Below are 56584 nucleotides of genomic sequence, written 5' to 3'. Positions count from 1 at the left end.
TCGCGGGGGCGACGCCGGGCACGCCGCCGGGCAGGATGCCGCGGCCGCCGTTGAAGCGCATGAGGTTGTAGGCCCCCACCTGGGGGGCCAGCCGTCCGGCCACCTCCGACATCGGGGCCAGCAGCGGCAGGCTCGCGCCGACCTGGACGGTCTCGTAGGCGATCGCGGTGACGCCGCGCCGCAGCAGGGCGTCGGTGCACGCGCGCGAGGCCGCGAGGTGGAGGTAGGTGAACAGCACCTGGCCCTCCCGCATCCGGTCGTACTCCTCGGCGATGGGCTCCTTGACCTTCAGCACCAGGTCGGCGAGGCCCCACACCTCGTCCGCGCCGTCGACGATCTTCGCGCCGGCGAAGAGGTAGTCCTCCTCGCCGATGTGCGAGCCGACGCCGGCGTCGCGTTGCACGTAGACCTCGTGGCCGTGGCGCACGAGCTCGTGCACGCCGGCCGGGGTGACGGCGACGCGGTATTCGTGGTTCTTGACCTCCGCGGGCACACCGATCTTCATTGGGTGTCCTTTCGATGACGATTTATTTCGACGGTACGCGGGCGCCACCGCACCCGGCACCGGACAGGAGTGTGGAGCCGCCCTGGGACGGCTCCGGTTTCGGTTCGAGCAGGATCCTGCCCGTCAGACGGCTCCGTACCCGGGCCGCGACGGGTCTCCACGAGGTGGCCTCCGGTCTAGGCGGGCCCCTCCTGGAGGACCTTCCAGGCGTCGGTGAGCACCGAGCGCAGGATGGTCTCGATCAGGTCGAACTCCTCGGGGCCGGACGTCAGCGGCGGTGCGAGCTGGACCACCGGGTCGCCTCGGTCGTCGGCGCGGCAGTACAGGCCCGCGTCGAACAGCGCCTTGGACAGGAAGCCGCGCAGCAGCCGCTCGGACTCCTCGTCGTTGAACGTCTGCTTGCTGTCCTTGTCCTTCACCAGCTCGATGCCGTAGAAGTAGCCCGAGCCGCGGACGTCGCCGACGATCGGCAGGTCGAGCAGTTTCTCCAGCGTGGCGCGGAAGACCGGCTCGTTCCTGGTCACGTGGCCGAGGATGTCCTCGCGCTCGAACAGGTCGAGGTTGGCCAGCGCGACCGCCGCCGACACCGGGTGCCCGCCGAAGGTGTAGCCGTGCGGGAACATGCCGGTGCCCGAGCGGAACGGCTCGAACAGCCGCTCGGAGGCGATCATGGCGCCGATCGGCGAGTAGCCGCTGGTCATGCCCTTGGCGCAGGTGATGATGTCGGGGACGTAGTCGAACTTCTGGCCGCCGAACATGGTGCCGAGCCGGCCGAACGCGCAGATCACCTCGTCGGAGACGAGCAGCACGTCGTGCTGGTCGCAGATCTCGCGCAGCCGCTGGAAGTACCCGGGCGGGGGCGGGAAGCAGCCGCCGGCGTTCTGCACCGGCTCGACGAACACGGCGGCGACGCTGTCGGGGCCTTCCATCTCGATGGCCTTGCCGACCTGGTCGGCCGCCCACCGGCCGAACGCCTCGGGCGTCATGCCCGGGAAGCCGGTGATGTCGTCGGCGCGGTAGTAGTTGGTGTTCGGCACGCGCATCGACCCGGGTACGAGCGGCTCGAACGGCTCCTTGAACGCGGGGATGCCGGTGATCGAGAGCGCGCCCTGCGGGGTGCCGTGGTAGGCGACGGCGCGGCTGACGACCTTGTGCTTGGAGGGCTTGCCGGTCAGCTTGAAGTACTGCTTGGCGAGCTTCCACGCCGACTCGACGGCCTCGCCGCCGCCTGTGGTGAAGAACACGCGGTTGAGGTCGCCGGGGGTCAGCTCCGCCAGGCGGGAGGCCAGCTCGGCGGCCTTGGGGTGGGCGTACGACCACAGGGGGAAGAACGCGAGCTCCTGGGCCTGCTTGGCGGCGGCCTCGGCCAGCTCCGCGCGGCCGTGGCCCATCTGCACCACGAACAGCCCCGAGAGGCCGTCGAAGTAGCGCTTGCCGTGGATGTCGTAGATGTAGGCGCCGTCGCCGCGCACGATCGTCGGCACCTCGCCGCCGTCGTAGGAGCCGTGCCTGGTGAAGTGCATCCACAGGTTGTCCTGGGCGGCCCGCAGGATGGCGGCCGTGTCGGTCTCAGGTCGCGTCATCGCCATCTTTCCTCGGTGGTCCTCGACTTCCCACAGTGTGCACGGCTCTCATGCGGGATGACAACCGGTTGCGTGGTGACACTATGGAACATATCCGGATTTCGTGAGATCTGCGGTTAACAGCAACGAAATCCGCGTTCAGAGACCGGCGCGTCACCGGCCCCCGGACACCCCGGACGACGCGGCCCCGGACCCCTCGGCGCGACCGGGGAACCACCGAGTCCGTGCACGTCGTGGCACGAATGGCGTCAGGTCTGTGGTGCAATGTGTCGAACTCAAGCCCGAGAAGATGCGGGGGACAGACCATCGTGACTCCTGAGGAGATCGAGAGTGCCGTCACGGCCGACATGCCGAGGGCCGTCGACGAGCTGAGCCGGCTGGTGGCCATCCCGTCGATCGCCTTCCCCGGTCACCCGGCCGAGGCGGTGCACGCCGCCGCGGCCATGACCGAGGAACTGCTGCGCGGCACGGGGCTGCCGCACGTCCGGCAGATCCCCGTGGAGGGCAGCTTCCCCGCCGTGTTCGCGGAGGCGCCCGCCCCGCCCGGGGCGCCCACCGTCCTGCTGTACGCGCACTACGACGTCCAGCCCCCCGGCGACCTCGCCCTGTGGCGCACGCCGCCCTTCGAGCCCACCGTGATCGACGGGCAGCTCTTCGGCCGCGGCGCCGCCGACGACAAGTCGGGCCTCATGTGCCACCTGCTCGCGCTGCGCGCCTTCCGCGGGCGCTTCCCCGTGGGCGTCAAGGTCCTCATCGAGGGCCAGGAGGAGTACGCCGGGGAGCGGCTGGAGGCGTTCGTCGAGGCGAACCCCGAGCTGGTCCGCGCCGACGCGATCATCGTGGCCGACACCGGCAACCCCAAGGTCGGCGAGGCGTCCGTGACGACCTCCCTGCGCGGCATGGCCGCGTTCACGATCGAGGTGCGGACGCTGGAGCAGAACCTGCACAGCGGCACGTTCGGCGGCGCCGCCCCCGACTCGCTCGCCGCGCTGATCCGCATGCTCGCCTCGCTGCACGACGAGAACGGCGACGTGCGCGTGCCCGGACTGCCCCGGGGGATCTTCCTGGGCAGCGGGCCCTCTGAGGAGGAGCTGCGCGCGACCGCCGGCGTGCTCGACGGCGTGTCGCTGGTCGGCTCGGGCACGCCCGCCGACCGCCTGTGGTCCTCGTACGCGATCACCGTCACCGGGCTGGACGTGCCCACGGTGTCCGGCGCGGTGAACGCCGTCCAGGCCTCCGCGCGGGCCCGCATAACGCTGCGCGTGCCGCCGGGCGGCGACCCCGGCACGGCGAGCGCCGACGTGGTCGAGCACCTGCGCCGGGCCGCGCCCTGGGGGGTGCGGGTCTCGGTCACCGACCACGTGCAGGGCTCGGGGTTCCTCGCCGACTCCGGCGGCAGCGCCCGGGCGGCGCTCGACCGGGCGATGAAGCGGTCGTTCGGCCACGCGCCGCGCGACATCGGCGGGGGCGGGTCCATCCCGCTGGTGGCCACGCTGGTCAAGCAGTTCCCCGCCGCCGAGATCCTGCTGATCGGAGCCGAGGACGAGGGCGCCTCGATCCACGCCCCGAACGAACGGGTCGACCTGGAGGAGCTGCGTCGCGTGGCGACCGCCGAGGCCCTGTTCCTCGCCGACTACGGCACCGTCTGAGCCCTCCTGCGCGCGGAGAGGCGCCGCCCCGGGTCGGCGATCCGGGGCGGCGCCGCTCTTCCCCTGGACGGACGGCCCGCTCGTGGCGGGCCGCCCACCTTCGCGGACGGTCGTCAGACGTTGATCCTGCCCGCCCCCGCCCCGCCGGTCACGATCGACTTGACGCTCGACGCGCTGGCGCAGGAGTAGGAGTAGGGGATCGACGCGACGCTGCCGCCGGCCTGGCCGCCGCCCGAGTTCACGAAGTGGTTGTTACGCGCCACCAGCGTGCCCGGGCCCGAGGACGCCTCGCCGAGGTGGAACGGGTCGTCGGTGTTCTCGAAGTAGTTGCACTCGACCAGGACGCCCGCGCCCTCGGTTGAGGCCACGCCGTAGCCGCCGACGCCGCCGTAGTAGTTGTTGAACACGTGCACCGGGTTGCCGAAGCGCACGCGCGGGTGACGCTGGTTCGTGCCGTCGAACCAGTTGTTGTGGTAGGTCACCCGCAGGTGGCCGCGGTCCTCCGAGCCGTTGTCGTCGGAGTGGCCCAGCAGCATGGTCTTGTCGTGGTCGAAGACCCGGTTCCACGACACGGTGACGTAGTCGCTGGCGCGCTTGATGTCGATCGCGCCGTCGGAGCCGTTGCTGAGGGTGTTGTGGTCGATCCAGACCCGGGTGGAGTACTGGACGTTGATCGCGTCGTCGCCCCAGTTCCGGAAGGTCAGGTTCCGGATGATGACGTTGGACGCGCTGGCGACGTTGAGCCCGCAGCCGACGAGCGCGGCGCCGGAGTTGCCGATGATGCTCTTGTTCGAGCCCACCCGCAGCATGCCCGAGCACGAGATCGTGCCGGACACCCGGACCACCCGGGCGGTGGTCCCGGAGATCGCGCTGCTCAGCGCGGAGGAGCTGGTCACCGTGGTGGCCGCGGCGCTGCCGCCTCCGGTGGTGCCGCCGCCCTGGGTGGCCCAGCCGACCTGGCCCGCGGGGGCGGCGGCCTTGGCAGACACGGCCGCCGACGCGCTCACGGCTCCGGTCGCCGGCACCGCGCCGGCGGCGGCCACCAGGGCGAGCACGGCGCCCGCCTTCCTGCTCCTCGAGATCGTGTTCATGATGGGTCTCCTGGGGTTCGATGGAGGTTTCCGGAAGTCACCCGAGCCGAGGGCGTCCTCGTCTGCCGGGGGGTGGGGGCGGAGGCACACGTCTTCTGGCCGTGCCGCTCACGGTGGGGACTTCGAGACGGCGCGCGGTGTCTTCCCGGGTGGCGCCGATGCCCGCCAGGACCATGCCGGGGTGGTGGCCGGGGTGTTCGACGTCTCCGGGTGCCGCCGTGGGTGACGCGGTTTCCGCACGCGGGTGGAGCTCGCCGTCCGGCGGGCGGTCCGCTCGCGCGGGCCGCCCGCCTTGGCGGACGGTCGTCAGACGTTGATCCTGCCGGCACCCGCCTGGGCGCTCACGATCGACTTGACGCTCGACGGGGTGTCACAGGTGTAGGAGTAGGGGATCGAGGCGACGCTGCCGCCGGCCTGGCCGCCGCCCGAGTTCACGAAGTGGTTGTTGCGCGCCACCAGCGTGCCCGGGCCCGAGTCGCCCTCGCCGAGGTGGAACGGGTCCTCGGTGTTCTCGAAGTAGTTGCACTCGACCAGGACGCCCGCGCCCTCGGTGGAGGCGACGCCGTAGCCGGTCACGCCGGCGTAGTAGTTGTTGTAGACGTGCACCGGGTTGCCGAAGCGCACGCGCGGGTGACGCTGGCCGCTGCCGTCGAAGTAGTTGTGGTGGTAGGTCACGCGCAGGTGACCGACGTCCTCGGACGCGTTCCCGTCGTCGTGGCCCAGCAGCATGGTCTTGTCGTGGTCGAACACGTGGTTGTACGAGATGGTGACGTAGTCGCTCGACCGCTTGACGTCCACGGCGCCGTCGTAGCCGTTGCTGAGGGTGTTGTGGTCGATCCAGACCCGGGTGGAGTACTGGACGTTGATGGCGTCGTCGTTCCAGTTCCGGAAGGTCAGGTTCCGGATGATGACGTTGGACGCGTTGGCCACGTTGAGGCCGCAGCCGACGATCGCGGCACCGGAGTTGCCGATGATGCTCTTGTTCGAGCCCACCCGCAGCATGCCCGAGCAGGAGATGGTGCCGGAGACCCGGATCACCGCGGCGTTGGTGCCCGCCATCGCGGTGGTCAGCGCGGAGGAGCTGGTCACCGTCACCGGGGAGGCGTTGCCGCCGCCGTTGGTGCCGCCGCCCTGGGTGGCCCAGCCGACCAGGCCGTTGGCGTTGCCCGGCGGGTTTCCGGTCGGGGTCACCGTCGGCGTGACGGTGGGGTCGACGGTCGGCGTGCCGCCGCCGGTGGGTACGAGCCGCCACTGCTTGCTGGTCACCGAGTCGCAGGAGTTCTGCTGGATCAGCGCGCCGGCGCTCCGGGAGCTGTCCTTGACGTTGAGGCACTTGCCGCCGTTGGCGTTGACGACCCGGTAGTTCGACCCGCTCTCGGTGAGCGTCCAGCGCTGGGACGCGGCGCCGCTGCACGACTCCACCTGGACGGCCTTGCCCGCGGAGGTGCTGGCGTCACGGACGCCCGCGCACTTGCCGCTGCCGCCCGGGGTGAGCGTGACGCCGCCGCCCGAGGCGGTGAGGGTCCACCTCTGGTTGGCGCCACCGCTGCAGGCGGCCTGGACGAGTTGCGTGCCGTCCGAGGTGCCGGGTGTGTCGAGGCAGAGGTCGCTGTTGGCGTTGACCAGCGTGTAGGTGCCGGAGGTGGGGGCCGCGGCGGCGGAACCGGCGGCCACGACGACGCCGGTCAGGGCGACGCCGAGGGCAATCACCGCGGCTCCCGCCCCTGCCTGGAATCTTGTTCTTCTCACGTCGAGCTCCTCGCGCGTCGCGCAGAATCGGGCCATTCCGCAAGTCTGTTCATGTATGTGGATGACATACATGATTGCGAACGCCGTAAACGTAAGAAGAGTCCCAACGCGTGTCAACAACCGCACTCGACTTCTTGTTAGCGCGCCCATGACGCGCTCCCGTCACACCTTCCCTCACCTGCGCCGACGGTGAATCCCGTATGCTGACCGTGTTTCACAAGTGTGAACACCGTGAAACATTCACCGGTCGCCGGTGTTCGCCGCCGCGCCCGCGGATGGGGCGCCGTCGATCAGGCGGCGTTTCCGCCGCCGAGCAGGCGCTGGAGTTCGGCGGGCCCGGCGTTGCCGCCGCTGCACACCACGCCGATCCTGGCGCCGGCGAACTCCTCGCGCCTCTTGGTCAGCGCGGCCAGCGCCGCGGCGCCCGCCAGCTCGGCGAGCGTGTGCGCATCGGTCAGCAGCAGCCGCTGCGCCGCGGCGATCTCCTCGTCGGAGACGAGCATGAAGTCGTCCAGCAGCTCGCGCATGATCGCGCGCGGGACCGCGAAGGCGGAGCCCGTCGCCAGCCCCTCGGCGAGCGTGCCGACCGGCCGGCGGACCGGTTCCCCCGCGCGCCAGGAGTCGTGGGCGGCCGGCGCCCGCGCCGACTGGACGGCGATCACCCGGCACCGCGGGGCGAGCGCCCGGGCCGCCAGGCACGCCGCCGCGGCGCTCGTCCCCGCGCCGACCGGCACGAACAGGACGTCCAGATCGGGCCGCCGGGCGAACATCTCCAGGTACAGGGTGCCGACGCCCTCGATGAGGTCGGGCTCGTCGGCCGGGCTGACCAGGCGGTTGCGCCGGTCGGCGGCCAGCGCGGCCGCGTACTCGCCGGCCTCGACCACCGTGGCCCCCTTGAGCTCGACGGCGGCGCCGAGCGCCTCGACCGCCGCCACCTTCGCCGGGTTCGGGTTCTCCGGCATCACGACCGTGCAGGGGGCGCCGAAGATGCGGGCCGCGTACGCGATCGACTGGGCGTGGTTGCCGGTGGAGTAGGTGAGCACCCCGCGCCCCCGTTCCGCCTCGGACATCCGGGTCAGCAGGGTGATCCCTCCCCGCACCTTGAAGGCGCCGGTCGGCTGGATGTTCTCGTGCTTGACGTGCACCTCGGCACCCAGGCGCGCGTCGAGCACCGGGTAGGACCACATCGGGGTCGGCGGCAGGTGCGGGGCGATCAGGCGGGCCGCGTCGAGGATGCCGGTGATGTCGGGTGAAGTCGTCTGCATGGCTTCTACGCTGCGGGACCCTGACGCATAGGTCCAATGCCAAGTGCGGCGGTTTTCCATAGATATGGTTGATGCATGCTTGATGTGGTGCGGCTTCGCGTCCTGGAGGCCGTGGCGCGGCACGGCTCGGTCACGCTGGCGGCCAGGGAGCTGCACTACTCGCAGCCGTCGGTCAGCCATCACCTGGCCCGGCTGGAGGCCGAGACCGGCGCCAAGCTCGTCCAGCGGGTCGGGCGCGGCATCCGGCTCACCGACGCCGGGCGGCTGCTCGCCGACCGGGCGGCCGAGGTGATCGGGCGCCTGGATGCCGCGTCCGCCGAGCTGGCCGCCCACGTCGGCCTGCGCGCGGGCCGGGTGCGCCTGGCCGCGTTCCCCTCCGCCCTGGGCACCTTCGTGCCGGAGGCCGCCGTCCGCCTCGCCCGCCGGCACCCGGGCCTCGACCTCAGCCTCATCGAGGCCGAACCGCCCGAGGCCCTGGAGATGCTCCGCGCGGGCCTGGTGGACGCGGCCGTCGTCTTCGAGTACCCCGCGTCCGGCCCCCGCGCGGACGCGGACGTCCGCCCGACGCCGCTCTTCGACGACCCGACCTTCCTGGTCAGCCCTCTCGACCCCCTGCCCGGCGGCCCCGTGGCCTCGGCCGGGGACGGGGTGGCGTCGGCCGGGGGCGGCGTGGCCGCGTACGCGGGGTCGAAGTGGATCGCCGGCTGCGACCAGTGCCGCAGCCACCTGCTCGACCTGTGCGCCGAAGCCGGCTTCACCCCGGCCATCGCCTTCACGACCGACGACTACGTGGCCGTGCAGGCGATGGTCGCCGCGGGCCTCGGCGTAACCGTGCTCCCCCGCCTCGCCCTGGCGGCCCATCGCCACCCGGGCGTGCGCGTCACGCCGATCCCCACCGCCAGGCGCGTCCTCGCCGCCACCTACGGGGAACCCCCCGACCCGCCCGCCACCACCGCCCTGCTCCACGCCCTCACCGAGACCACCACCCCCGCCGACCCCTGACCGGCCGACGGGCGGGCTGTCGTCAGGCGTCAGCTTGCGTCATCCGCCGAGGGATCAGGGAGGGGAGTGCCGGTTTCGAGGAGGGACTTGAGGCTGGAGATGATCTGGGGCCAGCCCTGGCTGATGCCGTCCAAGAGGGTGCTGCCGGGGGCGAAGCCGTCGTGGACGACGGTGAGCTTGACGACCGGGCCCTGCTGTTCGAGGTCGAAGGTGACCTTGGAGCGGGGCTCCTCGTTCCACTTGGCGACGACGTCCTCGCTCAGGTCCCACGTCTTGGCGAACTCCGGCGTGAAGGTGTGCCAGGTGTAGGAGAGGCGGCGGTAGGGGTCGGACTCCAGGACGACCTGCTCGGGGTCGGCGACGCTGACCCCCCGCTCCTCCCAGACCATCGTGGACCCCGCCTTCCAGTCGGACTCGTGGCTCGCCCCCCAGTAGCGGCGCGTGAAGGCCGGATCGGTCAGCGCCTGCCAGAGCCGCTCGGGGGTGGTGGTGATGTAGGTCGTGTAGACGAACTCGGGGTTGCCCATGGGTTCCTGCTCCAATGCTCTCTTCAGGTCCGCGAGCGCGCGCACCCGTTCGCGGTCGAAACGGCCGATCCAGCGCTCGGCGATGGCGTTCACCGGCGCGGCGTTGAGGTGGTGCAGCTTCTCCCGGCCGCGCCACACCGTGGTCACGAGGTTGGCCGCCTCCAGCACCGCCAGGTGCTTGCTGACGGACTGCCGGGTCATCTCCAGCCCCGCGCACAGCTCGCGAAGGGTCTGGCCGTTGCGGAGGTTCAGACTGTCGAGCAGCCGGCGGCGGCTGGGGTCGGCCAGCGCCTTGAACACCTCGTCCATCAAGGAACTCCCCCCAACATGCAACCGTCCGGCTGCATGTTCAACTTAGGCAGCCGGACGGTTGCGTGTCAACCGAGGCGGGAACGGCGCGCGGCGGACGGGGGCCCACCGCGCACCGTTCCGGCCGGGATCAGCCGAGCATTCCCTCGATGAGGTCGGCGGCGCGTGTGGTGCCGCCCTCGGCTCGCGCCTCGGCGCGCAGCAGCGCCGAGCGACGGGCCACCTCCGGATCGGCGGTGAGCTCGATCAGGGTCTCCCGCAGGAGCGCGGCGGTGGCGTCCGCCGTGTCGAGGCGGCGCGCCACGCCCAGCTCGACCAGCCGGTCGGCGTTGGCGAACTGGTCGACGGCCTGCGGGACGGCAATCATGGGAACGCCGGTGAACAGCCCCTCGCTGCTGCCGCCCATCCCCGCGTGCGTCACGAAGGCGTCCGCCTGCTCCAGGATGGCGAGCTGCGGCACCCAGGGATGCACCTCGACGTTGGCGGGGACGACGCCGAGCTCCCCCGGGTCGGTGTGCCTGCCGATCTGCAGGACGACGTGCCAGCCCGGCAGGCCGCCGAAGGCCGCGAGGCACCGCCGGTAGAACTCCGGCTGCCGGGTGTACGCCGAGCCCAGGGAGATGAGCAGCACCTTCTCCGCGCCGGCCGGGCGGGTCCAGCCGCCCTGGTCGGCGCGCCTGCCGAAGCACGGCCCGACGAACGTCACCACCTCGGGGTCCACCCGGTCGGCGTGCGGCTGCATCGCCTTGGGGATCAGGGCCAGCGCCCGCGGGGGGCGGCCGTTGAAGGCGTCCACGTCGGTGGTGGTCGCCCCGCATCCGGCGAGCCACGCGGCGTACTTCGCCCGGAAGGCGCCGGCGCCGGGCAGCCGCCACAGGTGCGCCGCGACCTCCTGTTCGTAGCCCTCCCAGGCCACGAAGGTCGGCGACAGCTGCACGGCGGGACGTCCCTGCGCCTCGGCGAGGGCACGGACGGCGTAAGCCCCGATGTCGTACATGTACAGGTCGGCGGGGTCGTCGTCGTACACGGCCCGCATCTGCGGAAGCGCCCTGATGGCGTCGTCGAGGAACAGGTCCATCGCGGCGATGGGGTCGTCCGGCCAGTCGTGGTCGGCGACCGGCAGCCCCGACTCGCAGGCGACGAACTCGGCGCCGGTGGGGGTGATCAGGTCGGCGACGGCCGGGTCGTTGGCGTAGGTGACGCGGTGGCCGCGGGCCACCAGCTCGCGGATGACCTCAAGGCCGGGAAGGACGTGGCTGACGGCGGGAATGCCCGCCATCGCGACATGGGAACGTCGACGTGACATGGAAGATCACTCGTTTCAGAGTCTGCGGCGGAATGGACACCGCGACCCGGCACGCCGAAGACGCCGCGACGGCATGGCCGTCGCGGGGCGCGCGTGCGTCGGGCCGCTGAGCGGGGGCGGGATGCCGCCCTCGGCGGTGTCAGCCGTAGATCTGAAGCAGGTGCATGGCCGGGAGCCTAACCACACCGCCACTGCCGGGGCCACTCGATTTCCTCGGGGCCGTGGAGGCATGCGCCCGGCGGGCGGGCGTCCAGCGGCCAGCGGAGGGCGACGCCCGGCGGCGGACGGCCGGCGGCGGGCGGCCGGCGAGCGGGCGGCGGCAGGCGGCGAGCGGGCGGCGGCAGGCGGCGAGCGGGCGGCGGCAGGCGGCGCGGCGGGCGGCGGCAAATCCGATGGACGGGGTAAACCGGCCATTCATACCATCAGCGGCATGCCGACTCTCCCCACGCTCGCGGTGTTCTCCATCGCGACCCTGGCGCTGCTGCTCGTGCCGGGGCCGGCCGTCGTCTACATCGTCACGCGGAGCGTCGCGCAGGGGCGCACGGCGGGGATCATCTCGGTGGCGGGCATCCACGTCGGTTCGCTGGTCCACGTGGTCGCGGCGGCGCTGGGGCTGAGCGCGCTGCTCGCCGCCTCGGCCACGGCGTTCACGGTGGTGAAGTACGCGGGCGCGGCGTACCTGGTCTACCTGGGCGTGCGCAAGCTCATGACGCCCGGCGACGGCCTGGCCAAGGAGGTGGAGGCGGTCTCCCGCCAGCGCCTGTTCGGCGAGGGCTTCGTGGTGAACGTGCTCAACCCCAAGACCGCGATCTTCTTCCTGGCCTTCCTGCCCCAGTTCGTCGACCCGTCCCTCGGCCCGGTGGCCGCGCAGGTCGCGGTCCTGGGCCTGGTGTGGACCGTGCTGGGCATGGCGAGCGACGGCACGTACGCCGTGCTGTCGGCCGCCCTGGCCGCACGCCTGCGCCGCTCCCCGGTGGCCGCCCGCCGCGTGGACGTCGCCAGCGGCCTGGTCTACATAGGCCTGGGCACCGCCGCCGCGCTCGCCGGCGACGGCCCCCGGAAGTAGTCCGTCCCGGCCCGCGCGGACGCGTTCAGGCGGTCAGCCGCGCGGGCACGTCCGGGCGGTCAACCGCGCGGACGCGTTCAGGCGGACAACCGCGCGGACACGTCCGGGCGGTCAACCGCGCGGGCACGTTCAGGCGGTCAGCCGCGCGGGCGCGCCCGCCCTCCCGTCACGGGCGGGTGAACGAGCGCAGCAACCGGCCGATCTGCTCCTCGACGGCGGCGGGATCCAGCGCGCCGGGGGGCAGGACGTCGCCGAGGGCGTCCTGCATCAGGCGCCGCGTGGCGTTCTCGGCGTCGTCCTGCGCCCGCCGGACGGCGAGCAGCAGCTCGTCGGCGAGCGACTCGCTGTCCAGGCGCATGGCGCGCGGCGCGAGCGTGACCTCCCGCACCCGTCCCTCGGCCGTCGTGGTCACCTTGACCTGGCCGTCGCCCGCCTCCCCCACGCCGATGATCGCGTCGACCTCGTGCTGGCCGTCCTCGACCCAGGCCAGGATCTTCGCGGCCCGCTCCGCGTCCAGCTCAAGATCACCGTCGCGCCAGTGGGCGGGGTTGGGGTCGAAGCCGTTCACCGGCTCTCCTCTCGTCCATGTGCGGTCCCGCGTCGTCACGGGCACTCGGCGCGCCCGAGCGGCGCGCTCAGCCGATCTCGCGCTCGACCTGCTCGATCCGGCGGCGCACGAAGGTCTCGTCCAAGGGCTCGTCCAGCGCCGCGACGCCGGCGCGCGCGCCGTCCACTATCTCCTGGGCACCCCGCCCGGCGGCCTCCTGGGCCGCCTGGATGGCCTTCGTCGCCTCCCTGCCCAGCTCGGCCGGGTCGAGGCGCATGACACGCGGGTTCAGCGTGATCGCCGTGAGTCGTCCGGTGCCGTCGGCCACCGCCTTGACCATGCCGCCGGCGCCCTCTCCCTCGCCGGTGACCTGGCGGACCCTGGCGTGCGCGTCCGCGAGGCCGCGCAACGCCTCCTCGGTCTGACGGAGCACCCGTTCGAGGTGGTCCAGGTCATCTCCGCGCAGGTCATCTGACCACGGGCCCGGCGACGGCGACACGCGCTCTCCTTCGGTGACCGCTGGTGGCAACATCGAGATCGTCACGATACTGACGACCAGCGGAGTCATCGCCTGAATCCAGGAAAAGTCTCCACATTGCATGAAATATGTGCTGATCGAGGACGATCATTGGCTAGCGTACGGCCCATGCATGGGGGATTCGAGATGACCCATGGGTCGCTGGAGGCGTCCGCCTCGCACCTGCGGGTCCACGGGGAAGAGTACTCGGCGGCGCTGGAACGCCTGCGGCAGCGCGGCGGCGGCGCGGCCTCCTGGGGCGACGACGGCCTGATGAGCTATCTGGCCTCCGCCTACACGCAGGCCACCGCCACGGCGCTGGACGCGTACACGCTGGTCGGCGACGTCATCGGCTCCACCGGGAACGCGATGAGCACCGCGAGCCGTCGGGTGTCGCTCGTCGAGGACGACACGACGCGCGGCGTGGCGGGCCTGACGGAAGGCCAGGGCGGCACATGGGCGTGACCCTGCCCGCCTGGGCCGACGGCATCCTCGGCCTGGCGGGCGTGCCCTGGCCGAACATCGACGAGGACGAGATGCGCAAGGACGCGCACGCGTGGCGCACCCTCGCGGCCGGCTCCGCCCCGGCCGCCGAGGGCGCGGACCGCACCGTCCGCCAGACGTCCTCGACCTACATGGGCGCGTCCGCGACCGCGCTGGCCGGCCACTGGGAGAAAACCGGCGGCACCGGGCACCTGGAGCAGGCCGCCCGCGCCGCCAGGGTCGCGCCCGTGGTGCTCGACGGGGCGGCCTACGTGGTCACCGGCACCAAGGTCGCGGTGATCACGCAGGCGTCGGTCACCGCGGTGCGGCTCGCGACCTCCATGCTCGCCGGCGGGCCGCTCGCCCTCGGGACCGCCACGGCCACCGTCCTGGCCGGCCGGTACGCGATGAACAAGATCCTGCGCGAGGCCGGCGAGGGGGGCGCCCGCGTCCTGGCCCCCGGCCTGACCCGGCGCGTCACCGAGCCGCTGGCCGCGATCCTCAGGAACGCCCGCGGCCCGGGCGGCGGGGGCCCGGTGCTCGCCGGGGCGGGCGGGCCGCGGGTGCCGATGGCCGGGGGCGGCTTCAGGCAGTCCGGCAATTCGCTGCGTGACCAGATCATGCACATGGGCAGGAAGGACAAGAACAAGGGCGAGCTCAGCCAGAGCGGCAGGAAACCGCACCGGACCGGGGGCAGCAAGTCCACGAGCGACAAGCACCAGGGCGCGGCCTCGCACGGCGGTAGGAAGAAATGGTGGAACCCGAACAAGCGCAAGGACGGGAAGTAGCAGTGATGAGCAGCGACGACGTCCTCAGCCGCGCCGACCGCCTGGCCGCCATGGGCCTGGGCGAGGAGGCCGCCGGGCTGTACGAGCAGGCCGTGCGGGACGGGGTACCCGGGGCGGGGGTCAAGTACGGCGCGATGCTCTTCGACGCCGGTGACATCCGCGCGGCCGAGCGGACCCTGCGCGCGGCCCTGGCCGCCGGGGACTCCGACGCCTACGACTGGCTCGCCGACGTGCTGCTCGCCGACGACCGCGCCACCGAGGCCGCCGAGCTCATGGAGCGGGCCGCCGCGCAGGGGTCCGCGTCGGCCGCCCTGCGGGTCGCCGCCATCTGGTCCGAGGCCGTGGACGACCGCGAGCGGGCCGAGCGCTGGTACGCCGAGGCCGTCCGCCGGGGCGCGCCCGGCGCGCTCAACGACTACGGCTCCTTCCTCACCGAGGACGCCTCGCGCCTGGCCGAGGCCGAGCGGGTGCTGCGCGAGGCCGCGGCGCAGGGGGACGCCCTGGCCTACAGCAACCTCGGCGGCCTGGAACTCGACCGCGGTGACACCGAGGCGGCCGTCACCTGGCTGCGCCAGGCGGTGGAGGCCGACACCTCCGCGCGCTCGACGGCGCTGGTGAAGCTCGCGCTCGCCGAGGAGCAGCGCGGCGACCTCGACACCGCCCGCGCCTACCTCGACCGCGCCGTCGCCGCCGGGACCCCCGACGCCCTGGTGCACCGGGCCCAGTTCCTCGCCGACCACGCAGGCCCGCAGGCCCGCGAGGCCGCAGAGGCCGACTTCCGCGCGGCCGTCGAGAACGAGGACGAGGGCGCCCTGTACTACTACGCCGAGTTCCTCGCCGACGGCGACCGCCTGGACGAGGCCGCCGAGTACTACCGGCGCGCCATCGACGACGGCTCCGACGCCGCCTACGAGGACCTCGCCCTCATCGAGCAGGAGCGGGGAAACCTGGAGGCCGCCGAGGACCTCCTGATGGAGAGCATCGACGCCGGCTGGCTGAGCGCCGTCTTCTCCTACGCCCAGCTCCTGCGCGAGACCGGCCGCGCCGCCGAGATCGAAGCCCTACTTCCCCGGGCAGAGACCCTGGGCGCCAGCAGAGAACAACTGCAGATCCTCCGCGACCTCCCCCACGAGGACGCCTGACCGCCGTAGGGTTCGCTTTCGTGATCGAGCGTGAGATGTCCGACAGTGTCAAGGCGGAGTTCACGGTGCTGGACGACCGGTTCCGCAGGTGTAACGGCGATCAGTTGATGCGGCGCCTGCGCACCGGGTGCCGCTGGACCGAGGGGCCGGCCTACTTTCCGGCCGGTCGCTACCTCGTCTTCAGCGACATCCCGAACGAGCGGGTGCTGCGGTGGGACGAGACGACGGGCGCCGTCGGGGTCTTCCGGCAGCCGTCGCGTTACGCCAACGGGCACACCGTCGACCGCGCGGGCCGCCTGATCAGCTGCGAGCAGGGCCACCGCCGGGTCACCCGCACCGAGCACGACGGGTCGCTCACCGTCGTGGCCGACCGGGTGGACGGCAAGCGGTTCAACAGCCCCAACGACGTGGTGGAGCACTCCGACGGGTCCATCTGGTTCACCGACCCCGACTACGGCATCACCAGCGACTACGAGGGCAACCGGGGCGACAGCGAGACCGGCGGCTGCCACGTCTACCGCGTCGACCCGGTCACCGGCAGGGCGGCCGTCGTCGCCGACGACTTCGGCCGCCCCAACGGCCTGGCCTTCTCCGCCGACGAGCGTCATCTGTACGTCGTCGACACCCCCGCCAAGCACGTCCGCCGCTTCGACGTCGGCGAGGACGGCGCCCTGTCGGGCGGGGAGGTCTTCGGCACCTGCGACGCCGGGGTCTTCGACGGCGTCCGCCTGGACGACGCCGGCCGCCTGTGGGCCGCCGCCCACGACGGCCTGCACTGCTTCGACCCCGACGGCACGCTGATCGGCAAGCTGCTCGTCCCCGAGGTCGTCTCCAACTTCACGTTCGGCGGCCCCAAGCGCAACGAGCTTTTCATCACCGCCAGCAGCTCCCTGTACTCCATCAGGGTCAACTTCGCCGCCGCCCCCCGCCCCCGCTGACGCCCGCTCCCGGGTGCCACGACGCTCTCAGGCCAGGGTGTTCTTGATGGCGGTGGACAGTGGGGTCGCCGGGCGGCCGAGCAGGGTCGCCAGGTCGTCGCCCTCGATCTCCAGGGCGCCGTTGGACGCCGCCCGGTGGCTGTCGGCGTAGACCTTGGCGCCCTCCACCGGGATGCCCGCGCCGACCAGCATCTCGATGTACTTCTCCTCGCTCAGGTCGGTGTAGGTCACCTCGCGGCCCGACTGGCGGGAGATCTCGGCCGCCAGCTCGGCCAGGGTGAACGACTCGCCGCCCAGCTCGTACACCTGCTTGGGGTCGTCCAGGAGAAGCGCCGCCGCGGCGGCCTCGGCGTAGTCCACGCGGGGCGCGGCGCTGATCCTGCCCTCACCGGCCGCGCCGAAGATGCCGTGCTCCAGCGCGTCGGCCACGTCGTAGTTCTCGAGGTACCAGCCGTTGCGCAGGAAGACCGCCGGCACCCCCGAGTCGAGCAGCATCTTCTCCGTCGCCCGGTGCTCGGCGACCAGCCGCATGTCGGAGGTGTCGGCCTTCGGCGCGCTGGTGTAGACCACCCGCCCGACGCCGGCGGCCTTGGCCGCCTCGACCACGTTGCGGTGCTGCGGGACTCGCCGGCCGACTTCGCTGCCGGAGACGAAGAGCACCTTGTCGGCGCCGGTGAAGGCGGCGCGCACGCTCTCGGGATCGTCGTACGAGGCGCGCCGGGACGGGACGTCGAGGCGGGCGAGCTTGTTCAGGTCGCGGCCGGTGGCCAGGATCTGGTCGGCGGGCACTCCGCGATCCAGCAGCGACTCGACGACGGCCCGGCCCAGATGTCCGGTGGCTCCGGTGACGACGATGGTCATGTCAGACTCCCTCAGGTGGGGCGATGCTTGCGCTCATGGCCAACGGGCCAGGTCGAGCATCACTTCCCGAAAGAGAGTGGGCACCTTGAAGTGCCGTACACACTTCGGGGATAGTGTCCTGGTGACGGTAGACGTGTACGCGAAAGACTGCCCGAGCCGCCGGGTGCTCGACCGGATCGGCGACACCTGGAGCGTTCTCGTCCTGCTGACGCTGACGGACGGCCCGCGGCGTTACTCGGAGCTGCAGACCAAGATCAGTGACATCAGCCCGAAGATGCTGACCCAGACCCTGCGCGGGCTTGAGCGCGACGGCCTGGTGACGCGTACGGTCTATCCGGTCGTGCCGCCGCGGGTCGAGTACGAGCTCACCAGGCTCGGGTTGAGCCTGCACGACCTGCTGGAGTCGTTGCAGAGCTGGGCCGAGACGAACAGCGACGACGTGCTGGCCGCCCAGGCGGCCTACGACCGGCGCGCTCAGTCGGGGGTCGCGGGGCAGCGGAACGACAGGTAGCGCAAGGCCCGTCACCCCGGGTCGGCGCCCGCGGCAGGCCAAACGCTCCTGGTCGTCGCGCTGTACGGACAGGCCGGGGGCGGCCGTCGCTCCGGCTAGCCCGGCTGGGCAGGGCGGTGGTTGTCGTTTCGACGGGACGCCTTCACCGCCAGCACGTAGGGGATGGGGTGTTCGCGCGGCTCGTACACCCGGTCGATGCTCAGCCCGGCGTCGATGAAGGCGTTGATCAGGTCGGGTAGCGGCACCTGGCTCATTCCCACCCGGTCGCGGACCCCGCCGGGGCGCCACCACGGCGCGCGGTCGTGCCAGCCCTTGATGCGGTAGGTGGGGTGGATGACCATCGCCCCGTCCTCCCGCGGCTCGATGTGCGGGCCGTTGAAGCAGGGATGCACGCCGTAGAACAGCAGCGAGCCGCCCGGAAGCAGCACGCGCGCCGCCTCCCTCAGCAGCCCGGCGAAGTCGCCGACGTCGGTGGAGACCCACAGCGCGGCGACGGTGCCGAAGGTGCCCGCGGCGAACGGAAGCGTCGTCGCGTCGCCTTGGAGGAGCGGGGCGCGATCCCGGCGGCGGGCGAGACGCAGCTGGTCGGCCGCCCGGTCCAGCCCCACGACGGTCCGGCCGGTCGACCGGAGGGCGTCGAGGTAGAGACCGGTGCCACAGCCGACGTCCAGGCACAGGCCCTTCCCGGGGCCGAGGAGCTGGACTATCGCGTCGACGTTGTCGGCGGCGCTGGTCCCGATGTAGTCGTCGTACCACTCGGCATGGCCCTCATAGCGCGCGGTCATGACTCATCCATACAACGCCGGGCGCCCGTTCGCGGCCCCTCCTCCCAACTCGCGGCCGGCCGGCAGCGCTCGCCACGGAGAAGAACCCAGCCGGATGGCCGGGTCGGGGAGCGGCTGCGGATCATCGCCGCCCCCGTCGACGTGGACGCGTTCGCCCGGATCGACCTGGACGCCCTTCCTGTCGTACGAGGTGGCCGGGGTCTTCTCGTCCCACCTCGGCGTCCCCGCCGGCTCCGGCACCCCCGAGCGGACCGGAGAATACGTCGCCTGGCTCGGCGGCTTCTGGGCGGTCGACGACCCCACCTCAGCCACTACTTCGCCTGAGCCCGCCTGAATGCCCTTTTCCGCTTCGAGGATGGGGCCCGCCGAGCCGGCACCGTGAACACCGACCGGCGTGGAACCCGCCCGCCAACAATCGAGGTCAACGCACTAGCCGACCGTGCCCGATTTGATCGCACCTAGACAGGCGACCCATGCGGCACGCTCGCACCTCAGCACAGGGCCGTCCGTGATTTTCGAATCGCGGACGGCGACCATGCCGCCAGGGAGATCCGCGATCTCGACGCAGTTCCCGTTTCCGCCGCTGTACGTACTCGTGCGCCACATGGCGCTGGGCGAATCCGTGTGAGACATCCCGCGCCTCCTCCCTGCTGGCTCGCTCACGCGAGCGCATCTGCCGCTTGCGCCAGCATATCGGCCGATTCCTTCGGACTCAGTGCCATCGCACGCAGGTAGTCGAACACCGATGCGTATCTCCGCACGTCTTCGGCTTCCTCTAGGTAGAGGGCGCTCGCCATGTTCTCCAAGTAGACGACGTCGAGGTCGCTGGACGCGGGAAACCCCACGATGTTGAACGACCCCGTCAGCGCGGGGTGCGCTCCCGCGCGGTAGGGCAGGACTTGGACGACCACGTTCGGCCGATGTTCCGAAAGCCGTCCGAGCTGCTCGGCCGTGGTCTTGTCCGTCCCTACGAGCTGCCGGAGGACTCCCTCGCCGAGGACTACGCCCGACGGAAGGCGGAGCCGATGAGTGTGCTGAAGTTCTTCACCGGGACACCGGCGAGGATCCAACGAGTACGGGCGCTGGCGGACGATGCGGCCGAGCGTGTCTGGGAGGTGGCTCGGTGAGGACGGCGGGGCTGCTCGGGGCGGCCGACGTGCCCGGTAGGGCCAGCTCGGTGGGGGTGGCGCGGGAGTACGTGCGGTCGCTGCTGCACGCGGCGGGGCGGGGGGACGCCGACGAGGTCGCGCTGCTGGTGAGCGAACTCATCGGCAACTCGGTACGGCACTCCGATTCCGGACGTGGGGATCAGGGGATCGTGCGGCTCGTGGTCGCGGACACGGTTCGCGGGCTGCGCGTCGAAGTGATCGATGAGGGCTCCCCGAACGGCATCCCCCAGATTCCCGCACAGGTGGACCCTCTCAGTGAGAGCGGCCGTGGGCTATGGCTGGTGCGGGAGATGTCCTCGGCGTGGGGATGGACGGAGAACGAGTCGGGGCTGGTCGTGTGGTTCGAGATGGCGCGCTGACGGCCTGGACCCGGCGACCGAGCCTCACCCCCATCCTCCACCTGCGAAGCAGGTCCGTAGCCGGCCGACGAGAGGCGCAGGAATAGGCCTGCGCCGAAGGTGCCATTTCGGGGGTTGGCCAGCTCGGACGGTATTCAGGAACCGCGCGACGTGCCCGTGCAGCTATGCGGAGGGGATCGTGCGGGTGGCCTGGGTGGCGCGGCGCAGGCGGCCGTCGGGGGCCAGCTCGCCGAACAGGTAGATCTCGGTGGTGATGGCGCCGCCCTTACGCAGCTCCGCGGTGAGCCGGTAGCGGGCGGCGATCTGGTCACCGTCCACCAGGGCCTGCTCCACCTCGACACGGAGACCGGTGGCCCGGTTGCGGGCCGGGCGGATGTGGTCGAGCAGCCGCTGCCGGTCCAGCCGCACACCGTCGTTGACCAGCTCGTAGTCCGGCGTGTGGTAACGGTCCAGCACGGTCGCCGGATCCTCGTCGCCCAGCCCCGCCTCCTGCGGATAGCGGGTCAGATAGCCGGTCAGATCGGTGCGGGGCGTCATTCGATCTCCTTGAAATCAACTTAACTTTGACATCGCGTCTACGATAACGCCCGGTGGTAGCTTAGACAACGTGTCAGAGATAGCCGGCCGCCGGAGCCGGCGGCGGCGTTCGGACGCCGAGCGCAGCGCCGCCGCCGTACTCGACGCCGCCGTCCAGGTGCTCGGCCGGCAGCCGGATGCGAAGGTGGAACAGGTCGCCGCCACGGCCGGCGTCACCCGCCAGACCGTGTACGCCCACTACCCGTCCCGAACGCTGCTGGTGGCCGCGGTCGTCGACCACATCACCGCCGAAGCCGTAGCCGCACTGGACGTCGCCGACATGGAGAGCGGCACCGCCACTGAGGCGCTGCTGCGCTGGCTGGACGTCACCTGGCGGCTGTTCGACCGGTACCCGCTGCTCCTGCATCCCTCGGTGGCCGCCGCCGGCCCGGCGGAGTCCGACCGCCGGCATGCCGCGGTCGTCGAACGCCTCGAGAAGCTGATCAGGCGCGGCCAGGCCGCCGGCGAGTTCGACGGCACCCTCAGCCCTGCCTGGCTGGTCTCCGCGACCATCGCGCTCGGTCACGCGGCCGGCGGCGAGGTCGCCGCCGGCCGCGTGACCACCGAACAGACGGCGGCGGCACTCCGCCACAGCGTCCTGCGCGTGTACGGCGCCCGTGAGCCCTGATCAGCGGCTGGTGTTCGGTCAGGGCTGGGCCGCGCGGGCGGTCTGGTTGGCCCATTTGTAGTCGGCCTTGCCGGAGGGGCTTCGGACCATCCGGGGGACGAAGACGTAGGTGCGGGGGACCTTGTAGCCGGAGAGGCGTTCGCGGCAGTGGGCGTCGAGGTCTTCGGGGGTGGGGGCGACGCCCTCGCGGGGTTCGACGACGGCGGCGACGCGGGTGCCCCAGCGGGGGTCGGGCAGGCCGGTGACGACGGCGTCGAAGACGGCGGGGTGGCCCTTGAGCACCGCCTCGACCTCCTCGGGGAAGACCTTCTCCCCGCCGGTGTTGATGCACTGCGAGCCGCGGCCGAAGACCAGGATGGTGCCGTCGTCCTCGACCCTGGCCAGGTCTCCGGTGAGCAGCCAGCGGGTGCCGTCGGGGGTGGTGACGAAGGTCGCCGCCGTCTTCTCGGGGTCGTTGTAGTAGCCGAGGGCGATGTTCCCGGCCTTGGCGACGGTGCCCATCTCGCCCGAGCCGGGCTTGACGGGCGTCAGGGTGGCGTCCAGGACGGCCAGGCGCGCGGTGTTCTTCGGCTGGTACTTGAGGCCGGACTCCGGCGAGGAGCCGGCCACGGCCGAGGCCGTGTAGCCCGACTCTGTCGTGCCGAAGCTGTCGATGATCATCACACCGGGCAGCAGCTCGCCCAGCCGTTCGCGCACCGTCCCGCTCAGAATGGCGCCGGTGGAGCTCAGCGCGAACAGCGAGGACAGGTCGTAGGACCCGGCGGCGATCTCGTCGGCGAGCGGGCGGGCCATCGCGTCGCCGGTGATGTTGAGCGTGAGCACCCTCTCGCGCTCGACGGCGCGCAGCACCTCGGCGGCGTCGAACCTGCGGGTGTAGACGACCGTCCCGCCCAGGAACCAGGTGACGAACGTGCCCATCTGCCCGGCGCCGTGCATCAGCGGGGCTGCCGGCATCATGATGATCGGCCCGTTGGCCCGCGCCGTCTCGACGACCTGTCCCGGCTCGCTGAGCGGCTCCCCCTGCGGGTTGCCGCCGCCGAACGCCATGAACAGGTCGTGCATGCGCCACATGACGCCCTTCGGCATGCCCGTCGTGCCGCCGGTGTAGATGATGTACAGGTCGTCGCCGGACCGCTTGGTGTAGACGTCGCGCCCCGCCGCCCGCCCGGCGACGGCCTCCTCGTACGGCACCGCGCCCTTGACGTCCGACGGGCCGCCCACCGAGACGAGCGTCTCCAGCTTCGGGCACTCGGCCGCGACGGCGGCCACGCGGGCGCCGAACTCCGCGTCGAACAGCAGCAGCGCGATATCGGAGTCGGTGTACAGGTAACGCAGCTCGGCCTCGACGTACCGGTAGTTGACGTTGACCGGCACCGCCCTGATCTTCAGCACGGCCAGCAGCCCGGCCACGTACTCGATGCCGTTGTAGAGCTGGAACCCGACGTGCGCCCCCGGCCCGATGCCGCGTTCCAGAAGGAAACGCGCCAGGCGGTCGGCGTGCGCGTCGAGCTCGGCGTAGGTCATGCGGCGGTCGCCGCAGACCACGGCCACGCGGTCCCCGATCGCGTCGGCCAGGCCCTCGAACAGATCGGCGTGGTTGAACTCCATCGGGGACACTCCTCACATCTCGGTGCCGCCTGCCCTCACGGCCTGTCGCTCCCGACGATCCACATGGCGAAGAACTGCGCCCCTCCGCCGTACGCGTGCCCGAGCGCCCGGCGCGCCCCGTCGACCTGGTGCTCGCCGGCCAGGCCCCTGACCTGGAGCGCGGCCTCGGCGAACCGGATCAGCCCCGAGGCGCCGATCGGGTTGGAGCTGAGCACCCCGCCCGAGGCGTTCCACGGGATGTCGCCGTCCAGGGCCGTGGCCCCCGACTCGGTGACCTTCCAGCCCTCGCCCTCGGCGGCGAAGCCGAGGTTCTCCAGCCACATCGGCTCGTACCAGGAGAACGGCACGTACACCTCGGCCACGTCGATCTCCCGCCGCGGGTCGGTGACGCCCGCCTGCCGGTAGACGTCGGCCGCGCAGTCCTTGCCGCCCTGCGGGTTCACGGTGTCCCGCCCCGCCCGGAAGATCGGCTCCGACCGCATGGCCGTCCCGTGCACCCACGCGGGCGTGCCGGTCACCTTGTGCTCGGCGGCCAGCACCATGGCGCAGGCGCCGTCGGACGACGGGCACGTCTCCAGGTAGCGGATCGGCTCCCACAGCATCGGCGTGGCCTCGACCATGGCCCGGTCGATGCCCGGGATCCGCAGGTGCGCGTACGGGTTCAGCAGCGCGTTGCGCCGGTCCTTGACGGCCACCAGCGTGCCGACGTGCTCGGGCGCGCCGGAGCGGCGCATGTACTCGCGGATGTGCGGCGCGAAGTACCCGCCGGCGCCGACCACCAGCGAGGCGTTGAACGGCAGGTGGGTGGAGAGCGCCCAGGTGGCGTTGGACTCCGACTGCTTCTCGAAGGCGACCACGAGCACCCGCTCGTGCACGCCGCCCTGGATCAGCGAGGCCCCCACGAGCGCGGTCGAGCCGCCGACGCTGCCGGCGGTGTGGACGCGGGTCATCGGCTTGCCCGAGGCGCCCAGGGCGTCGGCGAGGTAGGCCTCGGGCATCATGACGCCCTCGAAAAGGTCGGGCGCCTTGCCGATGACCACGGCGTCGATGTCGCGGAACGTCAGCCCGGCGTCCTCCAGCGCCCGCAGCGCCGCCTCCCGCACCAGCCCGGCGATCGAGACGTCCTGCCGCCTCGTGCGGTACGCGGTCTGCCCGACCCCGATGACGGCGCAGCGGTTCCCCATGCTCAGGCCTCCAGGACGGTGACGAGGTTCTGCTGGAGGCACGGCCCGGACGACGCGTGCCCCACCACGCGGCCGGCGCGGCCGTCCAGGATCCTCCGCGCGGCCTCGCCGATGCGGATGAGCCCGGTCGCCATGACGGGGTTGGCGGCCAGCGGCCCGCCGGAGGGGTTGACCACGGCGTCCGGCGGGATGCCGAGCGCCTCGCGCAGGATGAGCTCCTCGTGGCTGAACTGCGTGTGCAGCTCCGCCACCTCCACCGGCCCCTTGCCGACCCCGGCGGCGCGCGCCGCGTCGGCGGCCGAGGCCGAGCGGGCCAGGTCGCGCATGCCCAGGTAGTGCGGCTCGGTGCGGTGCGCGATGCCGGCGATCCACGCGGGCCGCTCGGCCAGCTCCCTCGCCAGGTCGCCGGCCGCGAGCACCACGGCCGCCGCTCCGTCGGTGAGCGGCGCGACGTCGCTCGGGCGCAGCGGCTGGACCTCGAACTCCTCGTCCCCGGGGTCGGGCAGGTCGAGCGCGTACGGGTTGGCCCTGCCGTCCGCGCGGCTGCGCCGCACGATCTCGCGCAGCGCGGCGGGGTCGGCGCCCAGCGCACTGGCCTGCAGCGCGGCGGACGACACCTGGTCGAGGCCGAGCGGCGCCAGGTAGTACGGGTCGAGCTGGAGCGTCATGATCTCCCGCAGGTCGCCCAGGGACGACTTGCCGAAGCCGTAGACGAGGGCGGTGTCCACGTCGCCGTGCTGGAGCCGCACCCACGCCTCGTACAGCGCCCAGGCGGCGTCCATCTCGACGTGGCTCTCGGAGATCGGCGGCCAGGCGCCGAGGGCGTCCAGCGCGGAGACGAACGAGAACGGCGCCCCCGCCAGGTAGTCGCAGCTGCCTGAGCAGGTGAAGCCGAACCGGGACAGCCCGGAGACCTCCTTGACCTCCCGGATGATCGGCGCGATCAGCTCGGGCTCGGTCAGGCCCTCGTCGTGGCCGGTGTGCCTGGTCTGGGCGAACGCGACGACCGCCACCTCACGCACGCGGTTCTCCCCTCACGAGCCTGACGGTCACAGGTCGGCGTCGGGCTCGCCCGTGGGGGCGAACCATCGGATGTCGGTCATCGAGGCGGTGCGTTCCTCGGGCGGCACCCACACGGCCCGCACGCGCATGCCCTGGCGCGCCTGGTGGGCCGGGACGTCGCCGAGCAGGGCGATCATCGGGACGTCCGCGCCGTCGAGTTGGATGTAGGCGGAGACGAACGGCACCTCGGGCGCGCGCGGGTCGGGCAGGTTGTTGATCGCGAAGGTGGTGACCGTGCCGGTGCCCGGCAGCTCCCGCTCCTCGTCGATCGTGGAGCCGCACTCGGGGCAGGTCGTGCGGTACGGCACGTACACCTTGTCGCAGCGCGCGCAGCGGCCGGCCACGAAGACGCCGTCGCCGACCCCCCGCAGGAAGCGCGCCAGCGACTGCCCGGGCCGCACGCGGTACTCGGTGCGGATCGGCGCGGCCATCGTGGTGACCTCCGGGACGAAGCACGCTATGTCGGTCACGTGGCCGACGCGCTCGCCCTCCGGCTTCCAGCGGGGCCGCACCCGCAGCCCCGGCCGCATCGCCTTGGGCCCGGCCGCGTCCACCGCGTGCAGCAGCGCGGTGTCGGCGCCGTCCAGCTTCACCAGCGCCCAGGCGAACGGCCGGTCGAGCGGGTGCGCCTTGCGCGGCGTCCCCACCCACGCCCACGCCTGCACGGTGCCCGCCGGGCCCACCGGCACGTACTCGCCGGTCACCGGCTCACCGGTGGCCGGGTCGTACTCCAGCGGCGGCACCAGCACCCGCCCCTCGGCGGTGCGCACGCCGACGACGCGGCCCTCGCGCAGCTCGGTCAGGAACCGGCCGATCACCGGGCCGGTGGTGCGCGTGTAGCCGCCGGGGAACTCCAGGACGTGCTCGGCGACCCTCTCGCCGGGGTCAGATGGCACGGTCGCGGCCCTCCCAGTACGGATCGCGCAGCTTGCGCCGCAGCAGCTTGCCGTTCGGCTCGCGCGGCATCACCTCGACGAAGTCGATCGTGCGCGGCCACTTCATCCTGGCCAGCCGCCCCTCCAGCGAGCGCAGCAGCTCCTCGGCCAGCTCGGGCCCGGGCACGCAGCCGGGCGCGGGCTCCACGACCGCCTTGACCTGCTCGCCCCACTCGTCGTCCGGGACGCCGAACACGGCGACGTCGCCCACCTTGGGGTGGACGACCAGCTCGTTCTCCACCTCGGCCGGGTAGATGTTGGCGCCGCCGGAGATGATCATGTCGACCTTGCGGTCGCACAGGAACAGGAAGCCCTCGTCGTCGAGGTAGCCGATGTCGCCCACGGTGAAGTACTCGCGCAGCCGGTTCTCCGCCGTCTTGGCGGGGTCGCCCTTGTACTCGAAGCCCAGGCCGCTCATCTTCATGTAGACGGTGCCGCGCGTGCCGGCCGGAACGGGCCGGTGGTCGTCGTCGACGATCAGCAGCTCGCTGATCGGCCAGGCGGAGCCGACCGTCCCCGGGTGCTTGCGCCAGTCCTGGGGCGTGGCGATCGTGCCGCCGCCCTCGGTGGCCGCGTAGTACTCGTAGACGCAGTCGCCCCACCAGTCGAGCATCGCCCACTTGACCGGGACGGGGCACGGCGCGGCGGCGTGGATCATCCAGCGCAGCGACGACAGGTCGTACCGCGTGCGGACCTCCTGCGGCAGGGACAGCAGCCGCTTGAACTGCGTGGGCACCATGTGGGAGTTGGTCACCCCGTGCCGCTCGCAGAGGCGGAGCATCTCCTCGGCGTCCCACCGGTCCATGAAGACCAGCTTGTGCCCCATGTGCAGGGCCGTGCCGCCGAACTGGGTGACCGCGGTGTGGTAGTTCGGCGAGGTCACCAGGTGGACGTTGGGCGGGCCCGGCGTGATCCCGAACAGCCCCGGCAGGAACGACATCAGCTCGGCCGCGTCGTCGGGGTCCAGGCCGCTCAGCGGGCGCCTGACCCCCTTGGGCCGGCCGGTGGTGCCGGAGGTGTAGTGCATGGTGGCCCCGGCGGTGCGGTCGCCGGGCATCGTGTCCGGACGCCCGTCGGTGAGCTCGGACGCGGGGCGGAAGCCCTCGACGGCGCCGAACGCGAACCGGCGCCCGGGCTCCAGCGGCTCGGCTCCCCGCGCCCCCTCCGCCGCGTACCGCTCGTGCACGAAGAACGCCTTGGCCTCGCTGTCGGTGACGATGTAGGCGATCTCGGGGCCGGTCAGGTGCCAGTTCACCGGGGTGTAGTACCAGCCGGCCTGGAGCGCGGCCAGGTAGAGGACGAGGCCCTCCGCGCCGTTGGGCACCAGGCCGCAGAAGCCGTCCCCCGTGCGCAGGCCGAGGTCGCGCAGGCCGTGGACCAGGCGGTCGGCCCGGGCCAGCAGCTCGCCGGCCGTGTACTCGGTGCCGTCGGGGTCCACCGCCGCCACCCACGACGGATCCTGCCGCGCGAGCCTCCAGAAGCCGAGCGAGCCCATCGGAACTCCCCTGTCCACTCCGTCGTGACGTTCCCGGATGCCGCCGCAGTGAAGCACGCTCCAGAAGTCCCGACAAGCCCTGGTATATGAGCGGTTCGCGAACGAGAATCTGTTCTAGTTCGTTGCCGCAGACTAAACCCGGCGCAGCTTACCGAGCAAGCGCTTGATTGATAGCGGCGCCCGGCCGTCCCGCGGCCGCGAGCGCCCGCCGAGAAGGGGTCGCCATGGATCTCCTGCCCATCAGCACGCCGCACTGCCGCGTCGAGCGGGACGGCCACGTCGTCGTGGTCACGATGGACCGTCCCGAGGCCAGGAACGCCCTGTCGCAGGACATGCTGGTCGGGCTCGCCGAGGCCTGGGCCTACGTCTCCGCCGAGCCCGGCGTGCGGGTGGGCATCCTGACCGGCGCGAACGGCACCTTCTGCGCCGGCGCCGACCTCAAGGCGATGGGCACCCCCTCGGCGGACCCGCGCGTCGCCGAGCGCGCGAAGCAGATCCCCGACGTCCACTGGAAGGGCCTGCTGCGCGACGAGGGCGCCCTGCCCACCAAGCCGATCATCTGCGCGGTCGAGGGGTACGCGGTGGCGGGCGGCACCGAGCTGCTGGTCGGCACCGACCTGCGCGTGGTCGCCGAGTCGGCCACGCTCGGGCTGTTCGAGGCCAGGCGCGCGCTGTTCCCCATGGGCGGCAGCGCCGTGCGGCTGCCGCGCCAGATCCCCTACGCGTTCGCCATGGACCTGCTGCTCACCGGCCGCGCGGTCACCGCGCGCGAGGCGCTGGCGATGGGCCTGGTCAACCAGGTCGTGCCGGACGGCGGCGCGCTGGCCGCCGCCCGCGAGCTCGCCGACCGGGTGGCCGCCTGCGGCCCGCTGGCCGTCCAGGCGATCCTGCGCGCCTACCGGGAGACGCTCGGCATGGCCGAGGCCGAGGCGCTCAAGGTCTCCGACGCCATCGGGTGGCCGGTGATCGGCTCGGAGGACGCTGGGGAGGGCTCGCTCGCCTTCCGCGAGAAGCGCCCGCCCGTCTACCGCGGCAGGTGACCGGCCGGCCCTCGCGAGGGGCCGGCGCCGGGAGCCCCGGCCGGTCACGTCATCCGTCGCCGGTGAGGCGGCCCAGGCGCTCGACGGCCTCGACGTACTCCTCGACCAGGTCGAAGACGACGTCCTTGGCCGGCCTGACGCGGTTCATGGCGCCGATGATCTGCCCGGCGGGGAAGGTCGCCAGCTCGGTGGCGTCGGAGGCGCCGATGCGGCGCAGCGCGCCGGAGATCAGCATGAACTGCAGCGGCATCGGCAGCGTGCCCGGCGACTCCTGCGACTCCCAGGCGTCGGTCCAGGCGTTCTTCAGCAGGCGGGCGGGCTTGCCGGTCCACGAGCGCGACCGCACGGTGTCGCGGGAGGTCGCCCGCAGGATGCTGTCCCGCGCCACCTGCGGCGTGTCGGCCTCCTCGACGGTGAGCCACAGCGAGCCGGTCCAGGCGCCTTCGGCGCCCAGGGCCATGCCGGCGGCCATCTGACGGCCCGACCCGATGCCGCCGGCGGCCAGCACGGGGACGTCCACGGCGTCCACGACCTGCGGGATCAGCACCATCGTGGAGATCTCGCCGGTGTGCCCGCCGGCCTCGGTGCCCTGGGCCACCACCACGTCCACGCCGACCTCGACCTGCTTGACCGCGTGGCGCGGCGTGGAGGCCAGCGCGGCCACCTTGACGCCGTGGGAGTGCGCCAGCTCGACGACGTCGCGCGGCGGCGGGCCCAGCGCGTTGGCGAGCAACGCGATCGGATGCCGCAGGGCGGTCTCGACCTGGGGACGCGCGGTGGCGTCGGTCCAGCCGAGCAGCACGCGCCCCGCCTCGGCGTCGGCGGCCGCCTCGGGGACGCCGTGCCGGGCCAGCAGGTCGTCGACGAAGCGGCGGTGGCCCTCGGGGATCATGCCCTGGAGCCGGCTGACCAGCTCGGCCGGGGAGTCGACGCCGAAGTCGTCCCCGGCGTACGAGGCGGGCATCACGACGTCCACGCCGTACGGCTTGCCGTCGACGTGGTCGTCGATCCACTTGAGCTCCACCTCCAGCTCCTCGGGAGTGAAGTAGAGGGCCCCGAGCACGCCCATGCCGCCGGCGCGGCTGACCGCTGCGACGACGTCCCGGCAGTGACTGAAGGCGAAGATCGGCAGTTCGATGCCGAACATGTCGGTGACGCGTGTCCGCATGGCTCGAATGTACGACCGCGCCACCCGAACTGCAACGTGTTCTATCTACAATCCCCGCCGCGGACCGACGGCCGTCGACGGGTTTCCGCTAAAGCCGCGCGCACGCGTTGATAACCCGTTTCAGCGAGCGGCGAGAAAGCGCGGAGCGGCGTGCCGAAAGGGCCGCGGCGCGCCGCCGCGGCCCGTTCTCGCCGGGGTCAGATCCGGGCGCGGCGGCTGGACCGCCAGCGCGCCACCACCAGCAGGCCCGCGATCACGAAGACCAGGCCGACGATCAGCAGGATCAGCGGGACGGTGACCTTGAGCAGGTTGATCTGGCCCTTGGCGTCGACGGCCTTGGCCACCAGCTCGCCGACGGTGGCGGGCGTCATCCTCGCCGTGGCCACGAAGGCGACCGACCGCTCGACCCCGTCCTCGGTCTTGAGCACCTCGTGGCGCTGCTGCTCCTGCTTGACCGGGACGCCGCTCGTCGGCTCGACCCAGTAGGTGACCACGCCGTCGTAGAAGCGCTCCACCTGCACGTCGCCCGACTGGGTCATCCCCAGCACCGAGGCCGGGGCGGTGAGGGTCTGCGTCCGGGTCTGCGGGACCGACTGCTCGAACTTGTAGACGGCCAGGCCGTTGACGGTCTCCTCGCCCACGAACCGGGCCTCGAACGCCTGGCGGGCCGTCCCGTTGAAGACCTTGTACGCCTTCTTCTGGGTGCCGAACGGGAACAGGTAGACCTGGCCGGAGAGGTTCACCGGCTCTTTCTCGACATTGGAGCCGCAGCAGTTCACGCCCTCGCCGGTATACCTGTTGAAGGCGCTGCGGCGCTGGTTGAAAGAGATGCCCTGCCGGTTGTTGGTCACGTCGTTCACGGCCGTGAACTCGTCCCAGACGACCTGGTCGCCGGTTGCCGCCGCGACGTCGCCGCGGGTGGTCACCGTGATGTCGAGGTTGCCGGTGAGAACCTTCAGGTCCCCGGTGCTGAAGTACTGCGCGTCCTCCGCCTGGAGCTTCGTGACCACGTACTGGTCGGCCGGGGCCGAGATCAGCCGGTCGGCCGCGTAGAAGCGCATCAGCGGTGCGAGCGTGACTAGGAACGCCCCGATCGTTATGAGCACGATTCCGGTGATACGCCGCATCCGATTCCTCCGCGGTTCCGGCAGCTGGCCTGTACTAGGACATTGCGTCTAATAGCGTCTGCGTAGACCGCGATCGTAGTGCGCGGGGTGTGCCACGTCACCAGCCCGCCACAAAATTGATGGAAACGAGTTCTACCTGCGGGAGGACGTGTATCCCGGCCGCCAGCGCGAGCGCCAGCAGGCCGATGAAGACCTGCAGCGGCCGGTCGCGCAGCGCCAGCTCCTCCGGCTCCTCGCCGGCGCCGCGGTCGACCAGCAGGTTGTGCCGCAGCACGATGAGCAGGAACGGCACGATGCTGGCGGCGTACGCCACCGCCGCCGCGCCCGTCCCCTGCCGCAGCGCCCACAGGCAGTACGTGACGATCATCGCGCCCGAGGCGATCGAGCGCACCTGCGACAGGTAGGCCGCCGAGTACCCGGCCAGCGTGCCACGGGTGCCCGCCGTCCCGTTCACCGCCAGCTCCACCTGACGCTTGCCGGCCACCACCTGCAGCGAGCCGAGCGAGATCACCACCAGGAACCAGCTGGTCGCCGGCACCTCCACCGCCACGGCCCCGGCGAACGCGCGCACCACGTGGCAGCCCGCCACGGCCACCAGGTCGACGACCACCTGGTGCTTGAGCCAGAAGGTGTAGCTCACGGCCAGGACGACGTACCCGGCCACGACGGCGGGCAGCTTCCAGCCCCCCGTGGCCGCCGCCGCGACCGGGGCCAGCGCCATCAGCGCGACGCCGAGGACGCGTGCCAGGCGCACCGGCACGACGCCGGCCGCGACCGGCCGGTGCCGCTTGACCGGGTGCAGCCGGTCGCGCGCGGCGTCGGCGGCGTCGTTCAGCAGGTAGGCGCCGCTCGCGGCCAGGCAGAACGCCACGAACGCCACGGCGGTGCGCCAGAGGCCGAACGGCGTGAACAGCGTGGCCGACGCCAGCGGGGCCGCCGTCACCAGCACGTTCTTGAGCCACTGCCGCGGCCGGCAGGCGGTGAGCAGGCCCCGGGCCAGGCCCGGGCGGGCCAGCGGCACGCCGCCCGCGACGGCCTGCTGTGGAACGTGGGGCATCGAGTCCTCCGCACGTGTCGGCGTGACCCTGCGGCCTTCGGTCCAGAATTTCGTTCTGTGGCCCGCCATGGTAGTGGCGGCCCCCGCTCGCGTCAGCGGCGCCCGGATAACGAAACGGAACACGTTCTAGTGCCGGATCATCCCCTAGCATGGCCTGCGTCCGCCCGCCCCGCAGCGATCGAGCCCTCATGCCAGACCCCTCCCCCGCGGCGCCGTTCCGCGCCGACCTCGCCCGGTCCGTGCGGCTGTTCCGCGCCTTCACCGCCGAGCAGAGCGACCAGGACCGCTACTACTCGCTCCTGGCGGCCGACACCGCGGCCCAGCTCGAACAGCACGTCCGCCTGGCGGGCAGGACGGTGCTGGACGTCGGCGGCGGGCCCGGGTACTTCGCGCGGGCCTTCGAGGCCAGGGGCGCGCGGTGCCTGCGCCTGGACGCCGACGCCGGCGAACTGGCCGGCACCGGGGCGCCGGCGGACGGCGGCGTGCTCGGCAGTGCGCTCGACCTGCCGGTGCGGGACGCCTCGGTCGACGTGTGCTTCTCCTCCAACGTGCTGGAGCACGTGCCCGACCCGTGGCGCATGTGCGCCGAGATGGTGCGCGTCACCCGGCCGGGCGGCGTCGTCTACCTGGCCTACACCAACTGGCTGTCCCCGTGGGGCGGGCACGAGACCTCGCCGTGGCACTACCTCGGCGGGCACCGGGCCGCCCGCCGGTACGAGCGCGTCCACGGAAGGCCGCCCAAGAACAGGTACGGCCACAGCCTCTACCCGGTGTCGGTGGGCGCCGCCCTGCGGTGGGTGGCGCGCCGCGAGGACGTAGAGCCGCTGGCCGTCGCCCCGCGTTACCTGCCGGCCTGGGCCGGGCCGGTGGTGCGGCTGCCCGGCGTGCGGGAGATCGTCACCTGGAACCTGCTGCTGGTGCTGCGTCGCCGCTGAGCACCGCGTGGGCGGGCCCCCTGCCGCCGGCCGGGAGCCTGGACGCCCGCCGCAGCACCAGGGCCCCGGCCGCCAGCGCGATCGCTCCCAGCGCCAGCGCGCCGAGCGGAACGGTGACGGTGAGCGCGCGCACCTGGGCCCCGCCCCGCCGCGCCGTCGCCGCGTCGCCCGCCACCTGCTCGGCGGTGTGACGCAGCGTGCCCCGGAACACCGTGAGCCGCTTCTCGCCGTCCGCGGCGCGGTACTCCTGGTCGACGGCGCGCACGGCGTTCACCACGGTGCCCGTGAGCGGCTCGACCCAGTACGTCCTGGCGGCGCCGGTCCACAGCGTGACCGGGACGTCGTCCTCGCCCTCGGCGCCGAGCAGCTTCGGCGGCAGCGCCCGCGTCTGGCCGGGGGTGGGCGGCACCGCCGAGACGAAGCGGTACACGGCGAGCCCGTCCACGGTGTCGGCGCCGTCGAACCGCGCCGGGTAGGCGCGCTCGGTGAGGCCGTCCCACACCTGGTAGGTGCGCTTCTGGGTGCCGTGCGGCCAGGCGAACACCTGGCCCCGGTGGGCGGCCGGGCCGCGGTCGCCGGCGAACTCGCCGCAGCAGCTCACCGCCTCGCCGGTCCGGCGGTCGTGCGCGGCCCGCTCCTCGAAGTACAGCACCGGGGCGCCGTCGGCGGCGACCAGCGCGGTGAAGGAGTCCCACACCGCGAAGCCGTCCCCGCCCTGCCCTGCGTCGCCGCGGATCGTGGTGGTGCCGCGCACCGTCCCGGTGCGCACGGACACCGTCGCGGGGTCGAAGTAGGTGGCGCCGGCGGCCTCGGTGGCCACGACGGCGTAGTGGTCGAGCCGGGCGGCCGGGACCCGCTCGGCGACGTAGAAGCGCACCAGCGCGGCGCCGGTGAGCAGGAAGGCGCCGAGCACGACCAGGGCCAGCCCCGCTCCGCGCCGCATGCGACCTCCGCCTCCGCCGCCCTCGCCCGGGCCCGCCGCGCACCGTCCCAGGCCACCGGCCTCACCCCGACACCGTGCGTTAAAGTGTGCAAATCCTACGCGAGGCGGCTCAGGTTGGCCGAGACGATCACCGAGCGGCGGGCGGACGGCGTCCAGGAGCCTCCCCCGATCGGCGACCACCAGCGGGCCCTCGACGGCCTGCGGGCGGTCGCGGCCCTGGCCGTGCTCGCGCTGCACGTCGCCGCCACGACCGGGCAGGCCTACCAGGAGTCGCTCTTCGGCCGGCTGCTCGCGCGCGGCGACGTCGGCGTGCCGATCTTCTTCATCCTGTCGGGCCTGCTGCTCTACCGCCCGTGGGCGGCAGCGCTGCTGACGGGCGAGCCCGGCCCGCGCGTCCGCGTCTACCTGCTGCGGCGGGCCCTGCGCGTGCTGCCGGCCTACTGGGCCGTGGTGACGGCCGCGCTGCTGTTCTTCAGCCCCGAGCACACCCGGTCGCCGTGGACGTGGGCGCAGTGGTTCCTGCTGCTGCCCGTCTACGACCCCGACCCGTGGTGGCAGGGCTCGGGCCCCGAGGGCCTCTACCAGATGTGGACGCTGGCGATCGAGGTCGCGTTCTACCTGACGCTTCCCGTCATGGCCTGGCTGATCGCGAGGTACGCCCGCCGGGGCGGCGCGGACGCCGGCACGCGGGCGCGGCGGGCGCTCGCGGCGCTGGGCGCGCTGACCGCCCTGTCGGCCCTGTACCTGCTGGTCGTGTACGTGCCGCGCTGGAACCCGCAGGCCGGGGCGCTGCTGCCGAGGTACTGGGTCTGGTTCTGCCCCGGCATGGCGCTTGCGCTGGTCATCGCCTGGGCGCACGCCGAGCGCGGCGCCGACGGCCCCGTGCGCCGCTTCTGCCGCACGGTCGCCGCGTCGTGGGGCACGTGCTGGCTGATCGCCGCCGTGGTGTACGCCATGGCGAGCACGGAGCTCACCGGGCCCCGGGTGCTGGGCGTGGACACCTTCTGGTCGGCGTTCTTCCGCACCGTGCTCTACACCGTCGTCGCCGTGTTCCTCGTCGCGCCCGTGGCGCTGGCGCCCGGCTCGTCAACGCCGGCGGGCCGTGTCCTCGGCGGCGCCGTCCTGGGCTTCCTCGGCAGGATCTCCTACAGCGTCTTCCTGTGGCACGTGTTCGTCATCGCCGTCGTGTACCGCACGCTCGGCTGGGAGCAGCGGACCGGCGGGTTCTGGCCTGTCCTGGCCGCGGTCGTCCTGATCACCGTGGTCGTCGCCGCCGCGAGCCACCGGGTGGTCGAGGAGCCGTTCCGCGCCATCGGCCGGGCGCTCCCCGTGCGCGGGCGTGCCGGGGACTGACGGGGCGGGGACGCGCGGCAGGGCGGCGAGCAGCGCCGCGAGAACCGGCAGGGCGAGCAGCTGGGGCAGGACGTCGCCGGTCAGCGGGCCCTGGCCGCCGAACGCGAGCACGAGGCCCGCGGCGACCAGCCCGATGCCCGGGACCCACGGCGGCAACCCGCCGGACGGGCGCCCGCGCGCCCGCAGGCACGCGAACGTCGCAAGGGGCAGCAGCACCAGCCCGGCGAGGCCGGCCACCCACAGCCCGGCCGCCGCCGCGCCGGCGAGCATCAGCCTCGGGTCCAGCCCGGCCCAGGGCGCGGCCCGGCTCGCGCGGCGTCCGACGACCCGCAGCAGGGCGAAGAACAGCACCGGCACCAGGCCGCAGATGCCCGCGATGATCGTCCACCGGAACAGCGCGGCGGGGGTGAAGGTCAGCACCGCCGTCCCGGCGCTGCCCGCGGGCAGCGCCCACGCCTGCCGCCAGCCGTCGATCCGCACCGGCCGCAGCGCCCGCCCGCCGAGCGTGGCCCGCCAGCCGCGGTTGAAGTTCTCGTTCACGATCAGGTAGGAGGCCGCGGGGGCGGTGACGTCCACCGAGCGGGTGGTGCCGGTGAAGTCGCGCGCGACGGCGCTCCCCCCGGCCACCCGCGACGGCCCGGCCGGCCGGGCGTCGCCGACCACGGCGGAGTCCACCCGGAACGGGTCGAGCGCGGAGACGTACAGGCGGTTCTGACCGGCCGCCACCGGCGCCGGCTCGCACGCCTCGTACCGCAGCGGCCGGCCGGCGAGCACGTCGCCGTAGGTGCCGCTGGCCCGGGTGAGGAGCTGGGCGCCGTTGACCACGACGGTGGGGCCGAGCCCGCACCTCAGCGTCAGGCGGCCCGCCGCGATGTCGGGCAGCGGGTCCACGCCGGGGATGGCGACGTCGGTGACCTGCAACGGGCCGGCGGTGGAGAAGCGGATCCGCAGTCGGTCGGTGCGCAGGCGGGGGAAGGTCACCTCGCCGTCGTCGGCCAGCCAGCCGCCGCGCACCGAGCCGTCGGCGCCGGTGACGATCACCGAGGCGGGGGTACGGGCGGTCGGCGGGCGACGCACGGTGAGGCGGCTGAGGGTGCGCTCCCCCTTCCACCTGATGTCCAGCTCAGGCGCGGCGTCGCCGGTGGCGGCGACCCACGTGGTGCGGTCGTCGCCGTCGAAGGCCGAGCGGGCGCCGACGACCGGGTCGGGCGACCAGGCGCTGGAGCCGGTCACCGACGGCAGCGGCTCCGTCACGGTGTAGCGGGCGGCCAGCGCGGGGTCGCGAAGCGTGGCGTACCCCCACAGGCCCGGCGTCGCCGACCGGCGGGCGGTGAAGGTGTGGTCGAAGGCGCCGCCCTCCTCGCCTGGCTTGTCCAGCGACGGCCGGCACACCCAGCGCACCGGGCCGAGCATGCAGCCCCGCCCCTCGGGGCCCCGGGTCATCACCTGCGCGGTGTCCGCCCCGGGCGCGCCCGGGCCGGGGTCCGGCGAGACGTACGTGCGGGCGGGCAGCACCCCGGGGACGGACAGCTCGGCGATCGACACCGCCGTGCCGTCCTGGCCGGCCGGCGCCGCGGGCCCGGACCGGCGCACCGACAGGACGCGGACCCGCAGCCACGTGCTGCGCCCGCGCGGGACGGCGAGCCGCTGCGGCTCGGCCGTCGCCCGGACGTCCTGCTCGGCGCGGCCCGCGGCGGTCTCCACGGCGACCCGGGCGGGGAACGGGCCGAGCACCGGGTCGGAGACGAACGCGGCCTGGACCGCGCCCACGTCCAGCGGGCGCCCGAAGTCGAGCCTGAGCCACTGGCCGACCGGGCCGTTCCAGCCGCCCGAGCGCCAGGCGGTGCGCGGGTCGCCGTCGACGGCCGCGTAGGGCAGGTACCCCAGGCCGTGCAGGTCGCGGATCGCGCCGGGGTCGGAGGCGGACGTGGACGCCTCGACGCCGGCGATCCCGTGGTAGCGCGCGACCGTCTGGTACGGCGTCCACCCGTCCTCGACGTAGTCGTCCACGGCGCCGGCCTTGGGCGGGGACTCCCCGGCCGTGAGGGTGGGCGACATGGAGACCCGCAGCTCGCCGAACTGGCGCTGGCGTCTGCGCAGCGAGTCGGTGACCACCTCCTCGCGCGGGTCGGCCCCGGCGGTCGCGTCGCCGTTGAGCACGGCCGGGGCTCCGGCGCCCAGCAGCCCGTGGTCGGCGAGCGCGAGCAGGCCCTCCGGGCCCCCGTACACCCGCACCAGGTCGTCCTGCGGCGCCAGGGTCGCCGCCTCCTGCGCCCCGGCGATCTCGAACACCTCCACCGCGGGGTACGCCGGGTCGAGGCCGTCCAGCGCGTCGTCGGCGGTCCAGCTCCCGCCGGAGTCCGGCCCGAAAGCGGCGGCCCGGGTGATGCCCGGGGAGTCGCCGAGCGCCTGGTGGACGCGGGCGGGCCACGCCCCGGTCAGCTCCCTGCGGTCCAGGTCGTTGCGGACCAGCAGGTAGCGCACGCCCATGCGGCCGAGCAGCGGGGCCAGCCCCGGCGAGCCCTGCCCGGTGGTGAGCCGCTGGTCGACGGCGTCCAGCAGGCGCACCAGGCCCAGCGACCCGGCCGCCGCCACCTGGCGCTCCGCCCACCGGACGGTGAAGAGCTGCTGCAACGGCTCGTCCAGCGGCCGGCCCCAGGTGTACTCGCCGAAGCGCGACCCGGGTACGGCGAGCACGCCCTGCTGGCCGGCCCGCTCGTTCAGCCAGCCCGCGGCCTGGTGCCAGTAGTCGGGGATCTGCCGGAACGCGCCGCCGGCCGCCAGCCCCAGCGTGGCCGCGGGCAGCGCCGTGACGGCCAGGCCCGCCACCGCGACCCCGGCGACCGCGGCCCGCGCCTGGGCGGGGCGGAAGACGGCGAGCAGGTGCGCCAGGCCGAGGGCGAGCGGCAGGCGCAGGACGGCGTCGAACTTGCGCAGGTTGCGCAGCGGGGCCAGCGGGCCGTCCAGCAGGTCGCGCACACCGGCGGCGAAGGCCGGCTCCAGCAGGCTCGCGTGGCCGGCCGACATGATCACCACCCCGGCCAGCACGGCGGCGACCAGGAAGCGGCGTTCGGGCATGTGCCGGTCGAGCAGCCCCCACAGCCCCAGCGCGGCGACCACGCAGGTGGCGACGGTGAGCAGCGGCGTGGTCGCGAGCTGGAAGCCGACCGGCTGGAACGGGCCGGTGCCCGAGTAGATCCACGACACCCAGTCGGAGGTGCCGCGCAGCACGTTGGGCAGCGAGGTGACGGCGGTCGTCGTCCCGGCGCTCTCGGTGTACGGCAGGAACGAGAAGCCGTACCGGGAGAACAGCACCAGGGGGATCGTCCACCACAGGGTGGCCAGCGCGACCGCCGGCACCCACCACGCGAGGATCCTGGACGGTCGCGCGGACCGGTCGCGGGTCAGCACGTACAGCGCGGGGAGCACGAGCACGGCGGCGACGGCCGCGGCGTTCACCCCGCCGCACAGGGCGACGGCGAACGCCGACCGCGCGGCGCAGATGACCCGGTTGCCGCCCAGCACGGCCGTCACCAGCGGGAGCAGGATCCACGGCAGCAGCGCGGCGGGCTGGAACTCCGCCGACAGCACGCCGACCAGCGTCAGCGCCCGGGGCGCGAGCGCGTAGGCCAGGGCGCCGATCAGGCGGGTGCGCGGCGTACCGACGCCGAGGCGGGCGGCCAGCCGCTCGGCGCCGAGGAACGCCAGCACCATCAGCAGGGCCATCCACAGCCGCTGGACGACCCAGCCCTCCAGGCCCGCGACGTCGCCGAGCAGGAAGAACGGGCCCATGGGGAACAGGTAGCCCGCCACCTGGTTCTGCAGCTGCCCGAACTGGGAGGTGTCCCACAGGTCGAGCGCCCGGGCCAGGAAGACGGCCGGGGTGACCGCGAAGTCGATCTTGGTGTCGTTGAGCAGGTGGCCCGGGTGGGTCATCACGGCCAGCGCGGTCAGCAGGAGCGAGCAGGCCAGCCGGTGCAGCCGGCCGCGCAGCCTCTCGTCGTGCGGGACGTGGCGCCGGGCCCGGCCGGGATCGGCGGGCGCGTTCAGCACGGCGAGCCCAGCAGGACTTCCTCCGGGCGGGCGGGGCGGATCTCCAGGATCTCCCCCAGCCCGGCCGCGCGGATCAGCTCGGGCGTCGCGCACTCCACGACCACCGCCCTGACGGCCCCGTCCCCGGCCGGGCGTACGCCGGGCGCGTCCGGAACCCCGGCGGCGGCCCGACCCGCGTCCGGCACCGGCGGGGAACCGGCAGAGGGGGCGGTGGCCGACGGGGACCCGTCCGACGGGGCGCCTGCCGACGGGGGGCGGTAGCGGACGACGTACGCCTCGCCCGGTGTGGGGCGGGAGACCATCAGCAGGCGGGCCATGCGCGTGGCGCTGGCGTCCCAGTCGAACCTCGCGGCCCAGGCCCGGCACTCGGCGGCCAGCTCGGCGCGGCGCGCCGGGTCGGAGGTCTCCTTCAGAGCGGCGTCGACGACGTCCTCCAGGGCCTGGCCCGGCTTCGCCAGCCAGCCGGTGCGGCCGTCGCGGACGGCGTCCCGCAGGCCGTCGACGTCGTAGGCGACCGTGGGGACGCCCAGCGCCGCCGCCTCCAGCACGCTCAGCCCCCAGCCCTCGCCGCGCGAGGCCGACAGGTGGACCCACGCCGAGGAGACCAGCCGCTCCTTCTCGTGCGCGTCGACGTATCCGTGGAAGCGCACCACGCCGTCCAGCCCGGCGGCGGCGGCCCGCCGCTCCAGGCGGTCGAGCTCGGGGCCCCTGCCGATGACGTGCACCTTCAGACCGGGCCACCGGTCGCGCAGCGCCGCGGCCAGCTCCACGACCCGCTCCACCCGCTTGTGGGCGACCAGCCGGCCGACGCAGACCACCGACGGCTCGGGCGACGGCGGCGACGGCGCCTCCCGCGGCGGGTCGCCTCCGTTGGGCACCACGTGGATCGGGCCCGTCCACGCGAGCCGGTCGCGCATGGCCGCCACGGTGGACGGCGAGACGGCCACGCAGGCGTGGCGGCGGTAGGCGGCGCGGGCGACCGGCCCTTCGAGGAACCGCCCGGCCCGGGCCATCCAGGAGGGGAAGTGCACGCCGAACTGGTCGTCGTGGACGTGGTGCATCACGCAGACGATCGGGACGCCGCGCCGCACGGCCCACGGGGTGAAGAACGGGATGCCGTTCTGGCAGTCGACCACCGCGTCGAACCGGCGGCGCCGGAGCGCCAGCCAGGCCAGGACCAGCGGGTACACGGTGAAGACGCCGCCCATGCGCACGATGTCGACGCCGTCGGCCCGCTCGCGGCGGGCCTGGCCGGTGTCCCTGGCCGTCACGAAGGTGACCCGCGCCCCGGCGGCGGCGAGCCGCCTGCCGATCTCCCAGGCGTAGGTCTCGGCGCCCCCGGCGGCGTGGTGCCAGGGATCGCGCCAGTTCACCAGGGCGACGCGCCTCCCCCGAAGGCCTCGCGGCCATCCGGGCGTCGGCACCATCACGTCTCGAACCGGCATAGGCAACAGACAGTACGTCTTACGCGACGAACGACGAAGCCGAGTCCTGGTACGGACGGGCGGGGACGGCCGGCACGGGCAGGGTGGGAACCGACCAGAGGTGGGCGTTCCTCCCGCCCCTGCCGGAGAATCCGACGTCCAGCCAGATCCGGCCCATCTGGGCGAAGACGCCGAGGCTGTGCCGGTAGCAGGAGAACGTTGAGCCGGACACGTCGCGCCAGGTCACCGGGATCTCGCGCAGCGCGAGGCCGCGGGCACGGAACCGCGCGATCAGCTCGACGTCGAAGGCGAAGCCGTCGCAGCGGAGCTGGCGGGCGACCTGGCGGGCCTCGGCGCCGCGGAACAGCTTGAAGCCGCACTGGGTGTCGCCGATCTCGCCGACGATCATGCGTGCGAGACCCCGGAAGGTGGCCGCGCCCAGGCGGCGCAGCAGGCTGTGCCGGGCCTCGACGACCGAGCGCGGGTCGGCGCGCGAGCCGATGACGGCGGCGTAGCCCATGCCGAGCAGCGCCATGGCCGGGTCGAGCGCGGACAGGTCGGTCGCCATGTCGACGTCGCAGAAGCCGACGAAGGGCGCGGTGGTGGCCAGCAGCCCTGCGCGTACGGCGGCGCCCTTCCCCCGGCGCTCGCAGCGGATCACCCTCACCGGGACCGGCGAGCTCGGCCACTCCTCGGCGATGCGCGAGGTGGCGTCCGTGCTGCCGTTGTCGACGACGAGCACGGAGGCGGGGATGTGCAGCGAGGCGAGCTTGGCGCACAGCGCGGCCAGCCCCGCTGGAAGCCGTTCCTCCTCGTTGTAGGCGGGAAGTACGACCTCCAGCAGGGCCGGAGCGCCCGGCGCGCCAGCAGCCTGGGGGGAGACCATGGCGCGGCCGCGTCAGCGGGTGCCGTAGTTGTACAACGGCTTGTTGACCGGGACCGGGGACGGGGCGGCAAGGTTCACCACACCAACGCTCGCCCCCACCGCCAGCACGACACCGGCGACTATCGCGATGAGCAGGCGCATCACTGGCTCCTTGGCTCAGCCCTGGGTTCGTGAGCACCGACATTAGAACGTGATGCAATAAGATGGAAGCAGATATACGAAACCGCAACAAACCAAGTCAGCCACGCCACCGGGACCGGAACGGTCCCTTCGTGCTGCTCAGCGGGGTTGTCGATCACGTAGAGCGCGGCATGGGGGCCGGCGTACCCCTGGCGGGCGCCGGCCAGCCGTGACTGGAACGCGTTCCACTCGGAGGCGTCGCCGTCGAGCACGACGAACCGGAACCCCGCCGCCCGCAGAGGGCCGGCCAGCTCCGCCCCCGAGCGCAGCAGCCCGTCCAGCGCCCGCGCGCGGGGATCCTCGGCGCCGACGACCACGCCTCCCACCCGCACCGCGTCGTTCCAGACGACCCGCCGCGGCAGGTAGCGCGGCAGCGGGTCCAGCGACGGCCGGCGGCCGTTCCAGTCGTAGGCGCGGTAGGACTCCCACGGCAGCAGCAGCACGTCCCCGGGCACGGTGTCGGCCGCGACCAGCGCCCGCACCCGCTCGAAGTCGCGCGGGTACTCCACCGTTCCCAGCCGCCCCCACCCGCCGAACGCCAGCCCGGGCAGCAACAGCAGCGGCGCCGCCGCGACCACCGCCGTGATCACCGCCCGCTCGGCCGCCGCCCGCCCCCGCGAAGCCGGCCGCGCGGCGAACCCCCGCCTCGCCGCCCCGGCGATTTCCCGGGGTGACGGCGCCCCGGCGACCTCCCCGGATGACCGCGGCCCAGTGATCCCGCCGGGTGACCGCGGCCCGGCGACCTCCCCAGATGACGGCGCTCCCGTGATCTCCCCGGGTGACGGCGCCCCCGTGACCTCCCCAGGTGACCGCGGCCCAGCGACCTCCCCAGGTGACGGCGCCCCGGCGACCTCCCCGGGTGACGGCGCCCCGGCGACCTCCCCGGGTGACGGCGCCCCGGTGAGCGCGCGGGCGAGCGCGGCGACGCCGAGGGCCTGGAGCAGGACGAGCGGGGCGACGTACTGCTGGGCGTCCCGCAGCACCGCGAACCCGGGCCACAGGCCGATCAGCCCGCGCAGCGCGGCCCGGCCCGGCTCGGTGATCCCCAGCGCGGCGACCGCGAAGCCCGCGCACGCGGCCACCGCCAGCCCGCGGCGTCCCGGCAGGCCGCGCGTGAGCGCGAACGCGGCGACGGCGGCCACCGCCACCAGCAGGTGCAGCACCGCCGGCAGCGGCGCGTCGTAGCCGCCGGGGACGACCTCGGCGTTCCAGATGCCCGACAGGGACATCAGGCTGGAGTACGGCCCCAGCGGCGAGTCGGCGCGGGCGGCGAACGCCGCCACCCCGGCCCCGTCACCGGGCACACCCGGCCCGCGCAGCAGGCTCGGCACCAGCCACGGAAGGCTCAGCACCACGCACGCCACCGCCGTACGGCGCAGCGCCCTCACCCGGCCAGGCTGGGCGGACAGGGCGGCGACGGACAGCACGGTGAGCGCGGTGAGGATCATCGCCATGAACCCGCCGGCCGCCGCCGGCAGGAAGGCCGCCACCCAGGCCCGGCGGAGCCGCCGCTCCCGCGCGGCCAGCGCCGCGCGGACCGCCCACGGAAGGCCCGCGTACCCCAGCAGCAGCGCCCACTGCCCGATCAGCAGGCGCTCGGCGACGAACGGGTTCCAGGTGTAGAAGACCGCCGCCGCCAGCCGCACGGGGGCCGCCTCGCGCTCCAGCAGGGCGGCGGCCCCCGAGCAGGCGAGCGCGAAGATCCCCAGCAGCACCAGCTTCTGGACCAGATCGCCCGGCAGCACGGCGGTCAGCGCCGTGACCAGCGCGTCGCTGGGAACCGCGCGCGGAAGCGTGCCGGTGAGCCCGAACGACGTCGCGCTGAGCGCCGGCTCGGGAACGAAGACCATGTCGTAGGCGAGCACGAACCCCGGCGCCAGGGCCGGCCCCAGCGCGAGCACGCCGAGCAGCACCCCCAGCCCGACCGGCCACACCCGCCTCACCATGGCGACAAGCCTGCCCGACCCACCCGACCACCCGCGACGACCGCTCCCCGAACGGGCGTGCGCCCCCGCCACCACCGAACGCACGGCGTCCCCACTCCGGCCGGGCGGGGGCGCACCCTCGGCCACACGCCACCACCGGACGCACCGCGTCCAAACTCCGGCCGGGCAGGGGGCGCCCCCTCGGGCACACGCCACCACCGGACGCACCGCGTCCCCACTCCGGCTGGCGGGGGTGTGGCCCGGCCACGTCCGCCCCTCCCCTCCGTGACGACCGCCCCGCGCCGGGGCGAGGCGGGCGCGCGCCCCTGACCACACGCCACCACCGCACGCACCGCGCCGCCGCTCCCGGCCGGCGGGGGGGTGACCCGGCCACGTCCGCCCCTCCCCTCCGTGACGACCACCCCGCGCCGGGGCGGGGCGGGCGTGCGCCCCTGACCACACGCCACCACCGCACGCACCGTGTCCCCGCTCCCGGCCGGCGTGGTGTGGCCCGGCCACGCCCTCCCCTCCCCATGACCGCACCGCGCCCGGGGGCGGGCGAGCCGCTCGGGGGTCACGCCCGGCGGCGGGGTTTCGCCAGCGGCGGGGCGCCAGTAGCATTCGGCAGTCCGGCCTGCCCCGGGGCCGCGCCGCGGTTCGTTCCTTCGACAGATTGCCGATGCGTTGTCCTTCCAGCCAGCTACGGACACGGCGGGGCCGGTGACGGTGACGGTCCGGGTGCCGCGGTGGCTGGTGGGCGGGCGCGGGGTGCTCGCGGCGGGCGCCGTGCTGGTCGCGCTGTCGGTGGCGGCGAAGTACTTCGTGCTGCGGGACGCCTTCTTCCGCGAGGACGACTTCGAGTACATCGGGCGCGCCTTCGCCGGCTCCCTCGACTGGGAGTACCTGGGGCGGGTCCACTGGGGGCAGTTCATGCCGGGCGGTTTCGCCCTGGTGTGGGCGTTCACCAGGCTGGCGCCGTACAACTGGGACGTGGTCGTGGCCGCGACGCTCGCCGGGCACGCCGCCGCCGGGCTGGCCATGCTGCGGATGCTGCGCGTGGTGTTCGGGACACGCCCCGCCATCCTGGGCCCGCTGCTGGTCTTCCTGCTCACGCCCCTGTCGCTGTCGGCGCTGAGCTGGTTCGCCGCCGCGCTGAACACCGTGCCGCTGCAGATCGCGATGCCGATGGCCATCGCCTCGCACGTCCTGTACACGCGCGACGGGCGGCCGGCGCACCTGTGGGCCTCGGCGGGGTGGGTGCTGGTGGGCATGGCGTTCTTCGTCAAGGGCGCGCTGGTCCCGGTCGTGCTGCTCGCCCTGACCGCCGCCGGCGTGGCAGGCTCCCGCGAACGGGGGCCGTGGGCGCGGGTCTGGCAGCACCGGAGGGCCTGGCTCGTGCACGGCACGCTGGTCGCGGGGTTCGCGGCGCTGTTCCTGTCGCGGCTCGCCGCCTCCGGGCGCGGCCCGCAGCTCCCGTCGCCCGGCGACATCCTGCGCTTCGGCCGGGTGCTGGTCACCGAGACGTTCACCACCACCGCCCTGGGCGGCCCCGGCCGCTGGCAGCCCATCGGCGCGGGCGACGCCGCCCTCGCCGCGCCGTCCGTGCCCGTGGTCGTCGCCGCCGGGGCGCTGTTCGCCGTGCTGATCGCCGCCGGCCTGTTCACCCGCCGCGCCGTGGCCGCCTGGAGCTGGGCGTTGCTCTTCGGCTACCTGGTGCTCGCCGACGTCCTGCCCGTCGCGCTGGGCCGGCTCGCCAACGGCTACGCCGACATCGCGGGCGCCGAGACGCGTTACGTCGCCGACGCCGCCCCGCTGCTGGCGCTCTGCCTGGGCCTGGCCTTCCTCCGGCCGCTCGGCGCACCGGAGACGACGGCCCCGGCGCGCGGGGCGCGCGCCGGGCGGGTGCTCGCCGTGCTCGGCCTGGCCGGCTTCACCGCGGCGTCGGTCTGGTCGTCCGTCCAGCTCACCGGCACGGTGGACGGCGAGCGTGCCCGGGCGTTCTTGGCCGGCGCGCGCGCCTCGCTGGCCGCCGCCTCGCCGGACGCCGACGTCTTCGACCGCCGGCTTCCCACCTTCCTGATGCAGCCGCTGTTCCAGGACAACGCGCTGGCCTCGCGGGTACTGGCCCCGCTGGCCAAGCCGGTGCACCGGGAGACCATGCGCACGCAGCCGCCCTCGGCCGACCCGCTCATCCTGGACGACCGGGGGGCGCTGCGGCCGCTGCGCATCTGGGGCGAGACCTACCGCATGCCCGGCGGGGGGTGCTGGCCCACCCGCCACGACGGCGCGACCATCCCCGTGCGCGACTCGACCGGCAAGGACGAGTCGTACGTCGTCAAGCTCGACTACATCAGCGGGCAGCCGAAGGTGGTCACCGTCCGGCTGGGCACGGGCTCCGTCGAGGTGGTGCTGAAGCCGGGGCTGCACGCGAGCACGTTCGCCATCACCGGCCACGGCGAGACGCTGGAGGTGACCGGCGACCAGACCGGCGCCTCGTTCCAGGTGTGCGCGGTCGCCCTCGGCTTCGGGGTGGCGGGCTAGCGCCGCGCGCTTCCGGCTACACCCCGGAAGATCCGCTTTACACCCTGACAGAACCTTCCGCATACCGTTGCCGCAATTAATCGAGGATTTCCTCGTGTCCGCGCAGCTCAGCGCCGGAAACCCAAACACCCGACGAATAACAGTCAAATTTCGTGACATCAACGCATTGCAGGCATAACACGACAGTCGTACCTTCCCGGTATGGATCTGGAGCTCCGACACCTCAAAATCGTGCGCGCGGTTGCCGAGGCCGGGAGCGTCACCAAGGCGGCCACCCAGTTAGGACTGGCTCAGCCGTCGCTCACCGCGCAGCTCAAGCGCATCGAACGCACGCTCGGGGGCGCCCTGTTCGAACGCGACCGCAACGGCGCCCGCCCGACACCCCTGGGCGAGCTCGTCCTCACAAGGGCCCGCGTCCTGCTACCGGCGGTACGCGAGCTGCAGGAGGAGGCCGTGCGGTTCGCCAACACCTACGAGGGGATCCCGGGCTTCCGGATCGGCGCCACGCACGGGCCGATCCTCGGGGGGCTCGTCGACCGCCTCACCGCCGCCCATCCCAACACGCCCGTCAGCACCCGCACGTCCTGGTCGTCGCGGGAGCTCACCACGATGGTGAGCGCGGGACGGCTCGACTTCGCCCTGATCGGCACCTGCGGGGAGAGCCCCCCACCGTCGGCGGAGGCGATGACCTGGACCGTCGTGGGCACCGACCCCGTCTTCGCCCTGCTGCCCGAGGGGCACCATCTCGCCGGCGAGAAGGAGCTGGAGCTGTCCGCCCTGGCCCAGGAAGGGTGGGCCCTGGCCCCCGGGGACGGCTGCTTCACCGACTGCTTCGCCGGAGCGTGCGCGCGAGCCGGGTTCGTCCCGAGGACCGTGTACGAGTCGGACGTCGCCACCTGCCTCCACCTCGCCAAGGTGGGCAAGGCGGTCGCGCTGTGCCAGGCCACCTTCGACCTGACCGCCGAACTGGTGCTGATGCCGCTCACCGGCGCGCCGCTGCGCTGGCGGCACATGCTCGGCTGGCACTCCGACTCGCTGGCCGGGCGCGCGGCGCGCGACATCGCCGAGCACGCCAAGGAGGCGCACGCCGACGCCGTGCAGCGCAGCGCCCGCTATTCGGACTGGCTGGTCACGAATCCGCAATACGGCACGGTCCCATAGCGCGACGGTAGGGACGAAACGATAGGTCGGCGATATACGTGAGCCCGGTTACGGTTGCGGCACCCCCCACACCGAGGAGAGCAAATGCTCGGTAGACGCACGGTTACCACCGGTTGCGCCTTGGCAGTCAGTGTCCTCACGTTCGTGGCCGCCCCCGCCTTCGCAGACCGCGACACGGCGACCGGCCCTGGAACCACCTCCGCAGCACAGCAGCCCCCGCCCGGAATGATCGACGCGATGCAGCGCGACCTGGGCATCACCGCCGAGCAGGCGCAGGCACGCCTTCTCAACGAGTCACGCCTCAGCGGCGTGGAGACCAAGATCAAGAAGAGCCTGGGCACCGGCTACGCCGGTTCCTGGCTCAGCGGCCCGACGTCCAGCACGCTGACCGTCGCCACGAGCGACGCCGCCTCCGCCTCGGCCATCACCGGCACGGGCGTCGTGGCGAAGGTGGTCGGCAAGAGCCTGGCCCAGCTTGAGGCCGCCAAGGAGGCGCTGGACAAGGCGTCCGCGCAGGCACCGAAGTCCACCCCCGTGTGGTACGTCGACGTGCGCTCCAACAGCGTCGTCGTGCTCACCTCCCAGCCCGCCGAGGCCCAGGCCTTCGTCGCCGCCAGCGGCGCCGACGCCACGGCCGTCCGCGTCGAGACCTCGGCGGAGGCGCCCCAGCCCTACTACGACGTGCGCGGCGGCGACGCCTACTACATCGGCGGCTCGCGCTGCTCGGTCGGGTTCTCGGTCACCCGGGGCAGCACGCCCGGCTTCGTGACCGCCGGCCACTGCGGCAACGCCGGCAACTCCACCACCGGCTTCAACCGGGTGGCCCAGGGCACCTTCCAGGGGTCGTCCTTCCCCACCAACGACTACGCCTGGGTGGCGGTCAACTCCAACTGGGTCGCGCAGCCGTGGGTCAACAACTACGCGGGCGGCAACGTGACCGTCAGCGGGTCGACCGTCGCGGGCGTCGGCTCCTCGATCTGCCGGTCCGGCTCCACCACCGGCTGGCACTGCGGCACGGTGCAGCAGCTCAACACCAGCGTCACCTACTCGCAGGGCACCATCTACGAGGTCACCCGTACCAACGTGTGCGCCGAGCCCGGTGACTCCGGAGGGTCCTTCATCTCCGGCAGCCAGGCCCAGGGCGTCACCTCCGGCGGCTCGGGCAACTGCTCCTCCGGCGGCACGACCTACTTCCAGCCGGTGAACGAGATCCTCTCGGTCTACGGCCTCACCCTCAAGACCAGCGGCGGCGGCGAGCCCCCGCCCACCGGCTGCAGCGGCTACCAGCAGACGCTCACCGGCAGCCTGTCGAGCGGCGCGAGCGCCTACCAGCCGAACAACTCCTACTACCAGACCACCGTCACCGGCACCCACAGGGGCTGCCTCGACGCGCCGAGCGGCACCGACTTCGACCTGTACCTGCAGCGGTGGAACGGCTCGGCGTGGGCCAACGTGGCGAGCGGCACCACCTCCGGCCCCGACGAGACCGTCAGCTACTCCGGCGCGGCGGGTTACTACCGCTACCGCGTGCATGCCTACAGCGGTTCGGGTTCCTACACCCTGGGCCTGAGCAGGCCGTGAGTCGTCCCTCACGGCGATAAGCCTCGTCGTCCCCCTCCGGCGGCCACCGGGAGGGGGCGACGAGGGCGAAGCCCTCATCCGGCACCACCCGGGCAGCCCCCCACCCGCCCCCCGGGTGGCCGCCCGCGGCGCCGCCGTCCGTCGGATCGGACGGCGGCGCCGTCGTGCCCGTTTCCGCCTCCCCGCACCAGCGAGCGGATCACCCGCGAATTAGCGGGGTGTGAACACATTCCGCCGCCTTTCGACCGCGCACGGAGCCGTTCATCGATTTCGCGATGGTAAGACGACGGTCCTTCAGGACGGCGACGGAAAAGCGGCCTCGCGGCGTCGATTACCGCTTTGACCAGCAGCGCTACCCCTATCAACTGCTTTGGTCAGGGCGCCCGCCACGTCTTACCGCGATCGGAAGTCGGCGGCTCCGCGGGACCGGCCATCTCTCGCCTGACGACGAGGTCATCGCGACATCCGGCGTCCCGGCGACGATTTTCACGAACTCCCCGCATTCCCCGGGAAAACATTCGGCGGCCAACGGGAAGGCGCCACCCGGAGGGCAGAATCCCGTTCGGTTCTCGGTGAAGCGGGCGGCGCTTCCATAACGTCGCGATAGGGGCGAAACGATAGCTCCGCGCCGGGCGCGAGCGCAGTTACGGTGACGGCACCCCCCCTACCGAGGAGAGAGCCCATGCTCCGCAGACGCACGGTTACCGCCGGATGCGCTCTAGCAATCAGTGTCCTCACCCTCACGGCCGCTCCCGCCATCGCAGACCGCGAGACGGCGGCCGCGCCAGGCGGCTCCCCCGCACCCACCATGCTCGACGCCATGAGCCGCGACCTCGGCATCTCCAAGGAGCAGGCCGAGTCCCGGCTCCTCAACGAGTCGCGCGCCGCCGGCACCGAAGCCAAGTTCCGCGACAAGCTGGGCGCCAGCTACGCCGGCGCGTGGCTGAGCGGCCCGACGTCGGCCACGCTGACGATCGCCACCACCGACGCCGCCGCGGCGTCCACCGTCACCGGCACGGGCGTACAGGCCAAGGTCGTCGGCAAGAGCCTCTCCCAGCTCGAAGCCACCAAGGAGGCGCTGGACAAGGCGGCCGCGCAGGCCCCCGCGTCGACGCCCATGTGGTACGTGGACGTGGCCACCAACAGCGTCGTCGTGGCCTCCAGCCAGCCGGCCGAGGCCGAGGCCTTCGTCGCGGCCAGCGGCGCCGACACCTCGGCGATCCGCGTCGAGCGGTCGGCCGAGGCGCCCCAGGCGTACTACGACCTGCGCGGCGGCGACGCCTTCTACATCGGCGGCTCGCGCTGCTCCGTCGGCTTCTCGGTGCGGCGCGGCAGCACGCCGGGCTTCGTCACCGCCGGCCACTGCGGCCGGGCCGGCAACACCACGACCGGCTTCAACCGCGTCGCCCAGGGCACCTTCCAGGGCTCCTCGTTCCCCGGCAACGACTACGCCTGGGTCGCGGTGAACAGCAACTGGGTCCCGCAGCCGTGGGTCCGCGGCTCCAGCGGCAACGTCATCGTCCGCGGCTCCTCCGTCGCCGGCGTCGGCTCCTCGATCTGCCGCTCCGGCTCCACCACCGGCTGGCGCTGCGGCACCGTGCAGCAGCTCAACGCCAGCGTGCGCTACTCCCAGGGCACCGTCTCCGGCCTGACCCGCACCAGCGCCTGCGCCGAGCCCGGTGACTCCGGCGGCCCCTACATCTCCGGCAACCAGGCCCAGGGCGTCACCTCCGGCGGCTCGGGCAACTGCTCCTCCGGCGGCACGACCTACTTCCAGCCGGTGAACGAGATCCTCTCGGCCTACGGCCTCACGCTCGTAACCGGGTAGCACCCCCCAGTAGCCCCTCCCGGTACCGAGAAGCGCCGTCGTCCCCCAGGGACGGCGGCGCTTCCTCGTTCCCCGCCATGCCGCCACCTCACCGACGCCTGCCGCCAAGCCCCAACGCCCTTGAACGGCGCCTTCGGCACAGCCTTCTCAGGGCGACCCCCACCAGCCCACCACCCACCGTCGCGGAACAACCGTCCCCGGCGCCGGGTCCACCTTGCGGCCACGGGTGACGCCGGGACTCCGGTGGCGCCTCGTGAAGGCCCGGACATCGTGGACGGCCGATACGGCCCCGTCCGCCGCGAGGACGGTTTCCCTTCGGGGCGGCTGAGGGCGTTTGCCGCGCGGCGGTGGGCCGGAGGGCGGGTTGAGGGTCGCCCTTGAGGAAGCGCGCCCAAGGCGCCGGTCCGGGGGCGGCGGATGGTTTCGCGGGCTGTGCGGACGAGGGTGGTGGGGGGGAAGTGCTTCGGCCGGACGCGCCTTGGACGGCGTGGATTCACAGCCGGTCTGAATGGGGGTAGACGTATAACCCCAATGGGGGTATAGATGAGGGCATACACGTCGCCCGAGTCTCCGAGGAGGCATCCGTGATGCCGAAGATCAACGTCTACCTGCCGGACGACCTGGCCGACGCGGTCAAGGAGGCCGGCGTGCCGGTGTCCGCGGTCTGCCAGCGCGCGCTGGAGCAGGCCGTCCGCCGGGTCACCGCCATCCGGGCGACCACACTCGGCGACCTGGGCACCGGCGACCCCACCGCGGGGCTCGCGCACTTCACCGCCCGGGCGCGCACCGTGCTGAAGCTGGCCGTGGAACAGGCGCGGGCCGACAGCGCGCCCGACGTCGGCACCGAGCACCTGCTCGGCGCGCTGCTGGCCGAGGGCAGCAACGTGGCGCTGCACGTGCTACGCGCGGTGGAGATCGAGCCCGCCCAGGTCGGCCGCAACCTGGCGCTGCGATCCGCGCAGACCACGGACGACCAGGACGCCGCCCGCCACTTCAGCACCCCCGCCGCCAACGCGCTGGAGCTGACGGTCACCGAGGCCACTGCTCTCGGACACAACTACATCGGCTGCGAGCACCTGCTGCTGGGCCTGGTCACCGAGCCCGACGGCACCGCCGGCCAGGTGTTGCGCGCCCTCGGCGCCGAGCCGAAGGCCACCCGCCGCGCCGTCGTCGCCTGGCTCTCCGGTTACATCCACCTGCGGACCCAGGACGAACAGGCGGCAGCCGGCGGTACGCCGCTTCCCGAGGGAGCGGCCAAGGCGCTGGCGGCGGCCGTCCGCCAAGAGCTGCAGCCGCTCCTGCAGCGGGTCGAGCGGCTGGAGGAGCGGCTCGACATGACCTCGGACGGCTGAACCCCGTGCCGCCACCGCCGTCGCCCACCGCCGGACGACCGGCCCGCGCCACCCCGGGCGCCAGAGCCGCCGGACAGAACACGGCCGGACGACCGGCCCGCGCCACCCCGGGCGCCGGAGCCGCCGGACGCAACACCGCCGGACGACCGGCCCGCGCCGCCGCTGCCGCCGGAGCCGCCGGCGTCCTCATCGGGTGGCTGTGGGCCGCCCAGGGGGGAGGCACGGCGGCCGCCGGCGGGGCGGCCGCGTGCGCCCTCGTCCTGCTGGCTCACGCGGCCCTCGACCGGAGGCGCGACGGCGGCCCGCCGGCTACTTCCCGGGCTCGGGGTCGCGGGGCAGACCCAGCATCCGCTCGCCGATGATGTTGAGCTGCACCTCGGTCGTCCCGCCGTAGATGGTCATCGCCCGGGTGGCGAGGACGGCGCGGTTCCAGTAGCCGGCGTCACCGAGCTTCATGTCGGCCGCCACCGTCGCCGAGGCGCCGAGCAGGCTCACCGCGCACTCCGACACGTTCTGCGCGTGCGCGGTCGACAGCAGCTTCCGCACCGAGGCGTCGGCGCCCGGCTCGGCCCCGGCGAGCTGCCTGAGCGTCACCCTCATGCTCAGCGCGTTGATCGAGTGGCCCTCGCAGACCACGCGGGCGAGCTCCTGCCGCTCGGCCGGCGTCAGCTCGCGCCCGAGGCGCGACACCAGGCCCAGCAGGTCGGGCACGGACGACCCGGTGCCGCCCGAGCCGGACGACAGCGACACCCGCTCGTTGGACAGGGTGTTGCGCGCCACCCGCCACCCCTCGTCGATCTCCCCCACCACCAGGTCGTCCGGCACGAACACGTCGTCCAGGAACACCTCGTTGAACAGGTTCTCGCCGGTCATCTCGGTGAGCGGCCGCACGGTGATCCCGGGCGACTTCATGTCCACCAGGAAGTAGGTGATGCCGTCGTGCTTAGGCTTGGACGGGTCGGTGCGGGCGATGCAGATGCCCCACTCGGCGACGTGCGCCACCGACGTCCAGATCTTCTGCCCGTTGAGCCGCCAGCCGCCCTCGACCCGCTCGGCCTTCATCTGCAGGGAGGCGAGGTCGGACCCCGCGCCGGGCTCGCTGAAGAGCTGACACCAGATCATCTCGCCGGCCAGCGTGGACGGCAGGAACCGCTCCTGCTGCTCGGGCGTGCCGTACGCGACGATCGACGGGACGACCCACGCACCGATGATCATCTGGGGCAGCCGCACGCGGGCCGCCTTCAGCTCCTGCAGGATCAGTACCTGCTCCAGCGGTGAGGCGCCCCGGCCCCACGGCGCGGGCAGGTGCGACAGCACGAGACCCTTGCCGGCCAGCGCGCGCTTCTGCTCCTTGCCCTCCAGCACGGCGATCTCGGCGATCTCCTGGCGGACGCCGGCGCGCAGCGCCTCGGCGTCCTCGGGCAGGTCGATCTCCATCTCCCTGCCGACGCCGGCCAGCGCCGCGGCGGCGACCGCGTCGGCCCACTCGGCGGAGGGGCCAAGCAGCGCGCGCAGGCTGAGCGCGCGGCGGTAGTAGAGGTGGACGTCGTGCTCGAAGGTGTAGCCGATGCCGCCGAGGATCTGGATGGCGTCCTTGGCGCACCCCACCGCGGCGTCCGGGGCCATCACGCCCGCGACCGCGGCCGCGTAGTCGAGCTCGTCGCCGGTGGCGCGGGTGGCGTCCCAGACGGTGGCGTGGGCCTGCTCCAGCGCGACCAGCATGCGGGCGGCCTTGTGCTTGACTCCCTGGAACTGGCCGATCGGGCGGCCGAACTGCACGCGCACCTTGGCGTAGGCGGCCGCCGTCTTCAGGCACCAGGAGGCGACGCCCGCCGCCTCCGCGCCCAGCAGGATCGCGGCGAGGTGGCGGACGGCGGGCCGGGCGAGGCCGTCCAGGACACGCTCGGCCGGGACGGTCACCGCGTCGGCCTCCACCCTGGCCACCGCGCGGGTGAGGTCGAGGCTCGGGGTGGCGGTCACGGTCAGCCCCTCCTTGGAGAGGGCGACCCACTCCTCGCCCCGGTCGGTGACCACCGGGAGCACCAGCACGTCGGCGAGGGCGCCGCCGAGCACCGGCTCGACCGTGCCGCTGACGGTGAGCACGCCGTCGGCGCCGCGGGTGCCGCTCAGCGCGCCGTTCAGGGCGACGGCGCCGGTCACGGTGCCGTCGGCGAGGCCGGGAAGCAGCTCGGCGCGCGCCTTGCCGTCGGAGGCGTGGACGGCGGCGGAGGCCAGCACGGTGGGCAGGTAGGGGCCCGGGGCGACGCGCTCGCCCAGCGCCTCGGCGGCCACAGCGGTCTCCAGCAGGCCGAAGCCGCTGCCGCCGTACTCCTCGGGCAGGTGGAGGCCCAGCAGCCCCTGGTCGGCGAGGCCCGCCCAGAAGGCGGGACGGTCGCCGGCGTCCGCGCCGAGGGCCGAACGCACCGTCTCAGGCGAGATGTGGCGCTCCGCCCAACCGGTCACGGACTCGCGGAGCGCCTCGTGCTCCTCGCTCAACCCGATCGCCATAACACCCTCCGTGCGGTTCGGCCTCCAGACGTGACAGAACCATATTCTAGAAGATGCTTCCGAGGCCAACCCTGGCCGCACCCGGCCGGGCCGGGCACGCCGGCGGCCGCCCCGCGACCGGACGGCGGGACCGGCCGCACGAACGCCCCCGCGGTTTCCCGCTACAGGGCGCGGGCCGTCCAGAACAGCATGTTGAGGTCGCGGTACAGGCCCTTGCGGTTGTCGGGGACGTTGGCGAACAGCATCGCCGGCTTCTTGCCGTTCGTCGCGATGACCATGACATACGCCTGGGAGGCCCGCCGGACGCCGTCCTGGGTGTAGGTGACCTTGTAGCCGACCATCCAGCCGAGGTTGTACCGGGCGGGCTGGGACGCCGTCCAGGTGAACCTCGACCCGGCGGGCTGGTAGCGCAGCGTCCAGCGCGCCGCCCGGGCGGCCAGCCTGCGGACGTCCGCCTGCGTCGCCGGGGTCTTGGCCACCGACACCGGCACCGGGGCCGAGGCGATGAACGCCTGCCGCCGCGCCGGCCCGGCCTTCTGCGCGGCCGAGAACGGGGCGCGCGACGCCTTGGACCAGGGGGTTCCGTACCGCGCGTAGCTGATGCCGGCCCTGGTGTCGGTCACGTAGGAGACGATCGGCGAGCCGGGCGCCGGGAACACCGTCATCGCCTTGGCCGCAGGAACGGGCGGGACGGCGATCGGCCGGGGCGCGGGCGTCCCGGAGCCGGAGGCCGAGCCCCCGCCCTGCGCCTGGTCCACCCGCACCGGCTCCGGCCTGTCGCCGGAGAACAGCGCGAAGATGAGGACGACGACGAGCGCCGTGGCCAGCGTCGCGCCGATGCCGTAGACGACCCTTATCGGGACGTCGCCCACCCTGAGCACCAGCCCGGCCAGCCACGACGGCCGCTCGGCACGGCGGGGAGCGTCCGGGATCGGGGGGTACGACGGCGCGCCGTCGCCCCGCGAGGCGCCCGCCGGACGGCCGGGCGGACGGGCGCCGCGGGGGAACGCTCCAGCGGACCGCCGCAGGTCGGTGGTCGTGCCGTCGTCGGGGGGCTCCGCGCCGGCGTCGCCGGCCTCGGGCCGCCACGGGATGCCGGCGCCCTCCAGCCTCTCCCGGCGGTCGGCGACCTCGTGCCCGGCCTGGCCTGCCGCGGCCCCGGACGCCCTCCAGGCGTCCTCGCGTCTCGTCCGGCCACCGGCGGTCTCGGTGGACGTCCAGGCGTCCTCGTCTGCCGTCCGGGCGGCGGCGGCCTCGGCGCGCGCGGCGTCCACGGCCCACACCTTGACCGCGTCCATGCGGGCGGTGTCGGCGTCGGCCACCTGCCGGGCTGCGGCGGTGGTCTCGCCGGCGGGCTCGTCGTGCGGGTCGTCGTCCTCCCGGCGCGGTGCGGAGCCGGCCTCGCGGGCCTGGCCGTCCTCACGCGCGCGGGCGGCCTCGGCGGCCCGCGCGCGTCCGCGGGCCGTCTCGGCGTGGGCGGCGTCGGTGAAGGCGCGCGCCTGCTCGGGGGTCATCTTGGGTAACGGCGAGGTCGGCGCGTCGTAGGAGGGAACGTATGTGGGAGGCCGCCCCGACCCAGGGCGGCTGGAGGAGTTCCCAGAGCCGTCCGTCATGTCGGCAGACTACGTCACAATTCCTGATCCATGCGGGTCGGCCCCGCCGGGTGTCACCGGAGCGGAACGCAAGCCTGGCCGAGAGAGCGGCGCGGGGGCGCCGCGGACCACGTTCGCCCAGGCAGCGTACCCCGAGACACGCGAGGTCACGGGGTGTTTCGAGGGGCGTATCTTGAGCCAGGGTCGGGAATCCCCTTTTGCATGGAAACGACACCAGACAAACGGCGAACCGGACACACCGCCCGACACGTGCTCGCTGCCGGGGTGGC

Annotated in this window: 49 protein-coding genes and 1 pseudogene (2 of these 50 only partly in view); 20 read left to right on the top strand and 30 right to left on the bottom strand. The window is 73.4% G+C overall.

Annotated elements, in window-relative coordinates; translation table 11 throughout:
• Together ald and PYR91_RS21150 are read right to left on the bottom strand one after the other, a co-directional pair.
• Positions 1 to 505 carry the 5' portion of an alanine dehydrogenase gene (gene ald / locus PYR91_RS21155; RefSeq protein WP_279782035.1) on the bottom strand. It extends 608 nt beyond the left edge of the window, so 505 of the gene's 1113 nt are visible here — the first part of the coding sequence; its start codon is at positions 503 to 505; the stop codon falls past the left edge of the window.
• A gap of 176 nt (positions 506 to 681) precedes the next feature.
• Positions 682 to 2088, bottom strand: coding sequence for an aspartate aminotransferase family protein (locus PYR91_RS21150; RefSeq protein WP_279782033.1), 1407 nt, complete (start codon positions 2086 to 2088; stop codon positions 682 to 684).
• A gap of 308 nt (positions 2089 to 2396) precedes the next feature.
• Between PYR91_RS21150 and PYR91_RS21145 the strand changes: the two genes are divergently transcribed.
• Complete coding sequence (locus PYR91_RS21145; protein WP_279782032.1) at positions 2397 to 3737, top strand: M20/M25/M40 family metallo-hydrolase; 1341 nt, start codon at positions 2397 to 2399, stop codon at positions 3735 to 3737.
• A gap of 113 nt (positions 3738 to 3850) precedes the next feature.
• Here PYR91_RS21145 and PYR91_RS21140 read toward each other — a convergent pair whose 3' ends face one another.
• The 3 genes from PYR91_RS21140 to PYR91_RS21130 all read right to left on the bottom strand — a co-directional run bounded on the left by PYR91_RS21140 (position 3851) and on the right by PYR91_RS21130 (position 7842).
• Complete coding sequence (locus tag PYR91_RS21140; RefSeq protein WP_279782029.1) at positions 3851 to 4828, bottom strand: right-handed parallel beta-helix repeat-containing protein; 978 nt, start codon at positions 4826 to 4828, stop codon at positions 3851 to 3853.
• A gap of 306 nt (positions 4829 to 5134) precedes the next feature.
• Positions 5135 to 6577, bottom strand: a complete 1443-nt coding sequence (locus tag PYR91_RS21135) for an RICIN domain-containing protein (protein ID WP_279782027.1) — start codon at positions 6575 to 6577, stop codon at positions 5135 to 5137.
• A gap of 290 nt (positions 6578 to 6867) precedes the next feature.
• A complete protein-coding gene (locus PYR91_RS21130; protein WP_279782025.1) occupies positions 6868 to 7842 on the bottom strand; it encodes a pyridoxal-phosphate dependent enzyme in 975 nt (324 codons plus the stop codon).
• A 75-nt stretch (positions 7843 to 7917) separates the two neighbouring features.
• On the opposite strand from PYR91_RS21130, the gene PYR91_RS21125 reads away from it, so the two are divergent.
• Entirely contained in the window at positions 7918 to 8844 is a 927-nt protein-coding gene (locus PYR91_RS21125) for a LysR family transcriptional regulator (protein WP_279782023.1), read from the top strand.
• Between the two features lie 29 nt (positions 8845 to 8873).
• Here PYR91_RS21125 and PYR91_RS21120 read toward each other — a convergent pair whose 3' ends face one another.
• Positions 8874 to 9680: a metalloregulator ArsR/SmtB family transcription factor gene (locus PYR91_RS21120; RefSeq protein ID WP_279782021.1), complete on the bottom strand. Its 807-nt coding sequence runs from the start codon at positions 9678 to 9680 to the stop codon at positions 8874 to 8876.
• Positions 9681 to 9810: 130 nt separating this feature from the next.
• Positions 9811 to 10959: a macrolide family glycosyltransferase gene (locus PYR91_RS21115; protein ID WP_279782019.1), complete on the bottom strand. Its 1149-nt coding sequence runs from the start codon at positions 10957 to 10959 to the stop codon at positions 9811 to 9813.
• A 457-nt stretch (positions 10960 to 11416) separates the two neighbouring features.
• Between PYR91_RS21115 and PYR91_RS21110 the strand changes: the two genes are divergently transcribed.
• Positions 11417 to 12052, top strand: coding sequence for a LysE family translocator (locus tag PYR91_RS21110; protein ID WP_279782017.1), 636 nt, complete (start codon positions 11417 to 11419; stop codon positions 12050 to 12052).
• Positions 12053 to 12218: 166 nt separating this feature from the next.
• Here PYR91_RS21110 and PYR91_RS21105 read toward each other — a convergent pair whose 3' ends face one another.
• Positions 12219 to 12620 carry a YbaB/EbfC family nucleoid-associated protein gene (locus tag PYR91_RS21105; protein ID WP_279782015.1) on the bottom strand — a complete coding sequence of 134 codons (402 nt, stop codon included), beginning with the start codon at positions 12618 to 12620 and terminating at the stop codon, positions 12219 to 12221.
• Between the two features lie 67 nt (positions 12621 to 12687).
• The gene (locus tag PYR91_RS21100; protein WP_279782013.1) at positions 12688 to 13098 is read right to left on the bottom strand and encodes a YbaB/EbfC family nucleoid-associated protein; all 411 of its coding nucleotides are present in this window, start codon (positions 13096 to 13098) and stop codon (positions 12688 to 12690) included.
• Positions 13099 to 13245: 147 nt separating this feature from the next.
• On the opposite strand from PYR91_RS21100, the gene PYR91_RS21095 reads away from it, so the two are divergent.
• From PYR91_RS21095 to PYR91_RS21080, 4 genes are read left to right on the top strand one after another with little or no spacing between them, the layout of a single operon-like run.
• Positions 13246 to 13581 carry a hypothetical protein gene (locus PYR91_RS21095; RefSeq protein ID WP_279782011.1) on the top strand — a complete coding sequence of 112 codons (336 nt, stop codon included), beginning with the start codon at positions 13246 to 13248 and terminating at the stop codon, positions 13579 to 13581.
• Entirely contained in the window at positions 13572 to 14387 is an 816-nt protein-coding gene (locus tag PYR91_RS21090) for a hypothetical protein (RefSeq protein WP_279782009.1), read from the top strand. Before PYR91_RS21095 ends, PYR91_RS21090 begins: the two co-directional genes overlap by 10 nt.
• Positions 14388 to 14392: 5 nt before the next feature.
• Complete coding sequence (locus PYR91_RS21085) at positions 14393 to 15529, top strand: tetratricopeptide repeat protein (protein ID WP_279782007.1); 1137 nt, start codon at positions 14393 to 14395, stop codon at positions 15527 to 15529.
• A gap of 20 nt (positions 15530 to 15549) precedes the next feature.
• Positions 15550 to 16467 (top strand): SMP-30/gluconolactonase/LRE family protein, encoded by a 918-nt coding sequence (locus PYR91_RS21080; protein ID WP_279782006.1) that lies wholly within the window; start codon positions 15550 to 15552, stop codon positions 16465 to 16467.
• A gap of 27 nt (positions 16468 to 16494) precedes the next feature.
• On the opposite strand, the gene PYR91_RS21075 is transcribed toward PYR91_RS21080, so the two are convergent.
• Positions 16495 to 17328 carry an SDR family oxidoreductase gene (locus PYR91_RS21075; protein WP_279782004.1) on the bottom strand — a complete coding sequence of 278 codons (834 nt, stop codon included), beginning with the start codon at positions 17326 to 17328 and terminating at the stop codon, positions 16495 to 16497.
• Between the two features lie 121 nt (positions 17329 to 17449).
• Here PYR91_RS21075 and PYR91_RS21070 point away from each other — a divergent pair, with 121 nt between their 5' ends.
• Entirely contained in the window at positions 17450 to 17839 is a 390-nt protein-coding gene (locus tag PYR91_RS21070) for a helix-turn-helix domain-containing protein (RefSeq protein ID WP_279782003.1), read from the top strand.
• A gap of 95 nt (positions 17840 to 17934) precedes the next feature.
• Here PYR91_RS21070 and PYR91_RS21065 read toward each other — a convergent pair whose 3' ends face one another.
• The gene (locus tag PYR91_RS21065) at positions 17935 to 18624 is read right to left on the bottom strand and encodes a class I SAM-dependent methyltransferase (protein WP_279782001.1); all 690 of its coding nucleotides are present in this window, start codon (positions 18622 to 18624) and stop codon (positions 17935 to 17937) included.
• Between the two features lie 94 nt (positions 18625 to 18718).
• Here PYR91_RS21065 and PYR91_RS21060 point away from each other — a divergent pair, with 94 nt between their 5' ends.
• The gene (locus tag PYR91_RS21060; protein WP_279781999.1) at positions 18719 to 18958 is read left to right on the top strand and encodes a hypothetical protein; all 240 of its coding nucleotides are present in this window, start codon (positions 18719 to 18721) and stop codon (positions 18956 to 18958) included.
• Between the two features lie 95 nt (positions 18959 to 19053).
• On the opposite strand, the gene PYR91_RS21055 is transcribed toward PYR91_RS21060, so the two are convergent.
• Positions 19054 to 19230: a DUF397 domain-containing protein gene (locus PYR91_RS21055; protein WP_347943384.1), complete on the bottom strand. Its 177-nt coding sequence runs from the start codon at positions 19228 to 19230 to the stop codon at positions 19054 to 19056.
• A 53-nt stretch (positions 19231 to 19283) separates the two neighbouring features.
• Positions 19284 to 19694, bottom strand: coding sequence for a DUF5753 domain-containing protein (locus PYR91_RS21050; RefSeq protein ID WP_279781995.1), 411 nt, complete (start codon positions 19692 to 19694; stop codon positions 19284 to 19286).
• Positions 19695 to 19747: 53 nt separating this feature from the next.
• Here PYR91_RS21050 and PYR91_RS21045 point away from each other — a divergent pair, with 53 nt between their 5' ends.
• Positions 19748 to 20152: an ATP-binding protein gene (locus tag PYR91_RS21045; protein WP_279781993.1), complete on the top strand. Its 405-nt coding sequence runs from the start codon at positions 19748 to 19750 to the stop codon at positions 20150 to 20152.
• A 162-nt stretch (positions 20153 to 20314) separates the two neighbouring features.
• Here PYR91_RS21045 and PYR91_RS21040 read toward each other — a convergent pair whose 3' ends face one another.
• The gene (locus PYR91_RS21040) at positions 20315 to 20689 is read right to left on the bottom strand and encodes a nuclear transport factor 2 family protein (RefSeq protein WP_279781991.1); all 375 of its coding nucleotides are present in this window, start codon (positions 20687 to 20689) and stop codon (positions 20315 to 20317) included.
• A 70-nt stretch (positions 20690 to 20759) separates the two neighbouring features.
• Between PYR91_RS21040 and PYR91_RS21035 the strand changes: the two genes are divergently transcribed.
• Positions 20760 to 21356, top strand: a complete 597-nt coding sequence (locus tag PYR91_RS21035; RefSeq protein WP_279781988.1) for a TetR/AcrR family transcriptional regulator — start codon at positions 20760 to 20762, stop codon at positions 21354 to 21356.
• Positions 21357 to 21374: 18 nt separating this feature from the next.
• Here PYR91_RS21035 and PYR91_RS21030 read toward each other — a convergent pair whose 3' ends face one another.
• From PYR91_RS21030 to PYR91_RS21010, 5 genes are read right to left on the bottom strand one after another with little or no spacing between them, the layout of a single operon-like run.
• Positions 21375 to 22964, bottom strand: coding sequence for an acyl-CoA synthetase (locus PYR91_RS21030; protein WP_279781986.1), 1590 nt, complete (start codon positions 22962 to 22964; stop codon positions 21375 to 21377).
• Positions 22965 to 22999: 35 nt separating this feature from the next.
• Positions 23000 to 24148 carry a thiolase domain-containing protein gene (locus PYR91_RS21025; protein WP_279781985.1) on the bottom strand — a complete coding sequence of 383 codons (1149 nt, stop codon included), beginning with the start codon at positions 24146 to 24148 and terminating at the stop codon, positions 23000 to 23002.
• A 2-nt stretch (positions 24149 to 24150) separates the two neighbouring features.
• Positions 24151 to 25170: a thiolase domain-containing protein gene (locus PYR91_RS21020; RefSeq protein WP_279781983.1), complete on the bottom strand. Its 1020-nt coding sequence runs from the start codon at positions 25168 to 25170 to the stop codon at positions 24151 to 24153.
• 27 nt (positions 25171 to 25197) lie between these two features.
• Positions 25198 to 26106: an OB-fold nucleic acid binding domain-containing protein gene (locus tag PYR91_RS21015; RefSeq protein ID WP_279781981.1), complete on the bottom strand. Its 909-nt coding sequence runs from the start codon at positions 26104 to 26106 to the stop codon at positions 25198 to 25200.
• Complete coding sequence (locus tag PYR91_RS21010; RefSeq protein ID WP_279781979.1) at positions 26096 to 27640, bottom strand: acyl-CoA synthetase; 1545 nt, start codon at positions 27638 to 27640, stop codon at positions 26096 to 26098. Before PYR91_RS21010 ends, PYR91_RS21015 begins: the two co-directional genes overlap by 11 nt.
• Before the next feature lie 224 nt (positions 27641 to 27864).
• Here PYR91_RS21010 and PYR91_RS21005 point away from each other — a divergent pair, with 224 nt between their 5' ends.
• A complete protein-coding gene (locus PYR91_RS21005) occupies positions 27865 to 28680 on the top strand; it encodes a crotonase/enoyl-CoA hydratase family protein (protein ID WP_279781977.1) in 816 nt (271 codons plus the stop codon).
• Between the two features lie 49 nt (positions 28681 to 28729).
• On the opposite strand, the gene PYR91_RS21000 is transcribed toward PYR91_RS21005, so the two are convergent.
• From PYR91_RS21000 to PYR91_RS20990, 3 genes are all read right to left on the bottom strand, one after another.
• On the bottom strand, positions 28730 to 29848 hold the full coding sequence (locus tag PYR91_RS21000) for a nitronate monooxygenase family protein (protein ID WP_279781975.1): 1119 nt from the start codon (positions 29846 to 29848) through the stop codon (positions 28730 to 28732).
• 197 nt (positions 29849 to 30045) lie between these two features.
• Positions 30046 to 30954 (bottom strand): DUF3068 domain-containing protein, encoded by a 909-nt coding sequence (locus PYR91_RS20995; RefSeq protein WP_279781973.1) that lies wholly within the window; start codon positions 30952 to 30954, stop codon positions 30046 to 30048.
• Between the two features lie 118 nt (positions 30955 to 31072).
• Entirely contained in the window at positions 31073 to 32032 is a 960-nt protein-coding gene (locus PYR91_RS20990; protein ID WP_279781971.1) for a decaprenyl-phosphate phosphoribosyltransferase, read from the bottom strand.
• A gap of 188 nt (positions 32033 to 32220) precedes the next feature.
• Between PYR91_RS20990 and PYR91_RS20985 the strand changes: the two genes are divergently transcribed.
• The gene (locus PYR91_RS20985) at positions 32221 to 32967 is read left to right on the top strand and encodes a class I SAM-dependent methyltransferase (RefSeq protein WP_279781969.1); all 747 of its coding nucleotides are present in this window, start codon (positions 32221 to 32223) and stop codon (positions 32965 to 32967) included.
• On the opposite strand, the gene PYR91_RS20980 is transcribed toward PYR91_RS20985, so the two are convergent.
• Complete coding sequence (locus tag PYR91_RS20980) at positions 32930 to 33910, bottom strand: DUF3068 domain-containing protein (RefSeq protein ID WP_279781967.1); 981 nt, start codon at positions 33908 to 33910, stop codon at positions 32930 to 32932. The genes PYR91_RS20985 and PYR91_RS20980 overlap by 38 nt on opposite strands.
• An 84-nt stretch (positions 33911 to 33994) precedes the next feature.
• On the opposite strand from PYR91_RS20980, the gene PYR91_RS20975 reads away from it, so the two are divergent.
• Complete coding sequence (locus PYR91_RS20975) at positions 33995 to 35263, top strand: acyltransferase (RefSeq protein WP_279781965.1); 1269 nt, start codon at positions 33995 to 33997, stop codon at positions 35261 to 35263.
• Positions 35264 to 37300: 2037 nt separating this feature from the next.
• On the opposite strand, the pseudogene PYR91_RS20970 reads toward PYR91_RS20975, so the two are convergent.
• The 5 genes and pseudogenes from PYR91_RS20970 to PYR91_RS20950 form a co-directional block, all read right to left on the bottom strand.
• A pseudogene (locus tag PYR91_RS20970) lies at positions 37301 to 39316 on the bottom strand (alpha-(1->3)-arabinofuranosyltransferase family protein); the annotation flags it as partial.
• A complete protein-coding gene (locus tag PYR91_RS20965) occupies positions 39310 to 40689 on the bottom strand; it encodes a glycosyltransferase family 4 protein (protein WP_279781963.1) in 1380 nt (459 codons plus the stop codon). The gene PYR91_RS20965 and the pseudogene PYR91_RS20970, both read right to left, overlap by 7 nt.
• A gap of 91 nt (positions 40690 to 40780) precedes the next feature.
• Entirely contained in the window at positions 40781 to 41626 is an 846-nt protein-coding gene (locus tag PYR91_RS20960; RefSeq protein ID WP_279781961.1) for a glycosyltransferase, read from the bottom strand.
• Positions 41627 to 41638: 12 nt separating this feature from the next.
• Entirely contained in the window at positions 41639 to 41767 is a 129-nt protein-coding gene (locus tag PYR91_RS20955; RefSeq protein ID WP_279781960.1) for a hypothetical protein, read from the bottom strand.
• A complete protein-coding gene (locus PYR91_RS20950; protein WP_279781958.1) occupies positions 41767 to 43752 on the bottom strand; it encodes a hypothetical protein in 1986 nt (661 codons plus the stop codon). Before PYR91_RS20950 ends, PYR91_RS20955 begins: the two co-directional genes overlap by 1 nt.
• Positions 43753 to 44451: 699 nt before the next feature.
• Between PYR91_RS20950 and PYR91_RS20945 the strand changes: the two genes are divergently transcribed.
• The 5 genes from PYR91_RS20945 (at position 44452) to PYR91_RS20925 (ending at position 52194) form a co-directional block, all read left to right on the top strand.
• Positions 44452 to 46272 carry a hypothetical protein gene (locus tag PYR91_RS20945; RefSeq protein ID WP_279781956.1) on the top strand — a complete coding sequence of 607 codons (1821 nt, stop codon included), beginning with the start codon at positions 44452 to 44454 and terminating at the stop codon, positions 46270 to 46272.
• Between the two features lie 201 nt (positions 46273 to 46473).
• Positions 46474 to 47433 carry a LysR family transcriptional regulator gene (locus PYR91_RS20940; RefSeq protein ID WP_279781954.1) on the top strand — a complete coding sequence of 320 codons (960 nt, stop codon included), beginning with the start codon at positions 46474 to 46476 and terminating at the stop codon, positions 47431 to 47433.
• 120 nt (positions 47434 to 47553) lie between these two features.
• The gene (locus PYR91_RS20935; RefSeq protein WP_347943363.1) at positions 47554 to 49014 is read left to right on the top strand and encodes a S1 family peptidase; all 1461 of its coding nucleotides are present in this window, start codon (positions 47554 to 47556) and stop codon (positions 49012 to 49014) included.
• An 820-nt stretch (positions 49015 to 49834) separates the two neighbouring features.
• Positions 49835 to 50842 carry a S1 family peptidase gene (locus tag PYR91_RS20930; RefSeq protein WP_279781950.1) on the top strand — a complete coding sequence of 336 codons (1008 nt, stop codon included), beginning with the start codon at positions 49835 to 49837 and terminating at the stop codon, positions 50840 to 50842.
• A 587-nt stretch (positions 50843 to 51429) separates the two neighbouring features.
• Positions 51430 to 52194, top strand: a complete 765-nt coding sequence (locus tag PYR91_RS20925) for a Clp protease N-terminal domain-containing protein (RefSeq protein WP_279781948.1) — start codon at positions 51430 to 51432, stop codon at positions 52192 to 52194.
• A 309-nt stretch (positions 52195 to 52503) separates the two neighbouring features.
• Here PYR91_RS20925 and PYR91_RS20920 read toward each other — a convergent pair whose 3' ends face one another.
• Positions 52504 to 54702 carry an acyl-CoA dehydrogenase gene (locus PYR91_RS20920; RefSeq protein ID WP_279781946.1) on the bottom strand — a complete coding sequence of 733 codons (2199 nt, stop codon included), beginning with the start codon at positions 54700 to 54702 and terminating at the stop codon, positions 52504 to 52506.
• A gap of 161 nt (positions 54703 to 54863) precedes the next feature.
• The gene (locus PYR91_RS20915; RefSeq protein ID WP_279781944.1) at positions 54864 to 56315 is read right to left on the bottom strand and encodes a hypothetical protein; all 1452 of its coding nucleotides are present in this window, start codon (positions 56313 to 56315) and stop codon (positions 54864 to 54866) included.
• A 249-nt stretch (positions 56316 to 56564) separates the two neighbouring features.
• Between PYR91_RS20915 and PYR91_RS20910 the strand changes: the two genes are divergently transcribed.
• Positions 56565 to 56584, top strand: the 5' portion of a protein-coding gene (locus tag PYR91_RS20910; protein ID WP_279781942.1) for a trypsin-like peptidase domain-containing protein. The gene runs 1054 nt beyond the window's last position; only the first 20 of its 1074 coding nucleotides appear in the window; its start codon is at positions 56565 to 56567; its stop codon lies beyond the right edge, outside the window.

It is taken from the genome of Sphaerisporangium sp. TRM90804 (assembly GCF_029846175.1).
Taxonomy (GTDB): Bacteria; Actinomycetota; Actinomycetes; order Streptosporangiales; family Streptosporangiaceae; genus Sphaerisporangium.
This window is presented reverse-complemented; position numbering and strand designations above follow the sequence as displayed.

Excerpts from the sequence above, each read along its gene's own strand:
- PYR91_RS21150 (WP_279782033.1), bottom strand. The coding sequence starts at position 2,088 with ATGACGCGACCTGAGACCGACACGGCCGCCATCCTGCGGGCCGCCCAG.
- PYR91_RS21140 (WP_279782029.1), bottom strand. The coding sequence starts at position 4,828 with ATGAACACGATCTCGAGGAGCAGGAAGGCGGGCGCCGTGCTCGCCCTG.
- PYR91_RS21130 (WP_279782025.1), bottom strand. The coding sequence starts at position 7,842 with ATGCAGACGACTTCACCCGACATCACCGGCATCCTCGACGCGGCCCGC.
- PYR91_RS21125 (WP_279782023.1), top strand. The coding sequence starts at position 7,918 with ATGCTTGATGTGGTGCGGCTTCGCGTCCTGGAGGCCGTGGCGCGGCAC.
- PYR91_RS21120 (WP_279782021.1), bottom strand. The coding sequence starts at position 9,680 with ATGGACGAGGTGTTCAAGGCGCTGGCCGACCCCAGCCGCCGCCGGCTG.
- PYR91_RS21115 (WP_279782019.1), bottom strand. The coding sequence starts at position 10,959 with ATGGCGGGCATTCCCGCCGTCAGCCACGTCCTTCCCGGCCTTGAGGTC.
- PYR91_RS21110 (WP_279782017.1), top strand. The coding sequence starts at position 11,417 with ATGCCGACTCTCCCCACGCTCGCGGTGTTCTCCATCGCGACCCTGGCG.
- PYR91_RS21095 (WP_279782011.1), top strand. The coding sequence starts at position 13,246 with ATGCATGGGGGATTCGAGATGACCCATGGGTCGCTGGAGGCGTCCGCC.
- PYR91_RS21090 (WP_279782009.1), top strand. The coding sequence starts at position 13,572 with ATGGGCGTGACCCTGCCCGCCTGGGCCGACGGCATCCTCGGCCTGGCG.
- PYR91_RS21085 (WP_279782007.1), top strand. The coding sequence starts at position 14,393 with ATGAGCAGCGACGACGTCCTCAGCCGCGCCGACCGCCTGGCCGCCATG.
- PYR91_RS21075 (WP_279782004.1), bottom strand. The coding sequence starts at position 17,328 with ATGACCATCGTCGTCACCGGAGCCACCGGACATCTGGGCCGGGCCGTC.
- PYR91_RS21065 (WP_279782001.1), bottom strand. The coding sequence starts at position 18,624 with ATGACCGCGCGCTATGAGGGCCATGCCGAGTGGTACGACGACTACATC.
- PYR91_RS21060 (WP_279781999.1), top strand. The coding sequence starts at position 18,719 with ATGGCCGGGTCGGGGAGCGGCTGCGGATCATCGCCGCCCCCGTCGACG.
- PYR91_RS21055 (WP_347943384.1), bottom strand. The coding sequence starts at position 19,230 with ATGTGGCGCACGAGTACGTACAGCGGCGGAAACGGGAACTGCGTCGAG.
- PYR91_RS21040 (WP_279781991.1), bottom strand. The coding sequence starts at position 20,689 with ATGACGCCCCGCACCGATCTGACCGGCTATCTGACCCGCTATCCGCAG.
- PYR91_RS21030 (WP_279781986.1), bottom strand. The coding sequence starts at position 22,964 with ATGGAGTTCAACCACGCCGATCTGTTCGAGGGCCTGGCCGACGCGATC.
- PYR91_RS21025 (WP_279781985.1), bottom strand. The coding sequence starts at position 24,148 with ATGGGGAACCGCTGCGCCGTCATCGGGGTCGGGCAGACCGCGTACCGC.
- PYR91_RS21010 (WP_279781979.1), bottom strand. The coding sequence starts at position 27,640 with ATGGGCTCGCTCGGCTTCTGGAGGCTCGCGCGGCAGGATCCGTCGTGG.
- PYR91_RS21005 (WP_279781977.1), top strand. The coding sequence starts at position 27,865 with ATGGATCTCCTGCCCATCAGCACGCCGCACTGCCGCGTCGAGCGGGAC.
- PYR91_RS21000 (WP_279781975.1), bottom strand. The coding sequence starts at position 29,848 with ATGCGGACACGCGTCACCGACATGTTCGGCATCGAACTGCCGATCTTC.
- PYR91_RS20990 (WP_279781971.1), bottom strand. The coding sequence starts at position 32,032 with ATGCCCCACGTTCCACAGCAGGCCGTCGCGGGCGGCGTGCCGCTGGCC.
- PYR91_RS20985 (WP_279781969.1), top strand. The coding sequence starts at position 32,221 with ATGCCAGACCCCTCCCCCGCGGCGCCGTTCCGCGCCGACCTCGCCCGG.
- PYR91_RS20980 (WP_279781967.1), bottom strand. The coding sequence starts at position 33,910 with ATGCGGCGCGGAGCGGGGCTGGCCCTGGTCGTGCTCGGCGCCTTCCTG.
- PYR91_RS20960 (WP_279781961.1), bottom strand. The coding sequence starts at position 41,626 with ATGGTCTCCCCCCAGGCTGCTGGCGCGCCGGGCGCTCCGGCCCTGCTG.
- PYR91_RS20955 (WP_279781960.1), bottom strand. The coding sequence starts at position 41,767 with ATGCGCCTGCTCATCGCGATAGTCGCCGGTGTCGTGCTGGCGGTGGGG.
- PYR91_RS20950 (WP_279781958.1), bottom strand. The coding sequence starts at position 43,752 with ATGGTGAGGCGGGTGTGGCCGGTCGGGCTGGGGGTGCTGCTCGGCGTG.
- PYR91_RS20940 (WP_279781954.1), top strand. The coding sequence starts at position 46,474 with ATGGATCTGGAGCTCCGACACCTCAAAATCGTGCGCGCGGTTGCCGAG.
- PYR91_RS20930 (WP_279781950.1), top strand. The coding sequence starts at position 49,835 with ATGAGCCGCGACCTCGGCATCTCCAAGGAGCAGGCCGAGTCCCGGCTC.
- PYR91_RS20925 (WP_279781948.1), top strand. The coding sequence starts at position 51,430 with ATGCCGAAGATCAACGTCTACCTGCCGGACGACCTGGCCGACGCGGTC.
- PYR91_RS20920 (WP_279781946.1), bottom strand. The coding sequence starts at position 54,702 with ATGGCGATCGGGTTGAGCGAGGAGCACGAGGCGCTCCGCGAGTCCGTG.
- PYR91_RS20915 (WP_279781944.1), bottom strand. The coding sequence starts at position 56,315 with ATGACGGACGGCTCTGGGAACTCCTCCAGCCGCCCTGGGTCGGGGCGG.